The sequence below is a fragment of the Limosilactobacillus agrestimuris genome (genome assembly GCF_943193105.1).
Taxonomy (GTDB): domain Bacteria; phylum Bacillota; class Bacilli; order Lactobacillales; family Lactobacillaceae; genus Limosilactobacillus; species Limosilactobacillus agrestimuris.
The window spans coordinates 1-57671 of the sequence record NZ_CALPCW010000005.1 but is presented as its reverse complement, the minus strand read 5'-3'; the positions used below and the strand labels follow the sequence as shown (position 1 = coordinate 57671).

The 57671-nt window shown below is 41.2% G+C and carries 49 protein-coding genes and 1 other RNA gene (1 of these 50 running past the window's edge); 11 read left to right on the top strand and 39 right to left on the bottom strand.

Annotated features, from left to right (window positions below; all coding sequences use genetic code 11):
• On the top strand, positions 1–1815 hold the 3' portion of the coding sequence (locus NFR46_RS04825; RefSeq protein ID WP_251575181.1) for an LTA synthase family protein. The gene continues 1110 nt to the left of window position 1, outside the view; only the last 1815 of its 2925 coding nucleotides appear in the window; its start codon lies off the left edge, out of view; the stop codon is at positions 1813–1815.
• Between the two features lie 221 nt (positions 1816–2036).
• Here the strand turns inward: NFR46_RS04825 and NFR46_RS04820 are convergent, their stop codons facing one another.
• The 13 genes from NFR46_RS04820 to NFR46_RS04760 all read right to left on the bottom strand — a co-directional run bounded on the left by NFR46_RS04820 (position 2037) and on the right by NFR46_RS04760 (position 16157).
• Positions 2037–3764 (bottom strand): phospho-sugar mutase, encoded by a 1728-nt coding sequence (locus NFR46_RS04820; protein ID WP_251575179.1) that lies wholly within the window; start codon positions 3762–3764, stop codon positions 2037–2039.
• Between the two features lie 145 nt (positions 3765–3909).
• Positions 3910–4842, bottom strand: coding sequence for a thioredoxin-disulfide reductase (trxB, locus tag NFR46_RS04815; protein WP_251575177.1), 933 nt, complete (start codon positions 4840–4842; stop codon positions 3910–3912).
• 320 nt (positions 4843–5162) lie between these two features.
• Positions 5163–6068 (bottom strand): UTP--glucose-1-phosphate uridylyltransferase GalU, encoded by a 906-nt coding sequence (galU, locus tag NFR46_RS04810; protein ID WP_251575175.1) that lies wholly within the window; start codon positions 6066–6068, stop codon positions 5163–5165.
• A 64-nt stretch (positions 6069–6132) separates the two neighbouring features.
• A complete protein-coding gene (locus NFR46_RS04805) occupies positions 6133–7149 on the bottom strand; it encodes an NAD(P)H-dependent glycerol-3-phosphate dehydrogenase (RefSeq protein ID WP_251575173.1) in 1017 nt (338 codons plus the stop codon).
• A gap of 27 nt (positions 7150–7176) precedes the next feature.
• A complete protein-coding gene (lgt, locus tag NFR46_RS04800; protein ID WP_251575171.1) occupies positions 7177–8001 on the bottom strand; it encodes a prolipoprotein diacylglyceryl transferase in 825 nt (274 codons plus the stop codon).
• Complete coding sequence (hprK, locus tag NFR46_RS04795; RefSeq protein WP_251575169.1) at positions 7994–8953, bottom strand: HPr(Ser) kinase/phosphatase; 960 nt, start codon at positions 8951–8953, stop codon at positions 7994–7996. Before hprK ends, lgt begins: the two co-directional genes overlap by 8 nt.
• A gap of 16 nt (positions 8954–8969) precedes the next feature.
• Entirely contained in the window at positions 8970–9323 is a 354-nt protein-coding gene (locus tag NFR46_RS04790) for a phage holin family protein (protein ID WP_191684814.1), read from the bottom strand.
• On the bottom strand, positions 9324–9650 hold the full coding sequence (locus NFR46_RS04785) for a PspC domain-containing protein (RefSeq protein WP_251575167.1): 327 nt from the start codon (positions 9648–9650) through the stop codon (positions 9324–9326).
• Between the two features lie 58 nt (positions 9651–9708).
• Positions 9709–10825, bottom strand: a protein-coding gene (prfB, locus tag NFR46_RS04780; RefSeq protein ID WP_420908583.1) for a peptide chain release factor 2 whose coding sequence is annotated in 2 segments (ribosomal slippage) — positions 9709–10752 and positions 10754–10825 — 1116 coding nt in all. Because the reading frame shifts where the segments join, the coding sequence is not laid out codon by codon here.
• Positions 10826–10914: 89 nt separating this feature from the next.
• Positions 10915–13278: a preprotein translocase subunit SecA gene (secA, locus tag NFR46_RS04775; protein WP_251575165.1), complete on the bottom strand. Its 2364-nt coding sequence runs from the start codon at positions 13276–13278 to the stop codon at positions 10915–10917.
• Between the two features lie 205 nt (positions 13279–13483).
• Positions 13484–14026, bottom strand: coding sequence for a ribosome hibernation-promoting factor, HPF/YfiA family (gene hpf / locus NFR46_RS04770; RefSeq protein ID WP_251575163.1), 543 nt, complete (start codon positions 14024–14026; stop codon positions 13484–13486).
• Positions 14027–14158: 132 nt separating this feature from the next.
• Positions 14159–14836, bottom strand: coding sequence for a ComF family protein (locus NFR46_RS04765; RefSeq protein ID WP_251575159.1), 678 nt, complete (start codon positions 14834–14836; stop codon positions 14159–14161).
• Entirely contained in the window at positions 14829–16157 is a 1329-nt protein-coding gene (locus NFR46_RS04760; RefSeq protein WP_251575158.1) for an ATP-dependent helicase ComFA, read from the bottom strand. Before NFR46_RS04760 ends, NFR46_RS04765 begins: the two co-directional genes overlap by 8 nt.
• A gap of 63 nt (positions 16158–16220) precedes the next feature.
• Here NFR46_RS04760 and NFR46_RS04755 point away from each other — a divergent pair, with 63 nt between their 5' ends.
• The gene (locus tag NFR46_RS04755; protein WP_251575156.1) at positions 16221–16862 is read left to right on the top strand and encodes a YigZ family protein; all 642 of its coding nucleotides are present in this window, start codon (positions 16221–16223) and stop codon (positions 16860–16862) included.
• Here NFR46_RS04755 and NFR46_RS04750 read toward each other — a convergent pair.
• The 3 genes from NFR46_RS04750 to NFR46_RS04740 form a co-directional block, all read right to left on the bottom strand.
• A complete protein-coding gene (locus NFR46_RS04750) occupies positions 16859–17119 on the bottom strand; it encodes a hypothetical protein (protein WP_251575155.1) in 261 nt (86 codons plus the stop codon). The two genes, NFR46_RS04755 and NFR46_RS04750, sit on opposite strands and share 4 nt — an antisense overlap.
• 36 nt (positions 17120–17155) lie before the next feature.
• Positions 17156–18994 (bottom strand): APC family permease, encoded by a 1839-nt coding sequence (locus NFR46_RS04745; RefSeq protein ID WP_251575154.1) that lies wholly within the window; start codon positions 18992–18994, stop codon positions 17156–17158.
• Between the two features lie 118 nt (positions 18995–19112).
• A complete protein-coding gene (locus tag NFR46_RS04740) occupies positions 19113–20711 on the bottom strand; it encodes an APC family permease (protein ID WP_251575153.1) in 1599 nt (532 codons plus the stop codon).
• A gap of 272 nt (positions 20712–20983) precedes the next feature.
• Between NFR46_RS04740 and bsh the strand changes: the two genes are divergently transcribed.
• Together bsh and NFR46_RS04730 are read left to right on the top strand one after the other, a co-directional pair.
• The gene (gene bsh / locus NFR46_RS04735; RefSeq protein WP_251575152.1) at positions 20984–21940 is read left to right on the top strand and encodes a choloylglycine hydrolase; all 957 of its coding nucleotides are present in this window, start codon (positions 20984–20986) and stop codon (positions 21938–21940) included.
• 137 nt (positions 21941–22077) lie between these two features.
• Entirely contained in the window at positions 22078–23571 is a 1494-nt protein-coding gene (locus NFR46_RS04730; RefSeq protein ID WP_251575150.1) for a glycosyltransferase, read from the top strand.
• Positions 23572–23675: 104 nt separating this feature from the next.
• Here the strand turns inward: NFR46_RS04730 and NFR46_RS04725 are convergent, their stop codons facing one another.
• The 4 genes from NFR46_RS04725 to NFR46_RS04710 all read right to left on the bottom strand — a co-directional run bounded on the left by NFR46_RS04725 (position 23676) and on the right by NFR46_RS04710 (position 29494).
• Entirely contained in the window at positions 23676–26447 is a 2772-nt protein-coding gene (locus NFR46_RS04725) for a YSIRK-type signal peptide-containing protein (protein WP_251575149.1), read from the bottom strand.
• A 193-nt stretch (positions 26448–26640) separates the two neighbouring features.
• Positions 26641–28269, bottom strand: a complete 1629-nt coding sequence (groL, locus tag NFR46_RS04720; RefSeq protein WP_251575146.1) for a chaperonin GroEL — start codon at positions 28267–28269, stop codon at positions 26641–26643.
• A 54-nt stretch (positions 28270–28323) separates the two neighbouring features.
• On the bottom strand, positions 28324–28608 hold the full coding sequence (groES, locus tag NFR46_RS04715) for a co-chaperone GroES (RefSeq protein WP_182581018.1): 285 nt from the start codon (positions 28606–28608) through the stop codon (positions 28324–28326).
• Between the two features lie 229 nt (positions 28609–28837).
• Positions 28838–29494 (bottom strand): redox-sensing transcriptional repressor Rex, encoded by a 657-nt coding sequence (locus tag NFR46_RS04710; RefSeq protein ID WP_251575144.1) that lies wholly within the window; start codon positions 29492–29494, stop codon positions 28838–28840.
• A gap of 265 nt (positions 29495–29759) precedes the next feature.
• Between NFR46_RS04710 and NFR46_RS04705 the strand changes: the two genes are divergently transcribed.
• From NFR46_RS04705 to NFR46_RS04695, 3 genes are all read left to right on the top strand, one after another.
• Positions 29760–31709, top strand: coding sequence for an ABC-F family ATP-binding cassette domain-containing protein (locus tag NFR46_RS04705; protein WP_251575141.1), 1950 nt, complete (start codon positions 29760–29762; stop codon positions 31707–31709).
• A 222-nt stretch (positions 31710–31931) separates the two neighbouring features.
• A complete protein-coding gene (gene proB / locus NFR46_RS04700; protein ID WP_420908582.1) occupies positions 31932–32729 on the top strand; it encodes a glutamate 5-kinase in 798 nt (265 codons plus the stop codon).
• A 156-nt stretch (positions 32730–32885) separates the two neighbouring features.
• Positions 32886–34127, top strand: a complete 1242-nt coding sequence (locus NFR46_RS04695; protein ID WP_251575138.1) for a glutamate-5-semialdehyde dehydrogenase — start codon at positions 32886–32888, stop codon at positions 34125–34127.
• A gap of 188 nt (positions 34128–34315) precedes the next feature.
• On the opposite strand, the gene tsaD is transcribed toward NFR46_RS04695, so the two are convergent.
• The 19 genes from tsaD to tadA form a co-directional block, all read right to left on the bottom strand.
• A complete protein-coding gene (gene tsaD, locus NFR46_RS04690) occupies positions 34316–35341 on the bottom strand; it encodes a tRNA (adenosine(37)-N6)-threonylcarbamoyltransferase complex transferase subunit TsaD (RefSeq protein ID WP_251575135.1) in 1026 nt (341 codons plus the stop codon).
• A gap of 23 nt (positions 35342–35364) precedes the next feature.
• Entirely contained in the window at positions 35365–35922 is a 558-nt protein-coding gene (gene rimI / locus NFR46_RS04685) for a ribosomal protein S18-alanine N-acetyltransferase (protein ID WP_251575134.1), read from the bottom strand.
• Entirely contained in the window at positions 35888–36613 is a 726-nt protein-coding gene (gene tsaB, locus NFR46_RS04680) for a tRNA (adenosine(37)-N6)-threonylcarbamoyltransferase complex dimerization subunit type 1 TsaB (protein ID WP_251575132.1), read from the bottom strand. The genes rimI and tsaB overlap by 35 nt, the downstream gene beginning before the upstream one ends.
• 160 nt (positions 36614–36773) lie before the next feature.
• Positions 36774–37769 (bottom strand): UDP-glucose 4-epimerase GalE, encoded by a 996-nt coding sequence (gene galE, locus NFR46_RS04675; protein WP_251575130.1) that lies wholly within the window; start codon positions 37767–37769, stop codon positions 36774–36776.
• Positions 37770–37904: 135 nt separating this feature from the next.
• Positions 37905–38870 (bottom strand): Ppx/GppA family phosphatase, encoded by a 966-nt coding sequence (locus NFR46_RS04670; protein WP_251575129.1) that lies wholly within the window; start codon positions 38868–38870, stop codon positions 37905–37907.
• Positions 38863–41115 carry an RNA degradosome polyphosphate kinase gene (locus NFR46_RS04665; RefSeq protein WP_251575127.1) on the bottom strand — a complete coding sequence of 751 codons (2253 nt, stop codon included), beginning with the start codon at positions 41113–41115 and terminating at the stop codon, positions 38863–38865. The genes NFR46_RS04670 and NFR46_RS04665 overlap by 8 nt, the downstream gene beginning before the upstream one ends.
• A gap of 1 nt (position 41116) precedes the next feature.
• The gene (locus tag NFR46_RS04660) at positions 41117–42634 is read right to left on the bottom strand and encodes an exopolyphosphatase (RefSeq protein ID WP_251575126.1); all 1518 of its coding nucleotides are present in this window, start codon (positions 42632–42634) and stop codon (positions 41117–41119) included.
• Between the two features lie 123 nt (positions 42635–42757).
• Positions 42758–43522, bottom strand: a complete 765-nt coding sequence (locus NFR46_RS04655) for an acyl-[acyl-carrier-protein] thioesterase (RefSeq protein WP_251575125.1) — start codon at positions 43520–43522, stop codon at positions 42758–42760.
• Between the two features lie 8 nt (positions 43523–43530).
• Positions 43531–44397, bottom strand: a complete 867-nt coding sequence (gene rsmI, locus NFR46_RS04650; protein WP_251575261.1) for a 16S rRNA (cytidine(1402)-2'-O)-methyltransferase — start codon at positions 44395–44397, stop codon at positions 43531–43533.
• A 10-nt stretch (positions 44398–44407) separates the two neighbouring features.
• Positions 44408–44761, bottom strand: coding sequence for a DNA replication initiation control protein YabA (locus NFR46_RS04645; RefSeq protein WP_251575123.1), 354 nt, complete (start codon positions 44759–44761; stop codon positions 44408–44410).
• An 11-nt stretch (positions 44762–44772) separates the two neighbouring features.
• Entirely contained in the window at positions 44773–45777 is a 1005-nt protein-coding gene (gene holB, locus NFR46_RS04640; RefSeq protein ID WP_251575120.1) for a DNA polymerase III subunit delta', read from the bottom strand.
• An 18-nt stretch (positions 45778–45795) separates the two neighbouring features.
• Positions 45796–46119, bottom strand: coding sequence for a cyclic-di-AMP receptor (locus NFR46_RS04635; protein ID WP_191685016.1), 324 nt, complete (start codon positions 46117–46119; stop codon positions 45796–45798).
• 31 nt (positions 46120–46150) lie between these two features.
• Entirely contained in the window at positions 46151–46792 is a 642-nt protein-coding gene (gene tmk, locus NFR46_RS04630; RefSeq protein WP_251575117.1) for a dTMP kinase, read from the bottom strand.
• 10 nt (positions 46793–46802) lie between these two features.
• Positions 46803–47054 (bottom strand): YaaL family protein, encoded by a 252-nt coding sequence (locus NFR46_RS04625; RefSeq protein WP_251575115.1) that lies wholly within the window; start codon positions 47052–47054, stop codon positions 46803–46805.
• Positions 47055–47057: 3 nt separating this feature from the next.
• Positions 47058–47657, bottom strand: coding sequence for a recombination mediator RecR (gene recR, locus NFR46_RS04620; RefSeq protein ID WP_251575113.1), 600 nt, complete (start codon positions 47655–47657; stop codon positions 47058–47060).
• A gap of 2 nt (positions 47658–47659) precedes the next feature.
• Complete coding sequence (locus NFR46_RS04615; RefSeq protein ID WP_191685012.1) at positions 47660–47968, bottom strand: YbaB/EbfC family nucleoid-associated protein; 309 nt, start codon at positions 47966–47968, stop codon at positions 47660–47662.
• Positions 47969–47986: 18 nt separating this feature from the next.
• Positions 47987–49804 (bottom strand): DNA polymerase III subunit gamma/tau, encoded by a 1818-nt coding sequence (gene dnaX / locus NFR46_RS04610; RefSeq protein ID WP_251575111.1) that lies wholly within the window; start codon positions 49802–49804, stop codon positions 47987–47989.
• A 155-nt stretch (positions 49805–49959) separates the two neighbouring features.
• Positions 49960–50057: signal recognition particle sRNA small type (gene ffs, locus NFR46_RS04605), an RNA gene on the bottom strand.
• A 25-nt stretch (positions 50058–50082) separates the two neighbouring features.
• Complete coding sequence (gene tadA / locus NFR46_RS04600) at positions 50083–50601, bottom strand: tRNA adenosine(34) deaminase TadA (protein ID WP_251575108.1); 519 nt, start codon at positions 50599–50601, stop codon at positions 50083–50085.
• 241 nt (positions 50602–50842) lie between these two features.
• On the opposite strand from tadA, the gene nrdH reads away from it, so the two are divergent.
• The 4 genes from nrdH (at position 50843) to adhE (ending at position 57528) form a co-directional block, all read left to right on the top strand.
• On the top strand, positions 50843–51073 hold the full coding sequence (gene nrdH / locus NFR46_RS04595; protein WP_191685009.1) for a glutaredoxin-like protein NrdH: 231 nt from the start codon (positions 50843–50845) through the stop codon (positions 51071–51073).
• A 148-nt stretch (positions 51074–51221) separates the two neighbouring features.
• Positions 51222–53393 carry a class 1b ribonucleoside-diphosphate reductase subunit alpha gene (gene nrdE / locus NFR46_RS04590; protein WP_251575104.1) on the top strand — a complete coding sequence of 724 codons (2172 nt, stop codon included), beginning with the start codon at positions 51222–51224 and terminating at the stop codon, positions 53391–53393.
• A 111-nt stretch (positions 53394–53504) separates the two neighbouring features.
• Entirely contained in the window at positions 53505–54524 is a 1020-nt protein-coding gene (gene nrdF, locus NFR46_RS04585; RefSeq protein WP_251575100.1) for a class 1b ribonucleoside-diphosphate reductase subunit beta, read from the top strand.
• A 373-nt stretch (positions 54525–54897) separates the two neighbouring features.
• Positions 54898–57528: a bifunctional acetaldehyde-CoA/alcohol dehydrogenase gene (gene adhE / locus NFR46_RS04580; RefSeq protein ID WP_251575093.1), complete on the top strand. Its 2631-nt coding sequence runs from the start codon at positions 54898–54900 to the stop codon at positions 57526–57528.
• Positions 57529–57671 lie beyond the last annotated feature (143 nt).

Sequence of the window (57671 nt, the reverse complement as noted above, 5' to 3'; positions counted from 1 at the left end):
CTTTGGAATGGTAAATTTACTATGGTAGAGTGGATGCTTACCGAACGACCAAAAATTATCACGGTAAACGTCTTAATCATCTTTGCAATTGCCCTAATCTTGATGGCAATTACTAATCGCTGGTGGCTCAGTTCCGGAATCACAATAATCCTCTATCTTGGTTGGCTTGGTGCTTCTGTCCTAAAGATTGCTGCACGAAATGAGCCAATCATTCCGACTGACATTTCAACATTAACCGCTCCTGGAGAAATGCTTGGAATGGTTAACAAGTGGATAATTGCTTTTACATTAATTGCCATTATTGTTGCCCTCGTTGCTAGTTGGCAACTAGAAAAGCGCTATGGAAAGACTTGTCGTTTTAACCCAGCGATGCGAATCGTAATTGCTATCCTTTCCTGTATTTACCTTCTTAGTTTTAACTTAGCTAACCATAGTAATTCGATTGTTTATAAGCAATTACAAAATATTGATGACACTCCATATTTCTATTCTCAATTACGGGGCGCTAAAATGAATGGTACTCTTTTGCAGTTTGCCAATAATATCGATGTCCATGTGATGAGTAAACCTAAAGGATACTCACCAGCAACGATGGCGCACTTAGAAAAACGTTACGCAAAGATTGGCGCAGAAATTAATCGCAATCGAACCCATAATAGGGTTGGCAACCAAAACCTCGTGTTCGTTCTTAGCGAAAGTTATGCTGACCCGGCTAAAGTTCCCGGAATGAAAGTTAGTGGGGATCCGCTCCCTTACCTTCACCAATTAAAGAAACAAACTACTAGTGGATTAATGCTAAGTTCTGGTTATGGTGGTGGAACCGCAAATATGGAATACCAGGCATTAACTAGCCTTTCCATGGCTAACTTTTCGCCAACCTTACCGACTCCATATTCACAACTTGTTCCGTACCAAAAGCGGACTTTTACCATCAATAACCTCTTTAACTACAGTATTGGGATTCACCCCTTTACCGCTAACCTGTACAGTAGAAAAACTGTTTACAAGAAGTTTGGCTTTAACAAGTTCTATCATTTCGATGGTGGAGATAAACTTACTTACACCAATAAAATTCATAATAGTCCCCGAGTAAGTGATGATTCAGCTTATAAAGAGGTAACCCTCAACCTTAAGCGACAACCTTACGGTAAGTTTGTTCAATTAGCTACCATGCAAAATCACATGCCGTACGACCCAACATACTATGCTAAAAATAATTATCATGTTTCTGGTAAGGGCTTTAAGACTCCTGAACAGAAGGCGCAAATTGAAACTTATATTCAAGGGATCCATTATACCGATCAGGCATTGAAAGATTGGATCCATCAATTAGACAATCTAAATCAACCAACCACCGTCGTTTGGTACGGTGACCACCTTCCCGGGATTTATCACGGTCTGCCAATGGGAAAGTACGGTACCCAACTGCACGAAACTGATTACTTTATCTACAGCAATGCAGCTGCTCGCAAAATTAACCATAACCGTCTGACTTGGCAGCACCAGTTAGTTGGGCCAAATAACTTTGCTGCAATGGCCCTAGCTCAGATGGACGTCAAGGTTTCTCCATACTATGCTTTAATGACAGAAATTACAGAAAAGGTTCCAGCAAATTCTCTACCAACTAATGGAACCGCCAAGAATAATTCTGCCCACCAGGGAGGAATTGATTTCGTTAATGCTCAAGGTAAACATGTTAAACTCACGGTAAAGCAAAAGAAGCTTTTTCACGACTACCAACTAGTTCAATACGACTTAACTGCTGGTCATCATTATCTTTTAAAGAATTCATTCTTAAAACAAATAGCAAAATAAAAGCTAAAAAGACGTCCCAAACGATAATGTTTAAGACGTCTTTTTGTGTTCATTAGTTTTTGCTAGTGTTAGCAGCCATTGTTTATTTTTTACTGCAACACAGTCGAAATATGTTCGTCCTAACTTTCCTCAAGCTAACGACCTCCACCTCTGACGACAAGCTCGTCATTCGTTGGAGAAATCGTTAGCCACCGGAAAGTTTTAACGGACTCACACTCTTATTATTCCTCCGCAAATTCCTTTAATGCTTTTTCGAAGGAAGCAAGCTTGGTGTTAGCTTCATCGAGGGAAGGTGCACTGGTACCAATGTAGAACTTCAGCTTTGGTTCAGTACCAGATGGACGAATAGCAATCCAGGTTTCATCATCAAGAATATAACGAAGAACGTTTGATTCAGGGATTCCTAATTCGCTAACTTGACCATCAGCAGTAGTCTTTGTTCCCTTAGAGAAGTCTTCAGTAACAGTTACTTTATGACCAGCAAATTCGGTTGGTGCTTCTTCACGGAACTTCTTCATCAAGGCTTGAATCTTAGCTGGGCCATCAACACCTGGGTACATGTTAGCAACTGTCTTTTCACGGAAGTAACCATACTTCTTGAATAATTCTTGAAGGCCATCATACAATGTCATGTTCCGGCTTCTGTAGTAAGCGGCAACTTCAGCTAAGAGAGTCAATGATTGGATAGCATCCTTATCACGAACAAATGGCTTAATAAGGTAGCCATAACTTTCTTCAAAGCCAAACATGAAGGTGTGATCAGCCTTACCAGTTTCGTATTGGTGGATTTGATCAGCAATCCACTTGAAACCAGTTAAGACGTTGATCATCTTCACACCGTAGCTTTCAGCAATTTTAGCGGCAAAGTTTGTTGAAACGATTGACTTTACAGCCGCTGCGTTCTTTGGTAAAGTTCCTGCTTGCTTGTGAGCTTCAAGGATGTAAGCCAACATAATTGATGCAATTTGGTTACCAGTCAACAATTGGTATTCACCATTAGGTTGACGGACGGCACAACCAAGACGATCGGCATCTGGGTCAGTAGCAATCAAAACATCCGCATCAATTTCTTTTCCTAACTTAATTGAACGAACAAATGCTTCTGGAAATTCTGGGTTTGGGTGTTCCAAACCAGGGAAGTCACCATTTGGTTGAGCTTCTGTAGGTTCAATAGTGAAGTTAGTGAAGCCAGCTTGACGCAATGCTCGTTCACCAAGCATCCGTCCTGTACCACATAATGGGGTGAAGACAAACTTCATGTCTTTACCATATTCCTTAGCAAGTTCAGGGTTAACGGTAACACTCTTTGCATTAGCCAAGTATGCAGCATCAACATCTTCACCAATGATCGTTTCGATCCCATTGTCTAACATTTCTTGTTCATCAGCTAATTTGATGTCAAAAATATCGGTAATCTTCCGGATGTAGCCAGTCATCATGTCTGATTCCTTTGGTGGCATTTGTCCACCATCTTCACCGTAAATCTTGTAACCGTTATATTCCTTTGGATTATGACTAGCAGTAATCATGATCCCAGCATAGGTGTGTAAGTGACGAACGGCAAATGACAATTCTGGTGTTGGCCGTAAGTTATCGTAAATGTATACCTTAATACCGTGAGCACCTAATACTCGTGCTGAATCATGGGCAAATTGGCGTGAATTGTGACGTGAATCATAACTAATCGCAACTCCACGATTCTTAATTTCATCACCTAAGGAATCCATTAACGTTGCCAAACCTTCAGTTGCTTGACGAACAGTATAAACATTCATCCTGTTAATACCAGGACCCATTAGTCCCCGCATTCCGGCAGTACCAAAAGACATTGGTGCGTAAAATGCATCCTCAATTTCCTTATCGTCATGCATTGCATCTAATTCTTTTTTCAAGTTTGGTTCGAGATCAGTCCGTTCTTTCCAAACTTGATAAGTATCTTTCCAGCTCATCAAAATTGCTCCTTTGTATCTCATAATCTGCTACCAGTATAACTCATTATAGGCTAGCTGTGTTCGTTTACTTTGTTGTTTTACTAAAGTTTTACTAGAAGCATTAAAAAGGACCAGGCAACCTCTGCCTCGTCCTCAATAATTATTATAATGATTGAATATATTGGTAAACCTGTTGACCAGCGATCGAACCATCACCAACAGCAGTGGCAATTTGACGCAATGGGGTTTCACGTACATCACCAACAGCAAAAATACCTGGAATCTTCGTCTTCATCGTGTTATCCGTCTTGATCCAGCCAGCATCATCAGTAATTCCTAATGAAGTAAACTGTTTAGTCATCGGAACATTACCAACGTAAATAAAGATCCCATCCGCTGGCATTTCACCATCTTCACCAGTCTTATTATTATGAGTCTTAACACCAGTAACTTTAGCATCATCACCAACGATTTCCGTCACACTAGTATTAAAGACAAACTTCATTTTATTATTCTTCATCGCTTCATCTTGAAGGAGTGGTTGAGCACGGAGTTTATCTCCCCGGACCAACACTGTTACTTGAGAAGCGAGGTTGGCAAGGTACATCCCCTCTTCAACAGCAGAATCACCACCACCAACAACAATGAGTGGCTTATCTCTAAAGAAAGCTCCATCACAAACAGCACAATATGAAACACCCCGGCCACTAAATTCATCTTCACCGGGCACATTCAAGTGACGTTGTTCAGAACCAGTTGCAATTACAATTGCCTTAGCGACAAAGTGATCGTCCATATCAGTGGAAACATTCTTAGTTCCATCATCGTTAACTTCAATCTTTGTGACAGTCCCGTAGGCATATTCAGCTCCAAATTGGATCGAGCCATCATACATTTGTTGAGCTAGCTCAGGGCCCTTAATGCTCTTAAAGCCAGTATAATTTTCGATTGTTGCGGTGTTATTTAAATTACCACCGTAGATTCCCCGATCAAGCATCAAGACGGATAAATTAGCCCGTGAGGCGTACATGGCAGCTGTCATTCCTCCCGGACCAGCACCGATTACTACTACATCATAATGGTCCTTATTAGCCATTTAAAGACCCTCCTTAGTACAGTTGATTACTAATCATAATAACTTGTTTCGCCACTATTGTCTATCCTCTAGCTTACTATTGATAAGTTAGCAAAAACTGCTATTAAGTCAAAACATGTTCGCAGGAAAGAGCCTTAAAGACAACAAACTCCCTCTCAGATGCTTTCAGCATCTAATCGGGAGTTTGTATGTAACCAAGTCGAAATACGTTCACCGCGACCGTCACCTCCGTCTAAATAGTCCAGACTTGATTGTAAACAATCATCGTCTGGACTTTCTTAGTACTCGGTGACTAGTTCGTCGCGGTTCACGTTCTATTTTTACTTCTTCTTTTCGTCCTCAGCTACGAATTTGGTACCGAGGTCTTTAATGTATTGACGTAATTCATCCTTAACTTGTGGATGCTTTAGACCATATTCAATATTAGTCTTAACCCAACCAAACTTATTACCAACGTCATAACGGTCACCCATGTATTGACGTGCAAAGACACGTTGAGTTTGGTTAAGGGTATCAATTGCATCCGTTAATTGGATTTCGCCACCCTTACCAGGCTTAGTCTTGGCCAAAACATCAAAAATTTCTGGAGTAAAGACATAACGGCCAATAATCGCTAAGTCACTTGGCGCCTTCTTTGGTTCTGGCTTTTCAACAAAGCTTGTAACGTTAAAGAGGCCTGGTGTAACTTCCTTACTTGGGTTGATAACACCGTACTTAGCGGTATCTTCGTGCGGTACACGCATAACAGCAAGGGTGGATGCACCTGTTTGTTCGTAACTATCAATTAATTGCTTAGTTAATGGTTCACCATCATTATTAATGTTATTCAAATCATCACCGAGCATTACAACAAATGGTTCATCACCAATAAAGTCACGAGCAGTCAAAACAGCATCCCCAAGGCCACGTGGATGTGATTGCCGAATGAAGTAAATGTTAATGTCAGTGGTCTCTTCAACTAACTTCAACATTTCATCCTTATGCTTTGCCCGTAAGTTATCTTCCAGCTCTGGATTAGAGTCGAAGTGGTCTTCAATTGACCGCTTGTTCTTGCCGTCAACAACGACAATGTCTTCAATTCCCGACTTGCGAGCTTCTTCAACAATAAATTGAATCGTTGGCTTATCAACGATTGGTAGCATTTCCTTTGCTAATGCCTTTGTTGCCGGAAGAAAACGAGTCCCCAAACCAGCAGCAGGAATAATTGCTTTACGTACGCGTTTCATAATAATAAACCCTTTCCACGAGATTTTTTAATTCTCAATCTCCACTGTAAGCATTTTACCATAATTATTCAATTTCTGAAGTAAGATCTCGACTCATCAATTGAGAAATTGCATTCTTAATGTCCTCCCCCTCATAAAGGACACGGTATAGTGCATCAGTGATTGGCATCTTAACTTGTCGTTTTAAGCTTAATTCATGGGCGGCCTTAGTAGTGTATACCCCTTCAATTACCATTCCCATGTGCTCAATTACATCATCAAGCTTTCTTCCTTGCCCTAATTGGTAACCAGCACGCCAATTCCGCGAGTTCTTACTAGTTGCAGTTACGACTAGATCACCAACTCCTGACAAACCAATAAACGTCATTGGGTTAGCGCCAAAAGCTACACCAAGGCGCCGAATTTCAGCTAGTCCCCGAGTAATTAAAGCAGCTCGGGCATTATCATGGTAGCCAAGTCCTTGAAGAGCACCTGCACCGATTGCAATGATGTTCTTTAAGGCAGCCCCGAATTCCGCACCAATCACGTCATTGTTGGTGTAAACACGGAAGTAATTATTACTAAAAATTTTCTGAATCCGTGCAGCATCATTTAAGTTAGCACAAGCGGCAGTAACAGCAGTCATATCTTTAATTGCAACATCCTCAGCATGACTTGGCCCAGAGAGTACCACAATATCTTGACGGTTCTCTTCATTAATTTCTTCCATTAACATCTCTGAAGGGCGCTTATAAGTATTTTGCTCTAACCCTTTAGTCGCGTGAACGATTAATGGCCGCTGATGGTTCTTTTCCAAGATTGTATTAAGTTGACTTGCCACCTGGCGAATCCCCTTTGTTGGGATAACAATTAAAATAATTTCAGCACCCTTAACGGCTTCCTCCATATCCGAGGTTGCTACTAACTTATCTGAATAAACAAAGTCCTTCATGTAGTGAGGGTTAACGTGTTCATTATTTAATTGATCAACTTGTTCCTGATTACGGGACCATAATTTAACATTATGACCATTTTCCACTAGCATATTTGCTAGCGTACTTCCCCACGAACCTGCTCCTAAAACTGCAATTTGTTCAGCCATAGCCATTCTCCTTTATAACAAATAAAATTATTGATTTACATACCACGGAAGATTTGTCCGCTGCCGTCTAGCAATTAAAATAATCAATGCCGCAACAAAAAAAATTAATGATAGTACTTGTGATACCCGAATGACACTTCCAATCATTAAGCTATCTGTCCGCATTCCTTCAATAAAGAATCGGCCAAATGAATACCACATCACATAGGTCAAGAAAACTTCTCCCCGTTTAAACAAGTGACGACGGTGACGTAACAGAAGTAACAATACAAACCCGGTTAAATCCCATAACGATTCATATAAAAAAGTTGGTACCCGGTAATGGTTCCCGATGTACATTTGATTAATGATCCATTCTGGAATATGTTGGCTAACTAAAGCTGCTCGAGTTGTAATCGCACCAAAAGCTTCCTGGTTCATAAAGTTGCCCCAACGACCAATTCCTTGAGCCATAATTAATGTTGGCGAAATCACATCCATCATCGTCCACATCGAAATTTGCCGCGCTCGACAAAAGAAGTAGAGGATTAAGACTCCACCAATAATCGCCCCATAGATTGCAATTCCGCCATCCCAGATCGCAATAATTTCTCCCGGATGTTGGGAATAGTATGACCATTGAAAGGCAACATAATAAAGACGTGCACAGACGATTGCCACTGGTAATGCCCATAAAAGGTAATCATAGAAGTAATCCTCATTAATCCCCCGTCGTTGACCTTCACGGACCGACAAGATTAAGGCAAGAACAACTCCAGTAGCAATGATGATCCCATACCAGTGAACCTGGATGGGACCAAAATTAAAGGCGATTGGATTAAGTGCCAGGGCAGTCAAACCTAAATTAGTCATTATCTTGCTTTTCCTTTGTATCGCGTGCTGAGTTTTGTTTGATTAACCTGTTTAGATTATCATCAAAGGTCTTGGTTGCATCATACCCCATCGTTTCGGCACGGTAGTTCATCGCAGCCGATTCAATGATAATTGCAAGATTTCGCCCAGTCTTAACCGGCACGGAAACTTTGGGAATGATTACTCCTTGGATAGTTTGGGTATCGCCCCGATCACCTAAACGATCAAACTGAACGTCTGGTGTCCAAGTTTCCAAATGGACAATCAGGTTAATAACGTCGCTCGGCATAATTGCCCCAGTTCCGTAAAGGGTCGAAACATCAATAATTCCGATTCCTCGAATTTCCATTAAGTGCTTCAAAATTGCTGGCGCAGTCCCAACAAGAGTCTGTTCATCCCGAGCATAAACTTCAACCCGGTCATCAGCAACTAAACGGTGTCCCCGTCGTACAAGCTCAAGGGCAGTTTCACTCTTTCCGACTCCCGAATCACCAGTAATTAACACTCCAACCCCGTTAATATCCACGAGAACCCCGTGAAGTGATTGACGTGGTGCTAACCGCCCTAGAAGGTAAGAGGTCATGTTACTTAAAATTTGGGAAGAGGTTAGGTGCGTACCCAAAATCGGAATCCTAGCATTCTTTGCAGCTACCTGTAATTCTTCAGGGATCGGTAAGTTAGTTGAGATAACAAAACATGGTGTTTGTGGTGCACACATTTTTGTTAAGTACTTTTCCCGTTTCTCATGAGTTAGGTCCTTTGCAAAGGATGTTTCAGTAATTCCCAATAATTGAATCCGCATTGCAGGATAATGCCTAAAGTAGCCAGCAAATTCAAGGGCTGGTCGCGAAATATCACTAGTAGTAATCGGACGTTGGAGGTATTCTTCTCCTTGCAAAACTTTTAAGCGAACGTTATCAACAAGTTCTTTTACGGTAACATGATCTGCCACTGTTCTCACTCCTTCACTAATTATTGATGTGATCAGAAATAATCACATTACAAATTGACATAATAATTGCAATCAACATTGCTGAGCCAAAGGATGAGAAGTGAAAATAAAACGAGCCAACAAAAGATGACGTTAATTGTAGCATCAAGGCATTAATCACAATACTAAACAATCCTAAGGTAAGCACATTAATGGGCAGCGATAATATCAACAAGATTGGCTTTACTAAAACATTTAATACCGCTAAGACAAGGCTTGCGAGTAAAGCAACTCCAACGCTATTGACATAAAACATCCCAGTATTTGAAAAGAGTCCGGCTAATGCAATAAAGAGAATTGTATCTATTATTACACGCTTGATAAATTCCATCTATGACCGTCCATTCTTCTTAATATCTTTTTCTTCGACATCTGTTAATTGCCGCCGTCCCTGCGAATCCTTTGTTTTTTGTGGCGTAGACGTTAAGTCAGAGAACGCCTTAAACAAGCCAGCAATTCCGGGATGAGCTGGATCCGGCGGAATAATTGCCAACAACACAATGTATACAATAACTCCAGGAAAGATTCCTGTAATTGCCGTAAACAAAATGTACGCAATCCGTAAGTAAAGTGGTTTGGTATTAAAATACTTAGCTAAACCACTTAGGACCCCAGCAAGCCAGCGATCATCATAAGATCGGGTTAACTTTTTTGACATAATTCATCCCTCCTAATAGCTTAATCTTACTGTGTTTTCTCGGTAACTGCAATCAGATTTACTGAGGATTTTTTTGACTTAACTTCCATTGGAGGTAGGCGTTAATGAATGGGTCTAAGTCGCCATCCATCACTGCCTGTCCATTATGGGTTTCATGACCACTTCGGTTATCCTTTACCAAAGTGTACGGGTGGAACACATATGAGCGAATTTGAGAACCCCAACCAATTTCAAGTTGTTCTCCCTCAATCTCAGCCCGCTTTTTAGCCTTCTTCTCTTCTTCCAATTCATAAAGTTTGGATTTTAACATATTCATCGCCGTAACCCGGTTTTGCAACTGGGACCGTTCTGCCTGAGATGAAGTAACAATTCCAGTTGGAATATGAGTAATCCGCACTGCTGATTCAGTTTTGTTAATATGCTGACCACCGGCACCACTAGAACGGAAAGTATCAACCCGGAGATCTGAAGGGTCAATATCAATGTTCACACTTTCATCGAGCTCCGGCATTACATCAACCGAAGCAAAAGACGTGTGTCGCCGCCCTGCCGCGTCAAATGGCGAAATGCGGACAAGACGGTGAACTCCCTTTTCACTTCGAAGGTAGCCAAAAGCATTATGTCCTTTAATCAATAGGGTAACACTCTTGATTCCGGCCTCATCTCCAGCTTCATAACTGGCAGTTTCAACCTTGAAGCCATGTTGTTCACCCCAACGAATGTACATCCGGAGGAGCATGGCACCCCAATCTTGGGCTTCCGTTCCTCCAGCACCCGGGTGAATTTCCAAAATAGTATTTTTAGCATCATATTCACCATCAAGTAACTGGTTAAGTCGGTACTGTTCAAGCTCCTTTTTCGTTTCTGTAAATGAGCTTTCAAACTCACTTTGGAGATCGGGATCAGGCTCTAGTTCAAGTAATTCGATCGATGTTTGTAAATTACCGATACTATCCCGTAATTTAACAAAATTATCCCGCTTATCCTTGAGTTCATTGTTAGCATTAATTACTTTCTGCGCAGCAACATTATCGTCCCAAAAGCCAGGTTCGGTCATCTTTTGTTCATTTTCCGCAATGCTTTCATCTAACGCATTTAGGTCAAAGAGACCTCCCGAAGCGGGCAACTTCATGTTGCATTGCTTCTACTTTTTTCTTTGCTTCACTAAGTTCCAAAATGGTTCCTCCATTATTAAATCAAAACGGTAACAGGTACCGCCTTAGGGCCACCTGCTACCGTACCTTGATAGTTATTAGTATTTAGTTTAACGGGTAACGTTTTGACGAATCTGTGACTTCATGAAGAGTCGAGTAGTTTCGTATTCGATATCCGCAATCATTTGTTCAAACATATGGTAACCAGCAGTTTGGTATTCAACAAGAGGGTTCAATTGGCCGTAACCACGAAGACCAACTGATTGACGGAACTGGTCCATTACATCAATGTGATCAGTCCAGTGGGAGTCAACTACCCGCAAAAGGACAACCTTTTCAAATTCGAGCATTTGTGCTGGATCATAAAGCTGCTTTTGCTTATCCTTGTAAACCTGCTTAGCGTATCCCATTAAGAAATCAACCATTTCTCGTGGTGACTTATTTGCTAAATCAGAAACGCTAATCGTATCTGGCTTAACAATTACTTCTTCAGCAAAATCAACAATTCCTTTAAGATCCCAGTCCTTGCGATCTCCAAGAGTATGTTGTTCTACTTCCCGCTGAATAGTCCGCCTAAAGATCGGCATAAGAACCCACTTTAACGACTTATCTTCAGTAATGATTTCTTGCCGTTCCTTATAGATTATTTCCCGTTGTTCACGCATAACATCATCATATTGAAGAACGTTCTTCCGGGAATCGTAGTTGTTCCCTTCAACCCGTTTCTGTGCGGATTCAACTTGATGGGTTAAGAAACGACTCTTGATTACCGCATCATCATCGTCAACCTTCATCCGTTCCAAGAAGGCCTTGATCCGGTCACCACCAAACCGTTTCATCAAGTCATCCTCAAGTGAAAGGTAGAATTGTGAAAGACCTGGATCGCCTTGACGACCAGAACGTCCCCGTAGCTGGTTATCAATTCGCCGTGATTCATGTCGTTCAGTCCCAATAACAGCTAAACCACCTAATTCACGAACACCAGGGCCAAGTTTGATATCAGTTCCCCGTCCGGCCATGTTCGTCGCAATTGTAACGGCACCACGTTGACCAGCATTTTTAATAATGTCAGCTTCTTTAGCGTGGTTCTTCGCGTTTAAGACAACGTGAGGAATATGTTCTTGATCCAATAGGTGGGAAAGGTATTCAGAAGTTTCAACGGCAACAGTACCAACCAAAATTGGTTGACCCTTTTCGTGTAAACTCTTGATCCGCTTAACAACGGCCGCAAACTTACTCTTCAATGTTGGATAAAGTAAGTCAGGTTCATCTTTCCGTTGAACAGGACGGTTAGTTGGAATTGTAATGGTTTCCATGTTGTAAATCTCACGGAATTCTTCCTGTTCAGTCTTAGCAGTCCCAGTCATCCCCGCAAGCTTATTGTACATCCGGAACAAGTTCTGGTAGGTGATGTTAGCCATGGTCTTGTTTTCTTCTTGAATCTGAACGCCTTCCTTAGCTTCGATCGCTTGGTGAAGGCCATCAGAGAACCGCCGACCTTGCATAACCCGTCCGGTAAATGAATCAACGATCAAGACTTCACCATCAGAAACCACGTAATCCTTATCCAAGGTCATAATGTAATTGGCCCGTAAAGCCTGATCCAAGTGGTGGGTCAATGCAGTATTTTCTGGATCATAAAGGTTCTTTAAGTTGAAATACTTTTCAGCCTTTTGAATTCCTTCATCAGTCAAGGCAACTGTCTTTGACTCGAGGTCAACCTTGTAGTCAACCTCATTTTTCAATGTCTTAACAAAACGATCAGTTTGCTTATAAAGCTTTGAAGTACCAGTACCTGGGCCAGAAATAATCAATGGTGTCCGCGCTTCATCAATCAAAATTGAATCAACCTCATCAACTAAGGCATAATTCAGTCCCCGTTGAACCTGGTCTTCCTTATAAACGGCCATGTTATCACGAAGATAGTCGAACCCAATTTCACTGTTTGTGGAGTACATAATATCAGCCTTATATGCTTCACGTTTTTGATCTGGTGACATCTCAGAATTATTAACCCCAACACTGCACCCAAGCCAATTATAAAGTTGACCCATTTCTGTGGCATCACGCTTTGATAGGTATTCGTTAACCGTAATAACATGAACACCCTTACCGCTAATTGCGTTAAGATAAACCGGCATGGTGGCGGTTAAAGTTTTACCTTCACCAGTCTTCATTTCGGCAATGTTACCTTCGTGAAGAACAATTCCCCCCATAATTTGAACGTGGAATGGGTAAAGACCCAAGACACGTTTTGCTCCTTCACGTGCTACCGCAAAGGCTTCTGGCAACATGTGGTCAAGATCTTCACCCTTCTTGTAGCGTGCACGAAATTCGTCAGTCTTCGCTTTTAGCTCATCATCTGACATTGCTGCCATTGGCTTAGCATATTTTTCAACTTTATTCGCGATCTTATTAATCCGCCGTAATTCACGACGATCGCTTTCAATCCATTTTTTTAGAATGTTAGCCATAAAAGCGTCCTTCCTAATTAACGTTTTTTTATTTTGTCTTGAGAAATTGCAGCTACTCAAGCCAATTTTAATTTGTATTCTAACCTTAATAGTTTACCACGTTTCGGGCCGGAGTGCGAATTCGTTACAATTCAGATGAAAATAGTTTTAAAACTAAGAAAGAGGTGGGATTAATTCCCGCCTCTTAAATTTCTATTTATTAAGCCTATTCAGCTTCGATCAAACCGTAGCGACCATCTTTACGACGGTAAACAATACTGGTTCCATTAGTTTCAGCGTCTTGGAAGACAAAGAAGTCATGACCAAGCATGTCCATTTGGAGAACCGCTTCTTCAGGATCCATTGGTTTGAGTGAGATTTGCTTTGTCCGCACGATCTTCAAGTCATCTTGACTCTCAGCATCATCATCGGTTGGGACAAATTCTAAGTTCTTAAAGCCTTTTTCACGTGACTTACGGTTAACCTTAGTCTTGTACTTCCGAATTTGCCGTTCAAGCTTATCAGTAACAAGGTCAACACTACCGTACATGTCGTTAGAAGTTTCTTCAGCCCGTAATGTAAGGTATGGTAATGGAATAGTAACTTCTACCTTGTAAGTACGGTTAGGATAAACTTTTAAGTTCACATGGGCAGTTGCTTCTACGTTATCTTCGAAGAACTTTTGTAACTTATTAATCCGCTTTACTACATAGTCACGAATTGAGTCAGTTACTTCGATATTTTCACCACGAATATTGAACTTTAACATAGTAATTTCTCCTTTCAGTTCAAGCACTTGCTTGATCTGGTATCAGAAGGACCACTCTTCTCATATCCTTAACTATATTATAGTGTAGTTAATACTATTTAACAAACAAATCAGGAGAAAATTTAAATTTTCTTAACGAGCGAGAGATAAGCTTTGGACACGCTTACTACCATTTTCATAACAAAGGGTTGCCGCGTGGTATAGTGTCCTTCCAGTTGTATAAATATCATCAACTAAAAGGACACTCTTTCCTTTGATGTTCACTCCTTGCTTAAGCAAAAATGGTTGTTTGGTTTGAAGTCGCGACTGGCGATCTTTTTTCGATTGAGCAACCTTTTGACGATTTTGATGAATGATCAGTTCGGTATATGGAATATCATCTAACAATCCAGTTACCTGGTTAAAGCCGCGGGTGAGCATCGTATGTTCAGTCACTGGGATTGGAATTAAAATATCATACTCAATGTGAGTAATGGCCTCTTTGATTGTTTCTTTAAAAATCCCCCTTAAATGGTACTGCCCCTGAAACTTATACTTTTGCATAAATTCTTTCATCGCCTGGTTATAGTGAAAAAGTGGCCGATGTTCCAAGTACCACCCATAATATTGTTGCCATTTTTGGCAATCATCACATAGCTCACTTCTTTCTTCACGTCCGCAACCACGGCAGCACTTTTCTAGGGAATAACAAATAAACTTCTGAAAACATCCTGGACAAATAAGTGGCTGCTTAAGTGGTCCAGGAGAAATGATTTTACTAATTGTTAGTTTCTGGATTAACTGACAATTACAGAGCAAGCAGTTAACCATACAGTAGTTTTCGCCCCTTCCCGTTCATATATGCAATTTGTCGCTGAGCTTCGCGAACACGTCGACTATAAGAATTAACCCAAAACATCACTTTACCTGTCGGTCGGCTTACCGAACGGCCAACACGTCCTGCGATCTGCACTAATGCAGACGGCGAGAAGACCTGATCATCTGCCCCCAAGACAAAGACATCGATCTCTGGAAAGGTTACCCCTCGTTCTAAGATCGAAGTAGTAATTAAAAAATCGTATTTTCCGTCGCGCATTGCTTGAACTTTTTCCAAGCGCTGCGGGTCAGCCGCATAAACCGTCGTAAATTTTTTATCAGGTAAAAATCGCTGCAAGCATAACAAAACTGGCTGAAGGTCGGCAATATGGGGAACAAATAGTAGACAACGATAATGGTTACTCAACGTATTTCTTATTTCACGAAGTAGACTAGTGGGCAAGTGCTTTTTGGAAAGTCCTTTACGCCAATTAAATGCCAAACATAATTTTATTTGCGGAAGCAAGTTACCATGATAACGAAGTGGAAGATAACTAACCATGAGCTTTTTATTGTGGATTTGTTGAATCAACCTTTTCCCTGGGGTTGCAGTCATAAAGAGTAAGCCCCCATCCTCTTTAATTGCTTGTTCGGTTGCGAATAAAAGCGCCTGATTAGAAGCATAGGGAAAAGAGTCAACTTCATCGACAATCAAATTATCAAAAGCCCGATAGAAGCGAAGTAGTTGGTGAGTTGTGCAGATTGTCAATTGGCGATACTGGTACTGTTGGGGTTCTCTTCCGTGAAGTAAAGCAATCGGGAAATTTGCAAAAGCCGCCTGCAAGCGTGGATATAATTCTAGACAAACATCTACCCGTGGTGAGGCAATTGCTACTCGCTCACCACGTTTTAACGCTGCCGCTATTCCAGCAAAGATCATCTCTGTTTTTCCTGCTCCAGTTACAGCCCAAAGTAATTGACGACAATGGTTATTCATTCGTTCTTTGATCACAGCCGAGGTTGCCGCTTGTAATTGTGATAATTCCCCTTTCCAGGTTAAAACTTGCTCTGGTGGTTCAAATTGATTTGGCTCTTGAACATGGTAAAATTTATCAAGAGTCGATACTCGTCCCAACGTAACGCATCGGGGACAATAATAGTGATGATTAGGAAGAGCTACAAACGTCTTACTCGTTGCCGTACCACACCGTAAACAAGTAACACTTGTCTCGTTAATCTTCATTGTTGGTAAAACTTGAATTTGTGAATCACTAATTGGAAAATTATCAATTTGAGGAAATAATACCCGTCGTCCGTAAAGCTCGTTAATTTTCATTTTTCATCCTCCTACTTTATTAATACGGAAGAAAAGCAAAAATTCACTAAAGGAGTAATAAAAATGTCAGAACCATTTCTCACTATCGCTAAAAACACTAGCAATGAGATGGTGATTAAAAAATCACGTTTTATTTGTTCAATTGCACGTGTCTCGACAGAAGAAGAAGCCCAACAATTTATTGAACAAGTTAGCACCGAAAACCGAAAAGCTACCCATAATTGTTATGCATACATGGTTGGTGACCTAGATCAAATTCAGCGAGAAAGTGATAATGGTGAACCAAGTGGTACTGCTGGTGTTCCCATTTTGGAATCACTTCAATTAGCAAAGATCCATAATGTCGTTGCTGTGGTGACCCGTTACTTTGGTGGAATTAAACTTGGTGCTGGTGGATTGATTCGGGCTTACAGTAATTCCGTAACCAACGCTATCCATAAGGCGGGATTAGTCCAACGAATTAAACAGGCTGTTCTTGAAATTACCGTTAACTATTCCCGGCATGACTCACTTCTCCATTATTTAAAGGAGCAAGGAATTGAAGTCGCTGACGAGCAATTTAGTGCTACTGTCCAAACTAATGTCTATGTTGATGAAGAAAAGGTTGACAGCTTCACAGAGGAATTAATCAATCGTTTCAATGATCAATTGACAATCAAAAAAGGAACCTCGCGTGACCACGAGATTCCCTATTTAACTAATTAAGCTAACGCAACTTCAATTATGTTTAATATAATGACAATAATCAATAAACCAATAACCCATGTGGTGGTCACCCTTGTTCGGTGATCACCACTTTTTAATTTTGCCCAATTAAGACCAAGATAAGCCACAATCAACAGCAGTGTTCCAATTATCCCAATTAAATCAGAATGAAAACCAAACCGATCTAAACTAAAGCCACCAATTAGAAATAAGCTAATGGCAAATAGTAGGCCAAAAACAATGTTTCTCTTTTTCACATTGTCCTCCTGTTCCAAGATTATTTCCCATTTTCTTTATTCATGCAGGTGGTAATTGTAACTCGCAACAACGATGTTTTGACGAGAATTAAGAACAGTACGCAGACGGACACTGGTTTGGTTATGAAGTGCCAATTGCCATGGATGCTTTGGAATAAATTGGGGAACTAAAACAGTAGTTGAGTAGTTCCGTGCAGCTGCCCGTTTAGCGATCACATCCACAAATCGTAACGTTGGTTTAGCAATTGACCGGTATGACGAGTGAATATCAACAAAGCGGACATCTGGGAATTCAGCCTTAAATTCATTAGCGGTCTTATGCTCTTTTCCTGGGTTTTCATCAAAGGAAACGTGCATTGCGATTACATAGTCACCGATTGAACGTGCATAATTGATTGCGCCCCGAGTAACCCGAGTAACATTCCCAACTAAGACAATCACCGTTGCTCCATCATAGTCGTGCAACTGGACCTTCGTCTTTTCGGCAACCCGTAATTGCTTGGCCACTTTGATATAGTGCCGGTGGATTGCGTGGAACATGTAAAGCAACAACGGCATGATGATTAAGTATGGCCAAACATTGCCAAAGTGTTGCCAGAACAACGCAACCACCAGTGCTAAAGAAATTAATGCTCCGATGAAGTTGATAAATGCCTTTCCTGGCCAGAAGCCTTCCCGTTCACGGAACCAGTGAATAATCATCCCTGATTGTGAAAGGGTAAATGGAACAAAGACACCCACAGCATAAAGTGGAATCAACATATTTGTTTGACCGTGGAAGATAAGGATCAAAATGATCGCACCCACAGCCAAAGCAATAATTCCGTTGGAGTATCCTAAACGATCCCCACGATCCATAAACGCGTGCGGCATATACTTGTCCTTCGCCATGTTAAAGGCAAGGATTGGAAAGGCTGAGAAACCTGTGTTAGCGGCAACTGCAAGTATCATTGCTGTTGACAATTGAAGGAGGTAGAATCCAATCCCGTGACCACCAAATACAGCAAGACCGATTTGTGAAAGAACCGTGGTCCGTTTATCTGGGACAATTCCAAAGTAAAAGCCGTAAAAGATAATGGCAATGAAGAAGATGGCCAGGATTGTACTCATAATTGCCAGGGTAACAGAAGCATTCTTTTCCTTTGGCTTGTTAAAGTTTGGCACAGCATTACTTACCGCTTCAACACCAGTTAAGGAAGATGAACCGGCAGAGAATGCCCGGACAAAGAGAACAAACGTCATTCCGGTAACCGGTGTCCCGTAATCAGCAGGGGCCTGATAGTGAACCTGACCGGTAATAATACTGTATGCACCCCAGAGGATCATTACAGAAATCATTATTACGAAGAAATAAACCGGAATCGTCAGGAAATTAGCACTTTCGCTCATTCCCCGTAAGTTCATAAACATGATTAAAAGAACAATAATGATGGCAATCGGTACTGAGAAACGATACAGTGCTGGCACCGCTGACGTAACTGCTTCGACCCCAGAAGTAGTTGAAACAGCAACAGTCAACATGTAATCAACCAGTAACGAACCACCGGCAAACAGGCCCCCATTGCTTCCCCAGTTCTTAGTAGCAACCACATAGGCCCCACCACCGCTTGGGTAGGCATGAATGATCTGTTGATACGAAAGAGTAATTGCTAGAAGTAAGAGTAACACGATAGCAGCAATCGGAATGGAATACCACATTGCCATTGCTGACAGGGTGACTAAAACTGTTGTAATCTGCTCTGGTCCATATGCAACTGACGAAATTGCGTCAGATGATAGCATTGCCAAAGCCTTAAATTTAGTTAAGTGGGTCTGACCCTCATCTAAAGTCTTTAACGGTTTCCCAATTAAAACCCGTTTTATATAGCGCCACATACTATCCTCCCAGTATTTTTGGAATGTAATTATTTAATAGAATTTGAACAACTGCACAATGATACAACTATTCACATTAGCTTTCAATCTGTAAAAAGATAGTGCAGTCAACTACTAGTTACTTTTGTTCAAGTCGATTATTGACTTCTTTAGCCGCAGAGTCAACCTTCGGCATTCGACTATGAATTGCCCAAGCGTAGAAGGCTAACGAAACAATAATAATCACAAGAAAATCAAATGGATATGGCAGCCAGTCACGACCGCCAAATCCTTCACTTCCAATATAGGAAATAACAGAAATGAAAATCATGTAACAGATTAGCCAAGCCGAACTCTTTAGTTGCTGTCGCCAATCTGTTTTTTGGTAACGCCATTCATAGTACAGATAGATTGGCAACCCCAGTGCAATCACGAGGATAACCTGAATGGTCGTTGGCCACATTGTCCAATAAATTGCCAACCCAGTTACCACGAAAGCAAACGGTGCTAACCACTTCATATAATTTGGAGCAAATGGCCGCTTTAAATCTGGAGCCATTTTACGAAGCGACATCACCGTCACCGGACCCGTCAGGTAAGCAATCAACGTTGAACCCGTAATAACGGTTGCTAATAAACTCCAATTACGAAAGACACTAACTAAAATCATGGCTAAAATCAAATCCGTCACCATCGCAAAACGGGGAATCATGTACCGCCGTTCTAGTCGGCCCAACCACTTTGGCAGGTGCCCGGTATGGGTCATCGCGGCCAATGCCCGTGAAGCCGTTGCCACAAAAGCAACCCCAGTACCAAATGGTGAAACAAAGGCATCCATGTAGAGTAAAATGGCAAGCCAGTTAAGACTAAGCAAAATGGCAATATCGGCAAATGGCGACGCAAAGTTAATTCCGTGCCAACCATTCTTAGCGAGTGAAGCTGGACTAACAGCACCAATAAAAGCCACTTGCAACAGAACATAGATTGCTGCGGTGATGAGCATCGAAATTAGGACCCCGCGAACAATGTTTTTATGCGGATTAACCATTTCCCCACCCATGTTAATGATAGTTTGAAAGGCATCATAAGACATGATAATTCCGGAAACAGCGGCTGCTTCAAAAATTGACCGACTTCCGTAAGGCATAAAGGTTTGGACGCTATGACCAAAGTTTTCTGTATGGAAACCACTGACTATCAACATAACAATTGTTAATGTCGGCAATAAAATTTTGAAGATCGAAATCAAGTTAGTAAAACGTGTCATCAGCTTAACCGACCAGAAATTAATTAAGGTAAAAATCACCATAAAAATAAACACAACAAACATTCCGCTTCCGGTAATATTACCATTGTGCATAAAATGGTGTGTCCAGTTGGCCCACGACCATGGCCATGAACTCATATACTGAACCGAGGCTACGGCTTCCATCGGGACAAGCGTTATCAGGGAAATCCAATTGGCCCAAGCCGCGATAAAGCCTAATAATGGTCCGTGACTATACTGAGCATAACGACTCATTCCCCCACTTTCAGGAAACATCGCCCCTAATTCAACGTAGGTCAAAGCAATGCTGATAATAATCACGGCACCGATAATCCAGGAGATAATCGCTGCCGGTCCGGCAACCTTAGCGGCCGTTCCCGCTCCAAAGAGCCATCCTGACCCAATCAACGAGTTCAGGGCTAACATCACACCAGAAAATAGGGTGATTTTATGTTGTTTCAACTCATTCATTACTTTCTTCCTCTATTTTTCACTTAGTTTCATTGTTTATTTCTATAAAGTTTTACGCAAAAACGTGTTTTATAAATAGATAACTAATCATAACACTAACTGTAACACTTTGTTCAGTTAATCTTTAAAAATCTTCAAAATTTATTGAGAAAGCTCAACTACCCCCCTAAATATTTTCGTTCCATTTGCGTCATGTAAGGATAGGTTCAATAATATAAATAATATTAAGTACAATTTTCCCTAAATCATATCTACTTTTGGAGGTGTTTAAGATGTGCACAGGGCTAAGATTCACCGATCCAGATAATCATTTATACTTTGGGCGAAACTTTGATGTTGAAACCCATCAAGATAAAAAAGTAATTGTTACTCCTCGTAACTATCCGCTTCCCTATAAATTTATAAAAGATCGGAAAACAAAAAAAGCGACTATTGGAATTGGGACGGTAATTAATAATTATCCCCTATACTTTGACTGCTATAATGAAGATGGTCTGTGTATTGCCGGCTTTAATTTTCCCCATTATGCTAAATTTAGTGACACGGTGGTAGATGAAATCATTAATCTTGCCCCCTATGAATTAATGATGTGGATTACCCAAGAGTATGCATCAGTTGCGGATGCTAAACGTAATCTCACAAAAGTTAATCTTGTTAATCAATCATTTTCAGCTAATCTTTCTGTTGCTCCACTCCACTGGCTAACCAGTGATGCCCACGAAGCGATTGTTTTGGAACAGTCAGTTCAGTATGGCCTACGCATTTTTGATGATCACATTGGCGTTCTCACTAATAGTCCCGATTTCAGCTGGCAATTAACGAACCTTTGCAATTATGCTGGTCTATCGCCACAAGATACCGAACCACAGGCCTGGAATCAGCAAAATATCATTCCGTTAGGGGTTGGTACGGGCAGTATCGGTTTACCTGGTGACAGCATGCCCGCTTCACGCTTTATTAAAACTGCTTATTTGAATGCTAATTATCCTCCAGTCAAAGGAGAAAATGCAAATGTGGCTAAACTCTTTAATATTTTGAAAGCCGTCGCCATAATTAAGGGAAGCGTAGTTAACACTCAAGGCCAAGATCAATATACTAATTACACAGCTTGTTACTCTGCACAGACTAAACGCTACTATTATAATCTCTATAATGATTTTCACCTTCACCATTGCCAACTAACTCCCGAAAATATTCACGGTCAGGAACTTGTAACGCTAAATCTTTAAGAATAAATAATGGAGCAAGATAGAAATTGGAAAAGATTTCGATCCCGCTCCATTTATATTTAACCTTTCTTTTAGGCGGCCGGCATCTTCCCCAGCGTTTTTCTGCTACAATAACTTTGAATACGAAAGGAGCGCCTATGAATTATTTCATCACAAGTCGCGAAGACGTTCATACCTCAGCAATTGAACTAGCGCAAGTCAAACGATTGCAAATATTCGATTATCTTTCGCAACCGGCAACAATCATTACCATGCTTTATAACTATGATCATTCTTCGGCGGAAAATAAACTGGGGACGAGTGGTCGCGTTATCAATCTCTTTCAGTACTACCAACATCTGTCCTACCATCCCGATAAAGAATATGATCAGCAACTAATTGATCATATTCTCAACATTCCGGGTTATCAACGCAACGCCAATCAAGCGCTAAGAGATGGCGAGATAAGAATTAAAGTAACCCTGTATCAAGATCGTCTCTACTGTGTCGATTATCTTGACCGCTATGGCTTTCTTAACCGTCGGGACTACTACGATAGTGGTTGTAAAAGCTATACGGAATATTTTGAAGATAAGGGACGGGTAGTAACGCGGCAATATTATAATGATAGCGGCCAAGTGAAGATTAGTTATCACTATCGTGGTGGTGAAGCTAACGTTCCGGTGCTTACCCTAATTCAACTCCATGATCGTGATCAAGAATTACAATTTGATACCGAAATGGAATTTCGCGCTTACTTTCTCGATCAATTAGTTGCAAATGATTCGCAAGCACTCATTATTAGCGACCGCTCAGATATGACGCTAGAAGCGTTTCGATTAATGAAGAGTCATGTTCGCCGTTACCACGTTTTTCATTCGGCATTTACAACCGATGGTCACCCTGACAGCCCTTTATCGCCCATCTATGAACCAATCACCGTAATGCTTAAAAAGGGGCAACTTACCGGCTTGATCGCTGCCACGGAACGTGAAGCGAGCGAAGCAAGTCACCGTTTTCAGACTAAAAATACATTTGCTATTCCGGTGACATTCTTAGACAATGAACAATTACGTAAGGTTATTCCAGAAGAACAACGGCAAAACGGTAACTTTATTGCTGTCGCCCGTCTCGCCAAAGTCAAACAGCTGGATCATATTATTAACGCCATCATTCGCCTTCATAAAGAATTTCCAATTGTTCAATTAAACCTATATGGGTATGGGGATAGTTGGAATCATAACCAAACCACTAACGCACTGCATAAATTAGTCGATGAGCACCAGGCAAACGCCTACATTCACTTCCAAGGTTATCATCATGATCTGACGGTAGTATACGAAACCGCCCAAGCAGAAATCCTTACTAGTGAATATGAAGGCTTTGCAATGGCATTACTAGAAGCCCAAGGACATGGTTGTCCGGTGATTAGTTACGATATTAATTATGGCCCTGCCGAAATTATCGACGGTGGGGTAAGCGGAAAACTCCTCCCCGCTAATGACCAGGAAGCACTTTACCAAGCCTTGCGGCAGTTCCTCATATCACCGGAAATCACCAAGAAGTATGCACAACATGCCCAGAAAGCAGCTGCCAAATTTTCATTGGTGAAAGTTGCCCAAAAATGGCAAGCTTTTCTTAATCAACAATAAAATTACATCTACCAAAAAAGACCTCAAGAATTCAAAGCGAATTACTTGAGGTCCTCTTTTTTAGGCGATACCATTCAGGCTCACAACATCATTACTTAAAATTATTAATTTTCATTTTTTCGTCTGAGCTTACCAAGGCCAAATGATGCTAATAAACTAGCTAAACCTAACGCCAGCAAACCTTTACTGTTTTCGTTACCGGTTCGTGGTAATGAAGCCGCTGGTTGGTGGTTAGCAGGCATTGAAACCTTTGCGGAATTAATTGACATTTGTTGTTTAGTCACTGTTTGTGATGGAGCAGTTGGTTGTCCACTCGGTTGTTCGATTGGCGTCGTTGTTGGTTGAACTGTTGGTTGTTCGGTTGGCGTCGTTGTTGGTTGAACTGTTGGTTGTTCGGTTGGTTGTTCGGTTGGCGTCGTTGTTGGTTGAACTGTTGGTTGTTCGGTTGGCGTCGTTGTCGGTTGAACTGTTGGCTGTTCGGTTGGCGTCGTTGTCGGTTGAACCGGTTGACTTCTTTGTTTGTAGATTAAGTAACCGTCAGCAATCTTGTTAGGAGTATCAGTCTTCCAAGTGTCGCTATTTGGATCGCCGTACGATACTTCGCCGTTCTTATCAGTTGAGACTAAGTACCACTCACCATCATCAGTACCACGCTTTGCAGCTTCATCAGTAGATAAGGTAATAGTTTCTGGAGTTGTAACGGCAGCAAAGTTTTGGCTATCATCTGTTAAGCCATTACTCTTATCAGCATTTACAGTCCAAGTAATTGTAGGAAGCGTACCATTATTCAATGCATCAACAAACCATTCACCATTTACATTTTGTCTAGCATTAACTCTTTGACCCGTAACAGCATCAGTATAGTAAGTGCTACTAGTCAAAGTGACATTTTGAGTTGTATCATCTTGTAATTGCTTACCATTTTCATCATTTGCTACATAGTGAATTGTCCGCGTTGCTGTCTTAGTATCAGTATGTGCAATAGCCTTATTTGTAGTTAAGTGAATTGTATATACATACTTAGCGTCATCTTCCGTCCCTTCACTATGCTTGGCATTATCAGCATTATTAATACTAATACTACCAAAGTCATCGCTTGCAACCGTGTATCCTTTACTCTTGTATTCATCAACTTGATCATAAATACTTTGACGAGTCTTCTCAGCTCGATCACGCGTGTATTGATAATCATCTCCGGCTTCTGGTACCGGATTCTTTTCATAAGTATTTAATGTCTCACCAGTTACATCATCAATAATCGAAACCTTGTATAAAGGAGCATATGGATCAAAAACGCTCATCCCTCCATTATGCAGCGGATCATTTGGATCATATTTTACAGCTGGTGCATGAGCATACTGTCCATCATATCCTTTAACCTGATAATTATCCTTATAAATATATTCAGGGAAAGTATCTGTTGTAACGGGAGTCCATTTACCATATGTCACTTGCCCATCAGTATCGACAGTCTTCGTACGCCTAAACTCAAGAGCTTGACGGCCACCATAGTGTTGCTTAGTTACATGATCGATGTTAACTCCTTCATCATTTTCATCGCTCATTCCATAATAGAAGTAACGATTTACTGTCTCTTTTGTCCCATCGCTCGACACTTCGATATCTGTATTAAAGTATACTTGATTATTGGGAACATAATCGCCAATATTTATTTGCGTATAATCTACCTTATAATTTACCGTTTGATTATCATTAAATTCCGCTCCATTAAAGAATCTTTGCCAATTATCAAGATCGGGTAGATTGTTAAATGATGCTGCTATTTCTGATTCTTCAGGTTTCCATCGTTGTGATACATCTGGAGATTTAATAGGATCAAAATTATCAGCTTTTAGTCGATTAGCTTGACTATTAAATGTAAACGTTTCGCCAGTAGTTAAATTCTTAACATTGAATATTCCGTTTTTCACCTTATTGGTAACTAGATCGAAAATAACCGTTGGCGTAATTTGATACTGTACTTTATAATCAGGAACTTCTTTTCCTTGATCATCTTGCATCGTTTCACCATTACTTGCCGATGTGTAACGATAGTGAACATTTCGAGTAAGATTGTACGTATGATATACCTTCTGCTCTGTCTGATGCTTTAAATGAATTTGAACAATCATATTTTCACTAGTAAAAGTATCAGGAGCAATATAAGTGCCATTTAGTTCATAATACCCAATATCTAAAAGATCAAGCATCCGTTTAATACTCATCGTACCATTATTGTATGCTTTCGTACCAACCTTATCGCCAACTTTACCGTATGCGTAATGATGGCCACCATCTTCACTAGGCAGATAATCTGAATAATCTACTGTCTTACCATTATCGTCATCATCTACAAACGTCAAATCAATTTTTGCATTTTGACCTTGTTTTTCACTTACATCAGCGTTTTTTGTAGGCGCAGATTGTAAGGTGATTTGTAGACTATTACCGGTCTTTTCATTTGACTTAGAAGTGGAAGTTGGCTGTTCGGTTTCTGATGCTGTCGTAATACTTTCCAGTGAAGAGACTATAGGAACGCCCTCTATAGCAGTTGATTGTGAAGCTTCAGGAGTCGTTGGTGTAACTTTTTCGTTTTTAGTGGAAGATGCCAAAGTATCATCTGGAGAGGTAGTGTTACTCTTCAACGTTACCTGTTGACTATTAGCCAACTTACCACCATCTTCATTATTGGTATTACTGTCAGGAACTGGTGCTGAAGTTGTTGCTTCATCAGCGTGCGCTACTGTACCTCCCCCAATGATAAAAGTAGTTCCTAGTAAAACAGATGCAACGCCAACAGAAAGCTTTCGTAAGCCAAATCGTTGTCGTTGTTTTTGCATGCGTTTTAAATATTCATGTTGATTATTTTTAGACATTTGTTTTACCCTCCCAATATATAAGTTCAAACGTATTATAAACTATTTTAAATAAAATAAAACTATTTTTCCCTTATCTTCTAATAAATACTAGCAAAAAATAGTTAAAGCTAAAAAGCAGTAGTTAATATTTTTGGTTCTACAATATTAACTACTGCTATTCTATTAATTTTATTATTTTAGCGGGATGAGATTACATCATTCCACCCATTCCGGCTCCCGGTTGAGGTGCTGAATTTTGGTTAGCATTTGGCTCTGGCTTATCAGCAACTACTGCTTCAGTAGTTAATAACAATGCAGATACAGATGCGGCGTTTTGAAGAGCAGAACGGGTAACCTTAGTTGGGTCAACAATTCCGGCCTTAACCATATCTTCAAACTTACCGTCAGCAGCATTGTAACCAATTCCTGGCTTTTCGCTCTTCAATTGGTTAACAATGACTGAGCCTTCAACACCGGCGTTTTCAGCGATTTGACGAACAGGTGCTTCCAAAGCGTTCTTAACAATGTTAACACCAGTAGCTTCGTCACCGGTTGCCTTAATTTCATCCAATGCTGGAAGAACGTTTACGAGGGCAGTACCACCACCAGGGACGAATCCTTCTTGAACAGCGGCACGGGTAGCATTCAAGGCATCTTCAATCCGGTACTTCTTTTCCTTCAGTTCGGTTTCAGTTGCGGCACCAACCTTAACAACTGCAACACCACCGGAAAGCTTTGCAAGACGTTCTTGAAGCTTTTCCTTATCGAAGTCAGAAGTTGCCTTACTGATAGCTTGCTTGATTTGGTCAACCCGTTCAGCAATAGCTTCCTTGGATCCCTTACCATCAACAATGGTGGTGTTATCCTTGGTAACCGTTACCTTGTTAGCTTGGCCAAGTTGATCAACAGTAGCGTCCTTCAAGCTCATTCCTAAGTCATCAGAAATTACAGTACCACCAGTTAATACAGCGATATCTTGTAATTGAGCCTTCCGCCGGTCACCAAAGCCAGGTGCCTTAACAGCAACAACGTTGAAGGTACCACGAATCTTGTTCAAAACAAGAGTTGGCAATGCTTCACCAGTAATGTCATCAGCGATGATTAAGAGTGAACGGCCTTCTTGAACAACTGATTGAAGTAATGGCAAAATGTCTTGGATGTTACTAATCTTCTTATCAGTAATCAAAATGTATGGGTTGTCAAGGTCAGCTTCCATCTTGTCGTTATCAGTTACCATGTATTGTGACATGTAACCACGATCGAAGCTCATCCCTTCAACAACGTCAACGCTGGTTTCAACACCACGGGAGTCTTCGATAGTAATAACACCATCGTTACCAACCTTTTCCATTGCGTCGGCAATCAACTTACCAACTTCTGGGTTAGCAGCTGAAATTGAAGCAATTTGTGCAATGTCATCCTTAGTCTTAACTTCGTGTGACATCTTCTTTAATGCTTCAACAGCAGCTTCAGTGGCCTTATCAATCCCGCGACGAATACCAACTGGGTTAGCACCAGAAGTAACGTTCTTCATTCCGGCATTAACAATTGCTTGGGTCAAAACAGTAGCAGTAGTAGTACCGTCACCAGCAATGTCATTAGTCTTAGAAGCAACTTCTGAAACTAACTTAGCACCCATGTTTTCGAATGGGTTTTCCAATTCAATGCTCTTAGCGATTGTAACACCATCGTTAGTAATGGTTGGGTTACCATAGCTTTGTTCAAGGACAACGTTACGTCCCTTTGGTCCCATAGTGGTCTTAACTGTATCAGCTAACTTATCAACACCGCTAAGCATTGCACTCCGTGCGTCTTCGGAAAACTTAATTTCTTTTGCCATATTTTATTCACCTCAAATTTAAAATCAATACTATCATTACCAAAGTCTCGTTAACTATTCAACGATAGCTACAAGATCCTTTTCATGAACAACGAGGTACTTTTCACCGTCATATTCAACTTCATTTCCAGCATACTTATCAAAGAGGACCCGATCGCCTTCCTTAACAGCTGGTGCAAGCTTCTCACCATTATCTAAAGTCCGACCAGCACCTACAGCAATTACCTTACCGGTTGTTGGCTTTTCCTTAACGTTTGAAGCAAGAACAATGCCACCGACAGTCTTTTCTTCTTCTGTTTCTGCTTTGAGAAGAACACGATCTCCTAATGGTTTTAACACGTTAATCCCTCCAAATTGATAAATCTCATAGTTAAAAATTAGCACTCTCACATTCCAAGTGCTAATTACATTTTCTACTATAACATTTCTGTGACCGATTGCAACAAATATGTTTGGTAAGTGGATAAATAAAAAGAAGCCGAGAAAAAACAAAATGTTTTTTCTCGACCTCAAACTATTACTAATAGTCTCTGAACTTATAAAGTCTAATCGCGGAAATTAGTTTAATTTACTTTTCTTCTTTATCCTGATTGTTTTCAGCGTAGTTCTTAATAAAGTAGATCAGGGTTTGGAGTTCGTTTGTTAAATCAATGTTCTGAACTTGAACATTCTTCGGAACAGAAAGACGAACCGGAGTAAAGTTCAAAATTCCCTTAACGCCAACGCTAACTAACTGATCCGCAACCTTTTGGGAAGTTGAACTTGGAACAGTAAGGATTACGGCATCAATTTGTTGTTCCTTAATCTGCTTTTGCATTTCACTAGCTGGATAGATTGGAATCCCGCTCTTAACGGTGTTAGCTAATTCAGGCTTAGTATCAAATGCTGCACTAATCCGCAAGTTAGTATCTTGGTGGAAGTTGTAATTAAGGAGGGCACTTCCTAATGAACCAACCCCAACAAGGGCAACATTAGTTAGAGTATCCTGGTTCAAAATTCCCTTAAAGAAGTTCAGCAGGCTTTCAACATCATAACCGTAACCCCGCTTCCCCAATTCACCAAAGTATGAAAAGTCACGACGAATTGTGGCAGAGTCAACCTGAACTGCTTCAGAAAGTTCAGTTGATGAAACACGCCGCTTATTTGCACTTAATAATACACTAAGGTAACGGTAATAAATTGGTAATCGCTTTGCCGTTGCCTTAGGGATTTTCTTAGTAGCCATTTTCTACTATTCCTCCTGCAATTTTAGTTTTATTTAACATTAGTGAGCTTATATTCTTGGCTCAATTTTGTCAGCTTGTGAAATTCAATTCTCCTATTATTCTAGCAATAAACTCTTTAATTGTGAACACTTAAACAAAATTCTTTTTAAAACTTTTTTCGTTTGAGCGGTGCTGAACGTTATCTATCTCTTGACCTTTGTGAAATCAGGATTAACCAGCGTATAATAGAAGAGTATAATTTTTAAGAACGAGGTAAACAAAAAAATGATTCTTTTGCAAGCCAATAATGTCATGCGTCGCTTTGGCGCTGACGTCCTTTTTCACGACGTCAACTTACAAATTCAAGAACACGGGCGAACTGCCCTTGTTGGTCGAAATGGGGCCGGGAAAACGACCCTGTTAAAAATGATCGCAGGAATAACTAGTCCGGACGAAGGAACAATTGCTAAAAGCAAGGATCTTACTATCGGTTACTTAGCCCAGGATCAAGGTCTGGATAGTCAAAGCACGATTTGGGCTGAGCTTGATCTGGTGTTTGCTCCCCTCCACAAGATGGAAAAGCAAATCCACCAATTAGAAGACCAGCTAGCCTCACTTGATCCCTCTACAAAGGACTTTCAGCTAACGACGGAAAAGTATTCACAGCTCCAGGCCGACTTTAAAAAGCGTGGGGGCTACGAATATGAGTCCCGAATGCGGGGGATCCTCAAGGGCTTTGGTTTTGAAGAAGAAGATTATCAAACCGCTATTAATTCACTTTCTGGTGGACAAAAAACTAAACTAGCATTGGCAAAGATCCTTCTTCAATCCCCGGATCTACTAATTCTTGATGAACCGACAAACCACCTGGACATGAACGTCCTTGCGTGGCTCGAAGACTACCTTAAGAGTTACCAAGGTGCCCTCCTTGTCGTTTCCCACGACCGGTACTTCCTTGATAGGGTGGTTTCCGATATTTACGATCTTGATAATCACACCCTTCGTCACTATACCGGAAACTACACCCAGTTTATGGAGCATAAGCAAGAATGGTTAACTGCTGAATGGAAACATTATGAACAACAGCAAAAGAAGATCAGTAAGCTTGAGGACTTTGTTAACCGGAATATCGTCCGTGCTTCAACCACTAAACGAGCCCAAGCGCGGCGAAAACAATTAGAAAAGATGGAACGGCTTGAACGGCCAGAAACCGATGATAAGTCCATCCACTTCCATTTTCACAGCGAAAAGGATAGCGGAAACGAAGTCCTTGATGTTGAGCAAGCTGTCGTTGGTTACAATGACCAAAAACTTGCTGGCCCATTATCGTTCACGGTGCGTAAACCCCAACGAATTGGGATCATTGGCCCTAACGGAATTGGAAAGTCAACCCTATTGAAATCAATTCTTGACCGGATCCCATTAGTTAGTGGCAATATCAAGTTGGGTGCTAACCTTCAGATCGGTTACTATGATCAGGAACAGCAACAACTTCATCCTGAAAAATCAGTCTTAAACGAAGTCTGGGACGATCACCCGAACATCCCAGAAAAAGATATCCGCTCCCTCCTAGGAAGTTTTCTCTTTGTTGGTGACGATGTTTACAAGTTAGTTCATGATCTTTCTGGTGGTGAAAAAGCCCGGCTTGAATTAACCAAGCTCTCCTTCAAGCCGATTAACTTTTTGATTCTTGATGAACCTACAAACCACTTGGATATTGATAGTCGAGAAGTCTTGGAGAACGCGATCAATGAGTTTACCGGAACGGTGCTTTTTATCTCCCACGACCGGTATTTCATTAACCAAGTTGCCACTGATGTTCTCGACATGAGTGCTACTGGGATTAAGCATTATGAAGGAAACTATGATGACTACCTTGAAGCCGTGAATAAGGAAAAAGCTGCTAATGCTAATCAGGTTGAAATTCAGGCTTCAACATCCAAGCCTAAGAAATCGAGTGCCCAACAATCTTACCAGCAAAGCAAGGAAACGCAGCGTGCTCGGCGTAAACTCCAACGACAGGTTGATAAACTGGAAGAAAAAATGACCGCCTTGGAAGAAAAACAAGAAGCGATCAAAGAACAGATGAGTCAACCAGAAATTGCTACTGATATCGGCAAGCTTTCGGATCTACAAAAACAACTAGATGAGTTCACCGCTCAATCTGAAGATGTCGAATTAGAATGGACAAGTGCCGCGGAAGAACTGGAAAAGTTCGATCAAGAAAACAGTTGACTTTTAATTGAGAAAAAAGTAAACTTCAAACAAATGATCCAAGTAGGACAGTCAAGAGAATGGTGGTCACCAGCTGTAAGCCACCAACAAAGTTCCGAATCCTAATCATTATTTAAATAACATGTAAATAATATTTTGTAAAAGAGTAAAGCATGTCTTTGAACGAGGATGGTAACGCCGTAACTGGTGCCTCGACTTAGGCATGCTTTTTGTCTAGAAGGGATGGTTAAAATGGGAAGTCAACATCAGCGAATCGTTGTTAAGGTCGGGACGAGTAGTCTTATCTACCCCAATGGCCAGGTTAACCTGCGGACAATTGATCGCCTTGCTTATACCCTTGCAACATTAAATCACCAGGGATATGAAATGGTCCTAGTGTCTTCCGGTGCGATTGGTGTCGGTCTTGCTAGTCTTGGTCTGACAAAGCGTCCAGCAGAAATTGCTCAACAACAAGCACTCGCTTCAATTGGTCAAACTGAACTCATGCGGATTTATTCCCAACGTTTCTTGGATTACCAAACTAAGGTTGCACAAATCCTGTTAACTCGTGATGTGCTGGAATACCCTGTTAGCCGCCAACATACCCTCAATACAATTGAAACCCTACTCGGTGATTCAGTTGTCCCGATCATTAATGAAAACGACCCCGTTTCCGTTGATGAGCTGGATCATCACACAACATTTAGCGATAATGACGAACTTTCTGCACAGGTTGCCACTAAGATTAAGGCAGACCTTTTAATCGTTCTTTCCGATATCGATGCCTTTTACGATCGGGATCCTCACAAATTTGCCGATGCCCAGCCTATCCGTCACGTTAAAGAAATGACACCCGAACTCGGAAAAGCCGCCAGTGGTACTAGTACCCAATTTGGTACCGGGGGAATGGTTACCAAACTCCGTGCCGCCGCTACCATCATGGAAGCTAACCAAAACATGATTCTTTGTAACGGCCAAGATCCCAAAATCATCTTCCAAATCCTCGATGGCCACAAAATAGGAACGAGGTTCGGAAAATAGAGTGCGAGCCAGCAGAGGACTTGCGGAAGGCTAGCAATTTCTCCTGACGAAGGCGTCCCGCGCCTAGGAAAGAGGTTGCTAGCTCTAGCAAGTCCCTGGTGAGCTCATTTCGACTATGTTGCCTAGAATCACCAACAATAATGAAGGAGGAACATTATGACAACACTTACTCAAATTGGTAAACAAGCTAAAGCAGCTGCCCGTAAATTAGCATCCCTTGATACCGCAACTAAAAATAAGGGATTGGTTTCTATGGCTGATGCATTAATCGCTAACCAACAGGTAATCCTTGCAGCAAACAAGCAAGACTTAGCCAACGCTAATGAAATGCCAAAAAAATTTCTTGACCGCTTAATGTTAAATGAACAGCGAATTATCGATATGGCAAATGGTCTTCGTTCAATCGCCCAACTTCCCGACCCAACTGCTGAGATTGATCGTGGGTGGATCAACGCTGATGGCCTGCAAATCATCCAACGACGGGTTCCCCTTGGCGTTATCGGAATTATCTTTGAGGCTCGGCCAAACGTTACTGCTGACGCTACCGGATTAACTTTTAAGAGTGGCAATGCAGTAATCCTTCGTGGAGGTAAAGAGGCCCTTCAAACCAACTTAGCGATCGCTAAGATCCTTCGTGACGCTCTTGCCCAAATCGATCTTCCTGCAGACGCTGTTCAAATGGTTTCAGATCCAAGCCATGAAAGTGCCCAAGAAATGATGAATTTAACCGGGTATATTGACGTCCTGATCCCTCGTGGTGGTCGTGGCCTAATTCAACGGGTTGTTAAGACTGCTACTGTTCCAGTAATTGAAACCGGTGCTGGTAACTGCCACGTTTATGTTGATCGTGATGCCAAGCTTGATATGGCAACTGCCATTACCGTGAATGCCAAAGTTCAGCGGCCATCTGTCTGCAACGCAGCAGAAAAGCTCCTCATCCACCGTCAAGTAGCGCCAACCTTTCTTCCCGTAATCGCAAAGGCATTAATTGAACACGGTGTCCAGCTCCGTGGCGATGAAGCTGCATGTCAAATCGTTCCAGAAATTAACCCAGCTACAAAAGAGGACTGGGATACCGAATACAACGATCTCATCATGGCAGTTAAAGTTGTCGATAGTCTTGACGAAGCAATTACCCATATTAATGATCACAGTACCCACCACTCCGAAACGATCATTACTGATAATCTAGAACGGAGTCGGCAATTCCAAGAACAAATCGACTCAGCCTGTGTTTACGTCAATGCTTCTACCCGTTTTACCGATGGCGGAATGTTTGGCTTTGGTGCCGAAATTGGAATTAGTACCCAAAAGCTCCATGCTCGTGGACCTATGGGATTAAGTCAATTAACAACTATTAAGTACGAAATCACTGGTAACGGTCAAATTAGGAAGTAAAAATAAATAAGACTATGACATAAATTATCTACACAGTTAAAAATACTACAGCGCAGTACACAAAGGGGCTCTAGCGTTCGGAAAATCCGAACGTTAGAGCCCTCTTTGTGCTTGCGGCGGTTCCCAGAGGCTAGCTTCGCGTCGAACAACGAACTAGCAAGCTAGTTCTGTTTCACTCCCATTTTTTATTACTTTTTCTCCGAGTACATCAATCCCGGTTCTGCATTTAAATCTAACTTAGCGCGATCACCATGTTCGTAATCCATATAACCAGCAGCACCAATCATTGCAGCATTATCACCACATAACCTTAATGGTGCCTGAAGCATCGTAACATCTGGATGATACTTTTGCATATCATGATCTAATCGTGAACGAAGGCCATGGTTTGCGGCAACTCCACCGGCCAATATCAGTTGTTTTACCGGGTATTGATCGAGAGCCCGCATTGTCTTTTCAGCCAATACGTCAACAACGCTTTGTTGGAAACTGGCTGCCAAATCATACTTATTAAGCTTTTCTCCTCGTTGATCGGCATTGTGAACGGTATTGATAAAGGCACTCTTAAGACCACTAAAACTGAAATCGAAGTTATCTTCCTTTTCCATTGCCCGTGGGAAGTGGAAGGTATCCTTTCCTTTAGCTGCCCATTCATCGATCGTCTTTCCGGCAGGATAATTGACTCCTAAAACCCGGCCGATCTTATCGTAAGCTTCCCCAGCTGCATCATCACGGGTTTCACCAATAATCTCAAATTCATGTTCAGACTTCATGTAAACCAATTCCGTATGACCACCAGAAACAAGAAGGGCCATTTGAGGATATTTGAATTTGCCAACATACCGAGCAGCATATAGGTGGCCAGTCATATGGTTGACCGGAATCAACGGCAAGTTGTGTGCCCAAGCAGTCGATTTTGCGGCAGTTACTCCGATTAAAAGAGAACCAACCAGTCCGGGACCATAAGTAACCGCAACTCCTGCAAGGTCATCGTAAGAAACATTTGCTTCGGCTAATGCCTGATCAGTACAGCGGGTAATCCATTCAATATGGTGCCGACTAGCAACTTCCGGAACAACTCCACCAAAGCGTTGATGACTATCAATCTGTGTTGCCACAATGTTTGACAAAATTTTAGTACCATTTTCAACGACCGCAACACTTGTTTCGTCACAGCTCGTTTCGAATGCCAGAATTAAGTTTTTCTCTGCCATAACTAAGTATTTTCTCCTCTATTCTACAATTTTACTTCCATCTCAACCGCATCTTCCCGATTATCAATATAATAGTGCGGCTTAATACTTGTTTGGGAAAAGCCAAGACGTTCGTATAGTTTTCGTGCTTTAAGGTTATGAATCCGGACTTCTAGCGTCATTTTCGGGTAACCGTGATGACTTGCGTAATCTTTTAAAAGCGTAATCATTTTTGAACCAAGCCCCCGATCTTGATAAGCCGGACTTACCCCAATATTAGTAATGTGGCTTTCGTGTTTATACCAATTAAATGAACAGCCGACATAAGCAACTACTCGACTATCGTAAGTTATAACCAGGTATAACCGATCGCGATCCCGTTCCAGTTCAATCTGAAAGCCACTAACACTCCATGGTGCAGTCCCGTAGATTAATTCTTCAATGTGGACAATTGCGGGAATATCCGTAAAGCGTGCCTGACGAATAATAAATTGTCGCCCATTAATTAGTAACGGTTGTTGGGTAAATTTTAACCGTTCTTCTCCCTGTTTGTGTTCAAGCCATGCTTTAAACTTCGCGAACATAGTTTTGCCTAGTTTCACCTGGATGAAGCTTTTGCCAGTTAGCTTCAGCTTCAGTAATTCGTAAGTAATGTGGAACCATTGAATCAATGTCAGTAACCGGTTGGGCGTCTTTTCCGGCAAGGGCAAGTTGGTATGTTGATGGGATGGCAAATGGCCGCGGTGCAAGCTGAACATTAGCAGGCATTTCTCCCATTGCCTTTTCAATTCGATCAGTTAAATGACCAACTAATAAAATTGGTTGGTCTAACTTGGCTAATTGAGCAAGAAGCTCCTTCATCGCTAAGTGCTGATCCGCAATCCGGTTAACTAACTTTCCATCTTGCCATTGGTAAGCACCAGCAAAAACGTTCCCCCGTCGTGCGTCAAAAAATGGCACAATCACTTCTTTAGTGGTGGGAACGATATTCCGTGCTAAGACTTCCAAACTTGATGCCCCAACCAGTTCCTTATTCATGGTATTGGCTAGGACCTTAGCAGTTGAAACCGCAATCCGAATTCCGGTATAAGAACCAGGACCCTGGGCAACCACAATTCGGTCAACATCTTCTGGCTGCCACTTTACTAGCTTAAACAACTTATCGATTACTGGCATTAAATAAATACTATGATTCCGCACCATATTTAAGGTTTCGGTTGCTAACAATTGATCATCTTCAACAACCGCAACACTCATTGGGTGGTTTGACGTATCGATGGCAAGTAATTTCATTTTCTCGATCATCCTTTCAATCATTTAACATCTTATCACACCAGGTATTTTTTGCATTAAATTAAGCCAAAATAAGAGTAACGTTTAGCTAAACTCCCCCTGCTAAACGCTACTCTTACTAAAGGTTTATTATTATGGAAATATGTTCTAATTCAAATAACTAGTCACGATCATCGTAGCCCTTTGGGTGGGTTGAATGCCACTTCCAAGCGGTAGCGATAATATCATGAACATCGTCATACTTTGGATCCCAACCAAGAACATTCCGGGCCTTATCACTAGCAGCAACTAATGAATCAGGGTCACCTGGACGTCGTGGAGCGATCTTTGCTGGAATTGGTTTACCTGTAACTTCACGGGCAGCTTCAAGCATTTGCTTGTTAGAGAACCCAGTTGAAGAACCTAAGTTAAAAGCATTACTTTCGTTTCCAGCTTCAAGGTACTTAATAGCCAAGATATGAGCATCAGCTAAGTCCATAACATGAACATAGTCACGAACGTTTGTCCCATCTGGAGTGTTGTAGTCGTCACCAAAGATGCTTAATTTATCCCGTTTACCTTGAGCAACTTGTAAGATAATCGGAACGAGGTGGGTTTCAGGACCATGGTCTTCACCAATAGTACCATCTGTCGCAGCACCAGCAACGTTGAAGTAACGAAGAGCAACAAACTTGATACCGTAAGCCTTGTCAGCCCAGTGCATCATCTTTTCCATCATTAACTTACTCAAGCCGTATGGGTTGATTGGGTTTTGTGGATCATTTTCCTTAATTGGCATATGTTCAGGGACACCATATGTAGCAGCGGTAGAACTAAAGACGATGTACTTGATGTTGTGATCACGCATTGCTTCAAGTAAGGTAATCATCCCACCAGTATTGTTGTCAAAGTACTTCAAAGGCTTACTCATTGATTCAGGAACAATTGAAAAGGCAGCAAAGTGGACAACTGCTTCAATATCCTCATTATCAAAGATCTTATCCAAAAACTTCCGGTCACGAATATCCCCTTCGTAGAATTTAGCCTTAGGGTTGATTGCGTCACGGTGACCTGTAGAAAGGTTATCAGCAACAACAACTTCTTGACCATGTTCAACTAAGTCTTTAACCATGTGTGAACCGATGTAACCGGCACCACCAGCAACTAAAATTGCCATGTTGTTTCCTCCTTATACGACAACATCTGCTAATACCAGACTGTCTATTAATTCCTTGTTCAAATATGATTGTAGCACTTTTATAATCGGCCGTTTAGTAAAATTAAGTAAAATTTTAGTAAATAATGTAATCACTTACAATGTAAATAGATTTTCTAAGCTTGTTTCGTGTTCTAGGTAGCGGAATAACAGACCTTCACGAAGGCCACTATTACTAAATTGGATCTGCTGAATTTGTTGTTGACGAATAATGCTCATCAACGGAAGCAATCCCCCAACAATTACATCGGCCCGTTCCTTATTCACGCCCCGAATCTTGGCCCGTTCACTCTTAGAACTCCTTAATAGTTGTTGCATAATGCCGGATGCTTCATCTGGAGTCATTGTTAAGCCATGGACTGGCGCAACCCGACTGGAATTTGCTGCTTGCTGCCAGCGGTAAACCTTAGCTAATACCCGGTTACAACCACCCAGAGCAACAATTTCACCATGACGGATCCGGTTGAGCCATAACTCCTTGTTTAAAACCTGGTCAACTTTAACGATTGCATTAAAGAGATCCGGTGCACTAATCTGATCGTCTAAATCATAACGTTGTGAAATTAGGACTGAACCAAGGGGGATACTGACAACTTCTTCAGCCTGACCATCCTTAACAAGGATAATCTCCATACTGGCCCCACCAGTATCCAGGATTGCTCCATCCTTAAGGGCGAGTGTCCGACTAACCCCAATATAGTCAAGGTAAGCTTCTTGTTCACCAGAAATCACGTGGATTACAAAACCAGTTTTCTTTTTAACTTCTTGTAAAAATTCAGCCTGGTTCTGAGCCTGGCGGACTGCGGCGGTTGCTACTGCCAAAATCTTAAGGTGTTTATATTGGTCACAGATTTGGCGAAATTCAGCAAGAGCTTTCAGCGTTCGTTTGATCGGTTCTGGTTGAAGAATCTTTTCCGGCCCCATATTCGATGACAAACGAACGTAACGCTTTTCATACTGCTCTGTCTGGTACGAACCATCAAGCTTGATTTGGTCAATCTTCAGTCGAACCGAATTTGAGCCAAGATCAATAATTGCTAGATATTGAGAATCCTTACTCATGATGCTTATCCCCCCGTGAGTCAAGATGCAAACTAGGAACGTGACGACTTAACGTTTCAAAGACATTTGAAAAGTGCCGCTTTGACTTTTCCTGGCGTTTTGTTTGCTTACTTTCAACCGTTGCTCGTTGAGCAAAGAATTCTTGAGCATTAAATGGTTCCTCACCATAGTTATCAATTCGTTCATAATGATCACCAACAAGTACCCGAGCCTTAACGTTGTCTTTCCACATATCATCAAGGATCGAGATTGCCTTGGCCTTCGTATCAGGCTGTTCAACAGGGAAAAGTTCTTCAACCCGCCGATTTAAGTTCCGGGTCATCATATCCGCGCTTGAAAGATAGATCTCCTCATTACCATTACCTTCAAAGTAGTAAATCCGCGAGTGCTCAAGGAAGCGCCCAACAATGGAATGAACCTCAATGTTTCCGTGAAGTTCTGGTAGATCATTTCGTAAGCAAGTAATCCCCCGAATAATCAATTGGATCTTAACACCCTTAGAAGCCGCTTCGTACAGGCGGGCAATAATTTGCTTATCGGACAGCGAATTCATCTTCATCCGAATTAATGCTGCGTTCCCACTTTCGGCAATTTTAATCTGTTGATCGATTTTTTGATTAATAAAATCACGAATACCGTTTGGTGAAACCCGTAACTTATTAAAGTATGATGGCCGAGCAAACCCAGATAACATGTTAAAGAGGTTTGTCATATCCATCCCAATTTCCTGATCACAGGTTAGGAGCCCCATGTCAGTATAGAAGTGAGCGGTCACATCATTGTAGTTTCCTGTTCCCAGGTGCATGTACCGACGAAGGCCATCCTCGTCGCGCCGGATTACCAGGGCAATCTTGCAGTGAGTTTTTAGACCAACTAATCCATAAATAACGTGACAGCCCATCTGTTCCAATCGTTGAGCCCAGCGAACATTATTTTGTTCATCAAACCGCGCCTTAACTTCAACCAGAACAGTAACCTGCTTACCACGTTGGGCAGCCATCCCCAAATACTTAATAATTGGTGAATTTCCGGATACCCGATAAAGGGTCATTTTAATAGCAAGGACTTCCGGATCAAGGGCTGCTTGGTGAATAAAGTTAACCACCGATTGAAAACTATCATACGGGTGTTGCATCAGGTAATCATGCTTCCGAATTGCGGCAAAAATGTTATGTTCCATGTCCAAGTCAGGATTTTGGTATGCATGAAATGGTGGGAAACGAAGAGCATTATGGCCATCAACCATGCCGGAAAGTTTCTTCAAGAATGTTAGATCCACTGGACCATTTACCCGGTAAATAGACCGTTCATTCACGTGAAGATTATCGACTAATTGATTTTCCAACCATTCATCAATTGAATTTTCTACTTCAAGCCGCATAACTTCACCATGTTCCCGTTCACGTAACTGGTGCTTAACAGCCCGAAGCAAGTCGGAAGTATCTTCTTCCGCAACATCCAAGTCCATGTCCCGCATTACCCGATAAGTTGCAGAAGCAAGGATTTGATAACCAGGAAATAGTTGACCTAAGAAGCGTTTAATGACCTCATCAATCAGGATAAAGTTATTTTCTCCTGGCAAACGAACTAACCGCTTGTAAATTGATGGAACACGGACAGTCGCAAACTTAATATCTGATTCGCGACTATCATCATGGGGCTCTAGCTGCCGACTCTTAATTTCCTGGTCCCCTTCAAGAATTTCTTGTTCCTGAACAGCTTTCTTTTGCTTTGGATCACGACGTAATTGGACCGCAATGTTAAGTGAGTTATTGGCAATAAACGGGAATGGCCGGGATGTATCATCTGCCATTGGAGTCAGCACCGGCATTAATTCATCACTAAAGTACCGCCGAATAAACTCTTTTTGTCGATCAGCCAAATCCGCCAAATGCATAATATTAATCTTTTGTTGTTTAAGGTCAGGGATAATCTGTTTGTTATAAACCCCATACCGTTTCTTAACCATTTCATGTTCTTTTTTGTTTACGGCCGTCAGCTGTTCTTCAGGCGTCATTCCGGATGCGTCGGTCGTTGTCACATTAGCCGCTGCTAGTTTATGAAGTGAGGCAACCCGGACCATGAAAAATTCGTCAACGTTACTTTGGGTAATTCCGAGAAAATTAGCTCGTTCAAGGAGCGGATTACTAGTATCCGTTGCTTCTTGGAGTACCCGTCCGTTAAAGTCAATCCAACTAAGTTCCCGATTAACATAATTTTGTGGTTTATAAAAATCTTTGTACATTTTACCGACCCTCTTTTTCCTTTAACACTGGCTTAATTCCAAAGACATCGTTAAAGAGCTGTGACTTTTGACTAAATGACCAGCTTTCCAGTACCAAATCATCCGAGCTAGTTGCCTTAACTACTAACCGCCCATTCTTTAGTTTTAATTGAATCCGACTAATCTTTTGCTTCCGAGAATCATCAAGCGAATCAACCAACCGTAAAATTGCTGCTAGCTTAGCAACTGGCAGTTGAATATCATCATCTAAGTGACGGTAATGGGACTGGTTAATGGTTGGGCTTTCAGTACTGTGGTAACGAGCAACTTCAGCGATAATTAAATTATCTTCATCCGATAAACCAATCAGTGGGTTTGCTTCTAGGATATATGCCGAGTGTCGGTAATGTCCCTGTTGGTTAATAAAGTTTCCAATGTCATCAACCTTCGCCGCCACTTCAAGCAATAGCCGGTAATGATTATTTAACCGGTGAATTGGCCGCAATTCATCAAAGAACTGGAGCGCATATTTTTTGACAAACTCTGCATGCTTAGAATCAATTCCGTATCGTTGAGCAATATTATCTGCCGATGTCCGGATCATGTTATTTACAGTAGCCCGTGAAGTGTCATTATTCGTTGCAATCCCGTTTGAAATTCCATCCATGATAGAAAGGTTAGTAACGTATAGGTTTGTCGGGTTAATCAATTCTGACACCCGGGTAATTACTAGGTAAGTAGGAAGAGTGTACTCATTACGGGCAGCCGTCAAATCAATATCGTTATTGTACATGTACCGATCTTGAGGAATTAACAGGTGGTTAAACGTTTCTTGGAACTTCTTCCGGTCAATCTCACCAATTTTTTGGTGCTTTCCAATATACCGTTTACTTAATGATAGCGCGTTTTGCACGATCATTGTCGTCCTCTTATGCTGAGTCAATTCAGGAGCTAAATAGCCGAGTTTACTGCCAATATAATCCTGAATAATCTCTGTCGGGTTAGTCGTTGTCTGGCGTAACTGGTTAACTAGCCGGTGAATCTGTGCTCCGCCAAGATCAATTTCCCATGAGGTTTCAAAATTACCATGGTGGAAGAATGTTAATGTGGAACTATCTAAACCAATACTTAAAATATATAAGTTATGTTTACTTAACTCTCTAAATTTTGGCAATTGATCCACGATATAACTCATCGACTGGGCCATTAGTTGGTTATTATTTAACCATTCAATCTGTAACCCAGTTCGAACTTTTAACTGATCACCAACATAACTAGCGGTAACGCTATCCATATCTTCATAAGCGCCATAGAACTTAACGTTATCAACATGATAATCATTGATTAGTTCCTTAAATCCCTCAATATTATCAGTGATTGCCGCCATATTTTTGCTATAGTTGGCAGTTTTACCGTCTTCACCAATATCAAATAATCCAGAGCGAACATCATTGATCACTTTAAGACTTGGGAGCTCAATAATCCGTAAGAAAATCTGATCCGGTTGTAAGTAGATTACTGCCGTTAACGAACTTTTCATTCTAATCACCCCTCAAAGTTTTTCCATTTTAAGTCTACCATTTATAAAAGAAAAGGGAGTCCTAAAAAGGCCCAGAATGAACTGAAAATCATTCTGGGCCTTTTTGAAAGATTACAATTTATGTTAATCAGCAGTCTTCTCCCACTCAAACTCTGCTGTTGTACAGAGAACATCATTATTTTTAATTCGGTGAAGACTAGTGAGGGGCGTTGGCATAAAGAACTCGCTATCAATATCATGATCAGCACGAACTTCTTGGTGATATTGAATTACAAATGATTTAAGTCGGTGAGTCGTTAAGAATTTCTCGCCAAGTGGATCCAACAGCCAATCAAAATAGCGCGCATTATTGACATGGTGATTCCCATCTAAATCATAGTAACGAACGTGGTATTGCTTACTTGACAGCTCAGCACCTTCAGGGATTTGTTTTGGTCGCCGTCCCCGTAGTACTCGCTTAACCTCTGGCGCCTGGTAAGGAGTGATTAACTTAGGGGGAATTGATTCAATTTTTCGGCTAGTTAAGTTCATGAAAACTAATGAAGATTTTATCCGGGCATATTCTTTTTGACCATCCTGATCGCGAAGCCAATACTCACGAGTTGCAAAGAAGCGGTTATACCCCAACGCACGTGTTCCAAGGATAACAGTATTCCCAATTTTTAGGGACTGAAGATCGAGCTTTCCTTCAAAGCTTGCAATCACCCACGTACCGCCAGTGGCTTGGACAGTTTTTTGATTTAGCCCCAATTCATTACTCTGTTCATCTGCTACCACAGAAAGCATACTCATTACCATACTTAGAATTGGGTGCCCTTGTTCATCACATTCATAATAAGTTAATTGGTGTGGCATTTCATATTCCCGTGCTGACTGTTGTAATTTCATTTTTACTCCTAAATATTATGGTACTGCTTATATAATTCTTGCCGGTTAAGTTTATTTTTCTTTGCAATTAGTTTAATCGCCGCATTAGTAGATAGGCCCTCACTAATTGCCCGATCAATTTGTTCAATTGGGGTCCCAGCTTCATCCTGTTTTTCATCCTCATCAGGATGTGGATTTCCTGCAACCAGGACAACGTATTCCCCTCGTGGTTGGTGATCCGTGTAAAACTCACTTGCCTCAGCTAAACTTCCCCGACTAAACTCCTCATAACGCTTAGTTAGTTCACGTGCTAAGACAACTTGCCGTCCATCCCCCAATACTTCAGCCATTGTTTTCAACGTCTTTTTTAACCTATGAGGGGCTTCATAAAAAATCATGGTTTCGGGACGATTCCGTAACTGCTCTAGTTCTTGAACCTGTTGCTGGTGCTTCCGTTCAAGAAAGCCATAGAAATAGAAGGGTTGTGGGACAAGCCCAGACGCAATTAATGCTGTGAGACCGGCATTAGCACCTGGCAACGGAACGACTGGAATGCCTTCCTTTACCGCTGCAGCAACCAGTTCTTTTCCGGGATCAGAAATCGACGGCATACCGGCGTCACTACATTGGGCAATTGTTATCCCACCCTTCAGCTTCTCAATTAACTCTGGGATCCGTTGTTCAGTATTATGCTCATGAAAACTAATTTCAGGAGTATGAATATCAAAATGATTCAATAATTGCTGGGTATGCCGAGTATCCTCGGCCGCAATCAAGTCAGCATCCTTCAATACCTTAACTGCCCGAAATGTCATATCATCTAAATTACCGATTGGCGTCGGAACAAGGTACAATGTTCCCGCGTCCTGATTCTGAAAACTACTAACCTGCTGCATATTCTTCTCCCTACTTAATTGGTGGTTGTTCATGACCAAAAATTGTGTCTAAACAAAAAGTACATGATTCATTTTGTTCAAGCCGCTTACCAAAATACTCACTACAAACGTGAAAACCTTGTTGGTAAAGCTTCTTTAAATTCTCCCGTGAACCGGAAAGATGATCATCATCATGCTTTGGTTGATGCATCTTCTTTAACATCGTCCGCAGATGATCGTTTTCAATCGAAAGTTCAGCATTAGTTTCCATTAACTCTGTTACCTGGGCCTGGAGTTGTTCCATATTGGCAACTAAATCATGCGTTTGCTTAGTCACCTGAGCGAAACGATCATAAATACTATCTGGATTACTATGTTCACTCATTGCCATTCCTCCTATGCCAAAAGTACTTGAACGATCTTAATTGTTAACTGTTCTGCAATATTTTGAAAGGACATATTTTGATCTAGCAGGTGACGACTAGTCAATGTTTCCTGACTAATTGCCAATAACGCTCTCACCGAATAATTATTTGCAGTAACGGTCAATAGCTCCTGATCCTGCAAAAAGTGCAGATCTTGTTCAGCAGTTATTCCGTTAGCAATTAATAAAGTATCCCGCCAAATCAACGCCATCAGGTCAAGAATCAGCTGTTGCTTTTGCCGATCAGTTGCTAACTTAACAATTTCAGTCTGAACATCAACGAAGCCCAACATATTAGCCTTGCTTGTATGACGATACCACAGTGAGATCGCTGTAATTGCCTGCTTTAACCAATCATCTTTTCGCCACTCCATAACCTCACTTACAGAGTCAGTTAAACCAAGCGCAACTGTTCTTTCAGTCCGGGGAACCTCCTTTTTTGCCAATGCCTTTTCCAGCTCAGCCCGTGACAATGGCTGGAGTTCAATCACCTGGGTTCGAGAACGAATCGTTGGCAAGACGGCACTCTTATTCGTGGTTAGCATCAGGATGTAGATTCCTGGGCCGGGTTCTTCAATGAACTTCAATAAACTATTGGCAGCATTATTCGTCATTTTTTCGGCATCATGAATTATAAAAAGCTTTTTGTTACCTTCAACGGCACTCTTAGTAAATTCATCCTTTAAATGACGAATTTCATCAACTTTAATCTGTCGACCCTCCGGTTTAGCAATCACGACGTCAGGGTGGTTACCGCTTAAGATTCGTTGACATTCTGGACAAGTAAGATCGGGTTCACCATTTTGGAGGTTGAGACAAAAGAGCCGTAACGCCAGCCACTTAGCTAGCTGACTTTTTCCTGACCCGGTTGGACCAACGAAAAGATACGCATGTGCTAACTCGTGGTTCTTGATTACTGTTTGCAACTGCCTAACAATTAAAGGCTGCAAACTTTCTGCCTGCAATTGGTCAGCCACTTATCTTCACCTGCTTAATTAGAACTTATGGAATTGGTCGACTGGCATTACAAAAACAGTTGCTCCACCAACTTGAACGTTAACTGGGAATGCTGAACCTCCTTCAACATCCATGTGCATTTGGGAGGTAACATACTGTTCACGGGATTTAGCATTCTTCTTGATGATGTCAAGAACTTCTTGAACTCGTTCATCTTCGACACCAATTAAGAATGTTGCGTTTCCTTCACGAAGAAACCCACCAGTTGTGGAAAGCTGTGTCATTTGAATATGGTTGCTGGCAAACGCTTTGCGGAGCCGATTACTGTCCTTTGATTGGACAATTGCAATAATCATTTTCATAATAAATCACCTTTCTTTGGATACCGTAAACTTAAAATAAATCATTAAACTTAGCATGAATTGTTTGTTTAACGTCAGCAATTACCTTTACTAACGGTTGACTAGCATCGATTAACTTAATTCTATCTGAATTTTCACGTTGAAGGCGGAGGAAAGATTCACGAACTGTTTTATGAAAACTTAGTTGCTCCTCATCTAGGCGGTTAACTTGATCAGCACGGTGTTCAGCAATTCGACGGAGCCCAATTTCAGATTCAACGTCAAGGTAAATTGTTAAATCAGGTAGGAGCCCATCAATTGCAAACTGGTTAACATCCCAAATTTTCTTTTCCCCAAGATGTCGGCCAGCGCCTTGATAAGCAATTGAACTGTCGACATAACGATCACAGAGGATCACTTTACCATCCTTTAACCCAGGAATAATTTCTGAAACAATATGCTGACGCCGAGCAGCAGCAAATAATAATGCTTCGGTTCGTCCATCCATATCCGTATTCTGGTCATCAAACAGTACTCGACGAATTTGCTCTGAGATATGATTACCACCTGGCTCACGGGTATACATTACTCGTGATTTACCTAACTGCTTTTCTAAATCAGCTTGAATTGCGTTAATTACACTCGTCTTTCCCGCACCATCTGGTCCTTCAAATGAAATAAATTTTCCTGTCATTATCCTCTTCCTAACGATCAACTACGCCCCGGTTCATTTTACCGTGCACCTTAAATTCCCGTGCAATTCGGTAAAGGTACAGGTATTTCTGCTCCTGTAAACGAGTTCGGTAATGTAATTCCGTACTTGCGTTTGCTTCATAAACCGCTCGTTCTGTTTCCTTAGCGTGGTCCCAGCTTGCCTTTGTTTCGTAAATTAAATTTAGCAAGCGTTGGTCACGTTCTTGCTTTACTGCTTCTTTATTTCGATGACGAAAAAGCATTAATTACATCTCCGTTCGTCCTTGAACCGCCTTAAATAAGGTTACTTCGTCTGCGTAATTAATATCAGCACCAACGGAAAGGCCATGAGCTAGCCGGGTTACCTTGATCCCCGCTGGCTTGATAAGTCGTGCTAAGTAACTAGCAGTCAATTCACCATCGGATGATGCATTAGTTGCAATGATAACCTCTTTAGTCTCGTCATCCTTTTTCAGGCGATTCAAAAGACTAGTAATATTGATATCTTCTGGGCCCGTCCCGGCAACAGGAGATATTACCCCATTCAATACGTGGTACAAGCCATGGTATTCGTGCATTCGTTCCATTGCCATAACATCTTGTGACTGTTCGACCACTAAGATTTGTGAACGATCACGAGTCTTATCTCGACAAATCGGACATGGATCATCTTCAGTAATATTGCCGCAAACACTACAACTATGAAGATCACGTTTTGCTGATAGTAATGACTTGGCAAAGTTTGTAACGTCATCATCCTGCATTGTTAGCGTATAAAAAGCTAGCCGGGTAGCTGTCTTTTGACCAATACCCGGTAGTTTTGTATAACTTTCAATTAACTTTGCCAGTGGTTCTGGATACTGCACTCTTACATCCCCAAGCCACGAGTGTACTTACCCAAAGTACTTTGGGTAGCATCATTGACCTTCTTCATCCCGTCATTAACAGCAGCTAGCACAAGATCAGAAAGCATGTCAATATCATCTGGGTCGACTGCTTCTGGCTTAATCTTCAAGTCTACCAACTTGTTATCACCAGTAAAAGTTGCGGTTACCATCCCATCTGGTGCTTGACCAACGAATTGTTGCTTAGCAAGTTCCTCGTGTTCAGCCATCATTTTCTTTTGCATTTCCTTAGCTTGCTTTACCATTTGTTGCATATTCATACCATTCATCATAATTTATCATTCCTCTTTTTAATTATTTTCTACTTTAACAATATCACTACCGAATAATTTTTGAGCAGTCACTACCAGATCTTTTTGAGTTTCCGATTGTGGCTCTTGACTTGGTGCCTGCTCAGCCGGTGCATCCTCTTGTACCGGTGAATTAGCATTGGCCGGAGCAGATTGCTGCTTGTTATCCGGATGTGCCGTCTGGGCGCCCTTTCCTAGGCCATGACTCTGGATGTATTCTTGGCGAATCCGTGGCCACTGGTCCTTTGGCACAAAGACAACTTTTCGTTCATCACCGCTTAACCTTTGCAGTCCCTCTTCCATTGCCTTTATTAAGGCGTCATCATCAGTTGCTTGTTGGAAAAGGAAGGCATAGTCAAACGCCACTATAATCCCATCTGGACTAGCAGCTACCGGTTGGGAAACATGGAGTAACGACCGCTGCGGGACGCTCAACATGTTTAACATATCTCCCCAGAGATCTTTTATCTTAATAAGATCCTGACGGGTAGCGGCACCAAGAACTGGGTAAACTTGGTGTAAGTTTACCTGGATCTTTCGTGACTTGACACGTGGCTGTTCCTTAACAGGTTGAGGACTCTTCTGTACTGACCTGTTAACTACTCCACCATCTTCACGAAGCTTCTTAACGGTTTGCTGAAGTGCTTGGACCTGGGCCTGAAGTTTATCAACTTCTGCCTGATTTGCACTACTTGTTTGTACCTGTGGCGCTTCATTAGTTGGCTTTTGCTCAAGGACAGGTTGCGATAGCTTAACTGTCAGCACTTCCAAATAAACATCTGGATGGGTTGTAAACCGCATTTCCATTTGAATATTATTTAAGTCATCAATCATCCGGTAAAGGGTTGTTGAGGAAGCAGCCTTACTTAATTCCGCAAAATCCTCATCCTTTAGTCCCGTACTCTCAACATTTATTAATTTTGGTGATTCTTGGTACAACAGGATATCCCGAATAAACGAAATTAAATCTTCAATAAAACGCTGACCATCTTTCCCCTCACTAAGGATCTCCTTCATCGTTTCGAGCGCTGGAGCACTTTGGTTCTGACAAACTTCTAGAAAATACTTCTTCAAAAGTTGCTTAGTAACGCTTCCTGTTACTAATAGGGCATCATCAAGTTTAACCTGGTTATCACTAAAGGAAAGCACTTGATCAAGGATACTCAAGGCATCCCGCATTCCACCCTCAGCGGCGTTTGCAATTACCCATAATGCTTTCTCGTCATACTCAACTTTTTTCTGGTCAAGAATATACTTCATCCGTTCAAACGAATCGGTCGCAGAAATCCGGCGAAAATCAAATCGTTGAACCCGTGAAATAATCGTCAGTGGAATCTTATGTGGCTCCGTTGTTGCCAAAATAAAGATCACGTTAGCAGGTGGCTCTTCCAACGTCTTAAGTAGGGCATTAAAGGCTCCAGTTGAAAGCATATGAACTTCATCAATAATATAAACCTTATAGTCTGCCTGTGTTGGTGCATACTTTGCTTTATCACGAATATCACGAATTTCCTCTACACCATTATTTGATGCAGCATCAATTTCAATGACATCGTTTAACTGACCATTTGTGATTGCTTTGCAGGTGTCACACTCATTGCATGGCTCACCATCTTGAGAGTGATGACAATTAACTGCCTTAGCAAATATTTTAGCCGCAGAAGTCTTCCCAGTACCCCGTGGCCCAGCGAAGAGGTAGGCATGACTAATTTGGTGAGTAATAATGGCGTTTTTTAGCGTTCGCGTTACGACTTGTTGACCAACCATGTCATCAAAGCATTGTGGACGCCATACACGGTATAATGCCTGGTAACTCATTAATCAGCTTCCTTTCCGTAATTTTAATGCTTCTTAATATTATACTAGCTTTTAACGAAAGAAAAATCATTTAAGTTAATTTAATTCAAATTAAAATTTCTCCCTAAAAGAATTAAAGAGGCCAGGGAAGTAAATCCCTGACCTCATAATTAATTATCAAAAAAACTTAGAGCACAAGATACATCAAACTTAGTGCTGCTTCCTTCCGGACCTGACACGGTTCGTAAGCATACCCTTGCTCTAAGGCCTTACGGCAAATAATATAATACAACACTTACCTAAGAATTACCAGCCTTTTTCCTTTTGCGGGCTAATTTTCGTTTTTTCCTAACTGCCCGGAAAAAATCCTTGAGCATTTGACTGCATTGTTCACCAAGAACACCTGAAGTTACGTAAACCTGGTGATTTAACCGGTCATCATTAAGTAAATGATACAAACTATCAACGGTCCCTGCCTTCGGATCGGATGCCCCATAAAAGACATTGCGAATACGGGAATTAACAATTGCACCGCTACACATCATACATGGCTCAAGGGTAACATAAAGATCGCAATCTTCAAGTCGCCAACTATGAAGGTAGGAGCATGCCTCCATAATCGCTAACATCTCAGCATGGTACGTAACATCCTGAAATTTCTCACGCATATTATGACCACGTCCAATTATTTTTCCCTGATAAGTTACTACCGCACCAATAGGGACCTCATCTAGCAGTTCTGCTTTTTTTGCTTCAGCAATCGCTGCCCGCATGAACTTCACTTGTTCTTCTTGGGGAATTGCTACTCTTTCCCTCATTAAAATTCTCCTTTTAACTTCGTAAATTCATTTTTTCAGTGTATAATAATCAAGTTGTTGTTCAATCTATCATTTATCATAAAATAAATCAAAAAGTTTCACGTACCTTATCGCCTATCTTCTGTGCTATATATTGTGTTTCACCTTTTACTGTCACACAATATATGGCACTTTTTCATTGATTTTTTACAAAATATCGCTATACTAGAGAACATCAAATAAGACGAGTGAGGGGATCAAAATGGTTACTTTGTTTTCCAAAAATAACTGCATCCAATGCAAGATGACAAAGAAGTTCTTAAAGGCTCACAATATTAATTTCGTTGAACACAATATTGACGAACAACCTGAATTCATTAAAAGCTTGAAGTCAGAAGGCTTTATGGCAACCCCAGTTGTTAAATTACCAAACGGGAATGCCTTTTCCGGCTTTCGCCCTGATGAATTAAATAAGTTAACTCAAGCTATTTAAAGGATCTAATCGCATGACTATTCAGGTTTCATTAATCTTGTTGAAATTTGAATAACTTTTAGAGTGGTTAGTGATAGAAATTATTTTTATCGCAACCACTTTTTTTATTCGCTATTTTTATAAACCTAAGAGAAAGTGAGAAGTAAACATGGCACTGTCCGATATTGATTTAACACAGGTTAAGTACTACGACCTCAATAATGAAGTAAATATCCCAAAGAATGGCAAAATCCAATTAGATAAGGATCAAGCCGCTCTGGAAGACTTTATTGAAAATAACGTCAAGCCAAATACCAAGCAATTCTCTTCCGTCACTGAGCACTACAAGTGGCTAGAAGAAAATGACTATATTGAAGATGGTTTTATGGATAAGTATAGTAATGCTTTCATTGAAAAACTGTACGACTATTTAAAAAAGCAAAACTTTCATTTTCATTCATTTATGGCAGCTTACAAATTCTACGCCCAGTACGCATTGCGGACTGATGATAAAGAATACTACCTGGAAAACTATATCGACCGGGTTGCGATGAATGCTCTTTATTTAGCAAATGGTGATGAAGAATTGGCAATGATCTTAGCTGACGAAATCATTCACCAGCGTTACCAACCAGCTACACCGACTTTCTTAAATGTTGGCCGGAAGCGCCGGGGAGAATTCGTTTCCTGCTTTGCAATCCAACCAACTGATAACATGAATACAATTGGCCGGACCATCAACTCAGCCCTCCAGCTTTCTAAAATTGGGGGTGGTGTTGGGATTAACCTTAGTAATCTCCGTGAGGCTGGTGCACCAATTAAGAAGATCGAACATGCCGCTAGTGGTGTTGTACCGGTAATGAAACTCCTTGAAGACAGTTTTTCTTACTCCAACCAGTTGGGTCAACGGCAGGGTGCCGGTGTTGTTTACCTTAGTGTCTTTCACCCCGACATCATTGAATTCTTAGGTGCCAAGAAGGAAAATGCCGATGAAAAAATCCGTCTAAAGACTCTCTCTCTCGGGGTTACCGTTCCCGATAAGTTCTATGAATTAGTTGAAAAAGATGAGGACATGTACCTTTTCAGTCCCTATGACGTTGAACGAGTTTACGGTAAACCATTCTCATATATTGATATTACTAAAGAATACGACAATATGGTCGCTAACGATGAGATCCACAAGAAAAAGCTCAATGCTCGTGATCTTGAGGATGAAATTAGTAAACTTCAACAAGAATCCGGTTACCCTTACATCATTAATATCGATACCGTTAACCGGGATAACCCGATTGATGGAAAGATCGTGATGAGTAATCTATGTTCAGAGATTGCCCAAGTTCAAACACCATCTGTTGTTGCGGATGACCAAAGCTACAAAACTCTGGGTACCGATATCAGTTGTAACCTTGGTTCAACCAATATTGCAAACATGATGAATACGCCAGATTTTGGTCGTTCAATTCGAGCAATCGTTCGGGGACTCACTAGGATCAGTGATGTAGAAAGTCTCGACGTTGTTCCTTCAATTAAGAAGGGAAATGATCTTAGTCACTCAATCGGTCTAGGTGCAATGGGCCTTCACGGTTACCTGGCCAAAAATCACATTCAATATGGTAGTCCTGTCGCCGTAGAATTCACTAGTGTTTACTTTATGCTGCTCAATTACTGGTCATTAGTTGCTTCTAATGAAATTGCTAAAGAACGTCAGGAAACGTTCCATAACTTTGAAAAGAGTGCCTATGCCGACGGTTCTTACTTTGACAAGTACGTAACTAAAGATTGGGAACCACAGTCTGATCTGGTTAAAAAGCTCTTTGCTAATATCCACATTCCAACAATTGATGACTGGAAGCAACTAAAGGAAGACGTGATGAGAGACGGGCTTTATAATGAATACCGGCTTGCGGTTGCGCCAAATGGTTCAACTTCCTACATTAATGATTCGACAGCTAGCCTTACCCCAATCATTAATCGGGTTGAGGAACGGCAAGAAAAGATGATCGGGAAAATTTACTACCCAGCACCATACCTCTCCAATGATACAATGCCTTACTACCGTTCTGCTTACGATATGGACATGCGGACTGTAATTGATACCTATGCAGCTGCACAACAACACGTCGATCAATCCCTTTCTTTGACCCTCTTTGTTCGGTCAACAATGCCAGAAGGCCTTTATGAATGGAAGAATGGGCGGACAAATAAGATGACTACTCGTGATCTCAATATTTTACGTCACTACGCTTACAAGAAGGGGATCAAGTCAATTTACTACGTCCGGACATTTACCGACGACAATGATGAAATTGGTGCAAACCAATGTGAAAGCTGTGTTATCTAACCGGGGATTAAATTGATTTTCGGCTTAATGATTGCTAAACTTACTTTTATATGAATTTAAAAAATTCACGTCTTAAATAATTGTTTTGATTGTGAATAAGGAGCCTAATAAATGAAGCTTGAAGAATACAAACCTTTGACAGAATATAAAGCGATTAATTGGAATGAAGTTTCCGATATGATCGATAAAGCAACCTGGGAAAAGCTTACAGAGCAATTCTGGCTTGATACGCGGATCCCAGTTTCTAATGACTTAGATGATTGGCGCGAACTCGATACCGATCATAAATGGACAGTTGGTCACGTTTTTGGTGGGTTAACTCTTCTCGATACTGTTCAGTCCGAAGCTGGATTAACTGCCCTTAAGCAGGACGTAAAAACGCAACATGAAACTGCTGTTCTCAACAACATTCAATTTATGGAATCAGTCCATGCCAAGAGTTACTCTACGATTTTCTCAACGTTAAATACTCCTGAAGAAATTAACGAAATCTTTGACTGGTCCGATTCAGAAGAATTCTTGCAAAATAAAGCCGTACAGATCGCAAATATTTATCGTGATCCAGAAGAAGATCCGCTGAAGAAAAAAGTTGCTAACGTTTTCCTTGAAACCTTCCTCTTCTATTCCGGCTTCTACACTCCTCTTTATTACTTAGGGCACAACAAGTTAAATAATGTTGCTGAAATTATTAAGTTAATTCTCCGGGATGAATCCGTTCACGGAACTTATATTGGTTACAAGTTCCAAGTGGGAATGCATGACCGAACTGAAAAACAACAACAAGACATGAAGGACTGGATGTACAACTTCTTGTACAAACTGTACAATAACGAAGAAAAGTACACCCACCTCCTTTACGATCAAGTTGGCTGGACAGAAGACGTTCTTACCTTTATTCGGTACAATGCTAATAAGGCATTAATGAACCTTGGTCAAGATCCCCTCTTCCCTGATACCGCATCCGATGTTAACCCGGTTGTAATGAACGGGATTTCAACATCAACTACTAACCATGACTTCTTTAGTCAGGTTGGTAATGGCTACCGTCTCGGTGAAGTTGAAGCAATGAATGACGATGACTACAACGTTGCTGATCCAAATGCTTCAAAAGATAAAAATGATAAAGAGTAATTAAAACTAAATCTCTTAAATGCAGCAAGATGTTCACATATTGTGATTATCTTGCCGCTTTTTTTTATTTGCAAATGCTCAATTAGAAACATGCAAGATAGTTATACACCTATTGATCACTTTATAAATCTGTGAACTAAATCTCAAATAGACGATTTATGTTGTTTTTTTAAGTTGGACTAGTCCAAAAATAATACCAATATTTTTCTCACTGTTTTGATTGCCATTCCAACAATATTGAAAGCGCTAGCAATTTCATCTACCATTGTTCATCTAATCACATAGCTGTTTACATTCGCAAAAAATATAGTATATTTATTTATGTTCAATGCTTAACAAAAACAAATAATAAAAATTAAAGGAGCTCATTCTCATGGCTAAAGATAAGAAAAATCTTGAAACAACAACAACCGTTGATAAAGAACAAGAAGCTCAAACAATGATTAACGACTTAGTAGAACGTAGTCAAAAAGCTTTTGATAAGCTACGTTACTTTAACCAAGAACAAGTTGATAAGATCTGTCAAGCAATGGCATTGGCAGCAGAAGAACACCACATGGATCTCGCAGTTGACGCTGCTAACGAAACAGGCCGTGGTGTTGCTGAAGATAAGGCAATTAAAAACATCTACGCTAGTGAATACATTTGGAACAATATTCGTCACGACAAGACTGTCGGAATTATCAAAGATGATGACGAAGACCAAACAATCACGATTGCGGATCCACTAGGAATTATTGCCGGTGTTGTTCCGGTTACTAACCCAACTTCAACCACAATCTTCAAGTCAATCATTTCCGCCAAGACCCGGAACACCATCATCTTCTCCTTCCACCCACAAGCCTTAAAGTCATCCATTAAGACTGCTAAGATTCTCCAAGAAGCTGCAGAAAAGGCTGGCGCTCCAAAGAACATGATCCAATGGATCCCACAATGTAGTCTTGAAGCAACTAATGCTTTGCTCCGCCACCCTAACATCGCAACCATTTTGGCAACCGGTGGTCCAGCATTAGTTAAGGCTGCCTACAGTTCTGGTAACCCTGCTTTGGGTGTTGGTCCTGGTAACGGTCCTGCTTACATTGAAAAAACTGCTAATATTGCTCGTTCCGTTTATGACATCGTTCTTTCAAAGACCTTTGATAACGGTATGATTTGTGCTACTGAAAACTCAGTCGTAGTTGACGATGAAATTTACGACCAAGTAAAGGAAGAATTCAAGAAGTGGAATTGCTACTTTGTTAAGCCTAATGAATTGGATACCTTTACTGAAGGCTTTATTGACACTAAACGGCACCAAGTTCGTGGCCCAATTGCTGGTCGTTCAGCTAACGCAATTGCTGAAATGTGTGGCTTAAAGGATGTTCCTGAACACACCAAGGTATTGATTGCTGAATATGAAGGTGTCGGTGATGATTACCCACTATCAGCTGAAAAGCTTTCACCTGTACTTACTATGTACCGGGCAACTTCACACGAAAATGCCTTTGATATTTGTCGTCAATTGCTTCACTACGGTGGTGAGGGTCACACAGCTGCTATTCATACTCTCGACGACGATCTAGCTACTAAGTACGGCCTTGAAATGCGTGCTTCCCGGATTATCGTTAACTCACCATCTGGTATCGGTGGAATTGGTAACATTTACAACAACATGACACCATCCTTAACCCTTGGAACTGGTTCGTACGGTGGTAACTCCGTATCACACAACGTTACTGACTGGGATCTCTTAAACATCAAGGTTATCGCAAAACGTCGTGAGAACCGTCAATGGGTTAAGATTCCCCCAAAAGTATACTTTCAACGCAACTCACTAAAAGAATTGCGCGATATTCCTAACATCGATCGTGCTTTTATCGTTACTGGTCCTGGAATGAGTAAGCGTGGTTATGTTCAACGAGTAATTGACGAATTGCGTCTTCGTCAAAATGATACTGCCTTCTTGGTATTCGATGACGTTGAAGAAGATCCATCCACTAACACCGTTGAAAAAGGTGTCGCAATGATGAACGACTTTAAGCCTGATACAATCATTGCCCTCGGTGGTGGTTCACCAATGGACGCCGCTAAAGCTATGTGGATGTTCTATGAACACCCAGAAACTTCCTGGTATGGTGTTATGCAAAAGTACCTTGATATCCGTAAGCGTGCATACCAAATCAAGAAGCCTACTAAGTCACAATTAATTGGGATTCCTACTACTTCAGGGACTGGTTCAGAAGTTACCCCGTTTGCCGTAATTACTGACTCCAAGACCCATGTTAAGTACCCACTTGCAGACTACGCATTGACTCCAAACATTGCGATCGTCGACTCCCAATTTGTTGAGACTGTTCCTCCCAAAACCACTGCTTACACGGGTTTGGACGTACTTTGTCACGCTACTGAATCATATGTTTCAGTAATGGCAACTGATTACACTCGTGGTTGGTCACTTCAAACCATCAAAGGGGTTATGGAATACCTTCCAAACTCTGTAAAGGGTGACAAACTTGCACGGCGGAAGATGCACGACTTCTCTACAATGGCCGGAATGGCATTTGGTCAAGCATTCTTAGGAATTAACCACTCCCTTGCTCACAAGATGGGTGGTGCGTTCGGTCTTCCTCACGGATTACTGATTGCGATTGCCCTTCCACAAGTTATCCGCTTCAACGCTAAACGACCACAAAAGCTTGCCCTCTGGCCTCACTACGAAACTTACCATGCAACTAAAGATTATGCTGATATTGCTCGCTTCATCGGTCTTCAAGGTAACTCTGATGAAGAATTAGCTGAAGCATATGCCAAGAAAGTAATTGAACTTGCTCACAAGTGTGGTGTTAAGTTAAGTCTTAAGGACAACGGTGTTAGCCGGGAAGACTTTGATAAAGTTGTTGATAAGCTTGCAGTTCTTGCCTACGAAGACCAATGTACAACTACTAACCCAGTTGAACCACTCGTTAGCCAACTTAAGGAACTCCTTGAACGTTGCTACGAAGGTATTGGTGTAGAAAACGACTAATCAACTGATTAATCGAGTAGGAGGTAATTGATTAGTTCAATTACCGACCTCTCACACTACCGTACATACGGTTCCGTATACGGCGGTTCGACAATTTAATCACTTTTGAATTGACTGGAGCGTCTTGGACATATTTATTAGTC

Excerpts from the sequence above, each read along its gene's own strand:
- secA (WP_251575165.1), bottom strand. The coding sequence starts at position 13,278 with ATGGCTAACATTCTAAAAAAATGGATTGAAAGCGATCGTCGTGAATTA.
- nrdH (WP_191685009.1), top strand. The coding sequence starts at position 50,843 with ATGGTTACTTTGTTTTCCAAAAATAACTGCATCCAATGCAAGATGACA.
- tmk (WP_251575117.1), bottom strand. The coding sequence starts at position 46,792 with ATGACAGGAAAATTTATTTCATTTGAAGGACCAGATGGTGCGGGAAAG.
- NFR46_RS04635 (WP_191685016.1), bottom strand. The coding sequence starts at position 46,119 with ATGAAAATGATTATTGCAATTGTCCAATCAAAGGACAGTAATCGGCTC.
- galU (WP_251575175.1), bottom strand. The coding sequence starts at position 6,068 with ATGAAACGCGTACGTAAAGCAATTATTCCTGCTGCTGGTTTGGGGACT.
- NFR46_RS04665 (WP_251575127.1), bottom strand. The coding sequence starts at position 41,115 with ATGTACAAAGATTTTTATAAACCACAAAATTATGTTAATCGGGAACTT.
- NFR46_RS04625 (WP_251575115.1), bottom strand. The coding sequence starts at position 47,054 with ATGCTTTTTCGTCATCGAAATAAAGAAGCAGTAAAGCAAGAACGTGAC.
- NFR46_RS04695 (WP_251575138.1), top strand. The coding sequence starts at position 32,886 with ATGACAACACTTACTCAAATTGGTAAACAAGCTAAAGCAGCTGCCCGT.
- NFR46_RS04615 (WP_191685012.1), bottom strand. The coding sequence starts at position 47,968 with ATGATGAATGGTATGAATATGCAACAAATGGTAAAGCAAGCTAAGGAA.
- NFR46_RS04670 (WP_251575129.1), bottom strand. The coding sequence starts at position 38,870 with ATGAGTAAGGATTCTCAATATCTAGCAATTATTGATCTTGGCTCAAAT.
- NFR46_RS04725 (WP_251575149.1), bottom strand. The coding sequence starts at position 26,447 with ATGTCTAAAAATAATCAACATGAATATTTAAAACGCATGCAAAAACAA.
- nrdF (WP_251575100.1), top strand. The coding sequence starts at position 53,505 with ATGAAGCTTGAAGAATACAAACCTTTGACAGAATATAAAGCGATTAAT.
- NFR46_RS04660 (WP_251575126.1), bottom strand. The coding sequence starts at position 42,634 with ATGAAAAGTTCGTTAACGGCAGTAATCTACTTACAACCGGATCAGATT.
- tadA (WP_251575108.1), bottom strand. The coding sequence starts at position 50,601 with ATGAGGGAAAGAGTAGCAATTCCCCAAGAAGAACAAGTGAAGTTCATG.
- lgt (WP_251575171.1), bottom strand. The coding sequence starts at position 8,001 with ATGACTAATTTAGGTTTGACTGCCCTGGCACTTAATCCAATCGCCTTT.
- NFR46_RS04785 (WP_251575167.1), bottom strand. The coding sequence starts at position 9,650 with ATGTCAAAAAAGTTAACCCGATCTTATGATGATCGCTGGCTTGCTGGG.
- NFR46_RS04710 (WP_251575144.1), bottom strand. The coding sequence starts at position 29,494 with ATGGCTACTAAGAAAATCCCTAAGGCAACGGCAAAGCGATTACCAATT.
- trxB (WP_251575177.1), bottom strand. The coding sequence starts at position 4,842 with ATGGCTAATAAGGACCATTATGATGTAGTAGTAATCGGTGCTGGTCCG.
- NFR46_RS04790 (WP_191684814.1), bottom strand. The coding sequence starts at position 9,323 with ATGGAATTTATCAAGCGTGTAATAATAGATACAATTCTCTTTATTGCA.
- NFR46_RS04740 (WP_251575153.1), bottom strand. The coding sequence starts at position 20,711 with ATGAATGAGTTGAAACAACATAAAATCACCCTATTTTCTGGTGTGATG.
- tsaB (WP_251575132.1), bottom strand. The coding sequence starts at position 36,613 with ATGAAATTACTTGCCATCGATACGTCAAACCACCCAATGAGTGTTGCG.
- NFR46_RS04655 (WP_251575125.1), bottom strand. The coding sequence starts at position 43,522 with ATGAAATTACAACAGTCAGCACGGGAATATGAAATGCCACACCAATTA.
- rsmI (WP_251575261.1), bottom strand. The coding sequence starts at position 44,397 with ATGCAGCAGGTTAGTAGTTTTCAGAATCAGGACGCGGGAACATTGTAC.
- NFR46_RS04645 (WP_251575123.1), bottom strand. The coding sequence starts at position 44,761 with ATGAGTGAACATAGTAATCCAGATAGTATTTATGATCGTTTCGCTCAG.
- NFR46_RS04730 (WP_251575150.1), top strand. The coding sequence starts at position 22,078 with ATGAATTATTTCATCACAAGTCGCGAAGACGTTCATACCTCAGCAATT.
- adhE (WP_251575093.1), top strand. The coding sequence starts at position 54,898 with ATGGCTAAAGATAAGAAAAATCTTGAAACAACAACAACCGTTGATAAA.
- nrdE (WP_251575104.1), top strand. The coding sequence starts at position 51,222 with ATGGCACTGTCCGATATTGATTTAACACAGGTTAAGTACTACGACCTC.
- dnaX (WP_251575111.1), bottom strand. The coding sequence starts at position 49,804 with ATGAGTTACCAGGCATTATACCGTGTATGGCGTCCACAATGCTTTGAT.
- hpf (WP_251575163.1), bottom strand. The coding sequence starts at position 14,026 with ATGTTAAAGTTCAATATTCGTGGTGAAAATATCGAAGTAACTGACTCA.
- NFR46_RS04760 (WP_251575158.1), bottom strand. The coding sequence starts at position 16,157 with ATGAAAATTAACGAGCTTTACGGACGACGGGTATTATTTCCTCAAATT.
- NFR46_RS04805 (WP_251575173.1), bottom strand. The coding sequence starts at position 7,149 with ATGGCTGAACAAATTGCAGTTTTAGGAGCAGGTTCGTGGGGAAGTACG.
- galE (WP_251575130.1), bottom strand. The coding sequence starts at position 37,769 with ATGGCAATTTTAGTTGCTGGTGGTGCCGGTTACATCGGTTCACACATG.
- NFR46_RS04820 (WP_251575179.1), bottom strand. The coding sequence starts at position 3,764 with ATGAGCTGGAAAGATACTTATCAAGTTTGGAAAGAACGGACTGATCTC.
- tsaD (WP_251575135.1), bottom strand. The coding sequence starts at position 35,341 with ATGGCAGAGAAAAACTTAATTCTGGCATTCGAAACGAGCTGTGACGAA.
- NFR46_RS04755 (WP_251575156.1), top strand. The coding sequence starts at position 16,221 with ATGTCAGAACCATTTCTCACTATCGCTAAAAACACTAGCAATGAGATG.
- proB (WP_420908582.1), top strand. The coding sequence starts at position 31,932 with ATGGTTAAAATGGGAAGTCAACATCAGCGAATCGTTGTTAAGGTCGGG.
- bsh (WP_251575152.1), top strand. The coding sequence starts at position 20,984 with ATGTGCACAGGGCTAAGATTCACCGATCCAGATAATCATTTATACTTT.
- NFR46_RS04745 (WP_251575154.1), bottom strand. The coding sequence starts at position 18,994 with ATGTGGCGCTATATAAAACGGGTTTTAATTGGGAAACCGTTAAAGACT.
- NFR46_RS04705 (WP_251575141.1), top strand. The coding sequence starts at position 29,760 with ATGATTCTTTTGCAAGCCAATAATGTCATGCGTCGCTTTGGCGCTGAC.
- groL (WP_251575146.1), bottom strand. The coding sequence starts at position 28,269 with ATGGCAAAAGAAATTAAGTTTTCCGAAGACGCACGGAGTGCAATGCTT.
- NFR46_RS04765 (WP_251575159.1), bottom strand. The coding sequence starts at position 14,836 with ATGGTTAACTGCTTGCTCTGTAATTGTCAGTTAATCCAGAAACTAACA.